42 protein-coding genes and 1 tRNA gene (1 of these 43 running past the window's edge) are annotated in these 57,671 nt (G+C 68.3%); 24 read left to right on the forward strand and 19 right to left on the reverse strand.

Annotation, left to right across the window (positions count from 1 at the left end):
* Nucleotides 1-6: 6 nt before the first annotated feature.
* Genes bcsA through LK533_RS08840 form a run of 4 tightly spaced genes read left to right on the forward strand, consistent with a single transcriptional unit; the run spans nt 7 to nt 9,275 of the window.
* Nucleotides 7-4,353 carry a UDP-forming cellulose synthase catalytic subunit gene (bcsA, locus tag LK533_RS08825; protein WP_229362420.1) on the forward strand — a complete coding sequence of 1,449 codons (4,347 nt, stop codon included), beginning with the start codon at nt 7-9 and terminating at the stop codon, nt 4,351-4,353.
* A complete protein-coding gene (locus LK533_RS08830) occupies nt 4,353-7,763 on the forward strand; it encodes a cellulose biosynthesis protein BcsC (RefSeq protein WP_229362421.1) in 3,411 nt (1,136 codons plus the stop codon). Before bcsA ends, LK533_RS08830 begins: the two co-directional genes overlap by 1 nt.
* Nucleotides 7,760-8,224 carry a cellulose biosynthesis protein BcsD gene (bcsD, locus tag LK533_RS08835; RefSeq protein WP_229362422.1) on the forward strand — a complete coding sequence of 155 codons (465 nt, stop codon included), beginning with the start codon at nt 7,760-7,762 and terminating at the stop codon, nt 8,222-8,224. Before LK533_RS08830 ends, bcsD begins: the two co-directional genes overlap by 4 nt.
* On the forward strand, nt 8,214-9,275 hold the full coding sequence (locus tag LK533_RS08840) for a glycosyl hydrolase family 8 (protein ID WP_229362423.1): 1,062 nt from the start codon (nt 8,214-8,216) through the stop codon (nt 9,273-9,275). Before bcsD ends, LK533_RS08840 begins: the two co-directional genes overlap by 11 nt.
* Before the next feature lie 135 nt (nt 9,276-9,410).
* Here the strand turns inward: LK533_RS08840 and LK533_RS08845 are convergent, their stop codons facing one another.
* Nucleotides 9,411-11,810 (reverse strand): GH92 family glycosyl hydrolase, encoded by a 2,400-nt coding sequence (locus LK533_RS08845; protein WP_229362424.1) that lies wholly within the window; start codon nt 11,808-11,810, stop codon nt 9,411-9,413.
* A 198-nt stretch (nt 11,811-12,008) separates the two neighbouring features.
* Between LK533_RS08845 and LK533_RS08850 the strand changes: the two genes are divergently transcribed.
* The 9 genes from LK533_RS08850 (at nt 12,009) to LK533_RS08890 (ending at nt 21,645) form a co-directional block, all read left to right on the forward strand.
* Nucleotides 12,009-13,349, forward strand: a complete 1,341-nt coding sequence (locus LK533_RS08850; RefSeq protein WP_229362425.1) for a dicarboxylate/amino acid:cation symporter — start codon at nt 12,009-12,011, stop codon at nt 13,347-13,349.
* A 132-nt stretch (nt 13,350-13,481) separates the two neighbouring features.
* Entirely contained in the window at nt 13,482-14,162 is a 681-nt protein-coding gene (locus tag LK533_RS08855) for an RBBP9/YdeN family alpha/beta hydrolase (protein WP_229362426.1), read from the forward strand.
* A gap of 75 nt (nt 14,163-14,237) precedes the next feature.
* Complete coding sequence (locus tag LK533_RS08860) at nt 14,238-14,825, forward strand: alpha/beta hydrolase (protein ID WP_229362427.1); 588 nt, start codon at nt 14,238-14,240, stop codon at nt 14,823-14,825.
* Between the two features lie 99 nt (nt 14,826-14,924).
* Entirely contained in the window at nt 14,925-15,572 is a 648-nt protein-coding gene (gene paoA, locus LK533_RS08865) for an aldehyde dehydrogenase iron-sulfur subunit PaoA (RefSeq protein ID WP_229362428.1), read from the forward strand.
* A complete protein-coding gene (locus LK533_RS08870; RefSeq protein ID WP_229362429.1) occupies nt 15,569-16,519 on the forward strand; it encodes an FAD binding domain-containing protein in 951 nt (316 codons plus the stop codon). Before paoA ends, LK533_RS08870 begins: the two co-directional genes overlap by 4 nt.
* Before the next feature lie 5 nt (nt 16,520-16,524).
* Complete coding sequence (paoC, locus tag LK533_RS08875; protein WP_229362431.1) at nt 16,525-18,735, forward strand: aldehyde oxidoreductase molybdenum-binding subunit PaoC; 2,211 nt, start codon at nt 16,525-16,527, stop codon at nt 18,733-18,735.
* 76 nt (nt 18,736-18,811) lie between these two features.
* Nucleotides 18,812-20,578, forward strand: coding sequence for an adenylyl cyclase (locus tag LK533_RS08880; protein ID WP_229362432.1), 1,767 nt, complete (start codon nt 18,812-18,814; stop codon nt 20,576-20,578).
* On the forward strand, nt 20,575-21,396 hold the full coding sequence (locus LK533_RS08885) for a glycoside hydrolase family 16 protein (protein WP_229362433.1): 822 nt from the start codon (nt 20,575-20,577) through the stop codon (nt 21,394-21,396). Before LK533_RS08880 ends, LK533_RS08885 begins: the two co-directional genes overlap by 4 nt.
* A 48-nt stretch (nt 21,397-21,444) precedes the next feature.
* Nucleotides 21,445-21,645, forward strand: a complete 201-nt coding sequence (locus LK533_RS08890) for a hypothetical protein (protein WP_229362434.1) — start codon at nt 21,445-21,447, stop codon at nt 21,643-21,645.
* A gap of 18 nt (nt 21,646-21,663) precedes the next feature.
* Here the strand turns inward: LK533_RS08890 and LK533_RS08895 are convergent, their stop codons facing one another.
* Entirely contained in the window at nt 21,664-23,619 is a 1,956-nt protein-coding gene (locus LK533_RS08895; protein WP_229362435.1) for a beta-L-arabinofuranosidase domain-containing protein, read from the reverse strand.
* Nucleotides 23,620-23,801: 182 nt separating this feature from the next.
* Here LK533_RS08895 and smpB point away from each other — a divergent pair, with 182 nt between their 5' ends.
* The 6 genes from smpB (at nt 23,802) to recA (ending at nt 31,145) form a co-directional block, all read left to right on the forward strand.
* Complete coding sequence (gene smpB, locus LK533_RS08900; RefSeq protein ID WP_229362436.1) at nt 23,802-24,284, forward strand: SsrA-binding protein SmpB; 483 nt, start codon at nt 23,802-23,804, stop codon at nt 24,282-24,284.
* A gap of 56 nt (nt 24,285-24,340) precedes the next feature.
* Entirely contained in the window at nt 24,341-24,871 is a 531-nt protein-coding gene (locus LK533_RS08905) for a DUF2062 domain-containing protein (protein WP_229362489.1), read from the forward strand.
* Nucleotides 24,872-24,927: 56 nt separating this feature from the next.
* Entirely contained in the window at nt 24,928-27,000 is a 2,073-nt protein-coding gene (locus LK533_RS08910; protein WP_229362437.1) for a M13 family metallopeptidase, read from the forward strand.
* Nucleotides 27,001-27,094: 94 nt separating this feature from the next.
* Nucleotides 27,095-29,488: a response regulator gene (locus tag LK533_RS08915; protein ID WP_229362490.1), complete on the forward strand. Its 2,394-nt coding sequence runs from the start codon at nt 27,095-27,097 to the stop codon at nt 29,486-29,488.
* 40 nt (nt 29,489-29,528) lie between these two features.
* Complete coding sequence (locus tag LK533_RS08920; protein ID WP_229362438.1) at nt 29,529-29,882, forward strand: response regulator; 354 nt, start codon at nt 29,529-29,531, stop codon at nt 29,880-29,882.
* A 168-nt stretch (nt 29,883-30,050) separates the two neighbouring features.
* Complete coding sequence (gene recA, locus LK533_RS08925) at nt 30,051-31,145, forward strand: recombinase RecA (protein ID WP_324255274.1); 1,095 nt, start codon at nt 30,051-30,053, stop codon at nt 31,143-31,145.
* Nucleotides 31,146-31,664: 519 nt separating this feature from the next.
* Here the strand turns inward: recA and LK533_RS08930 are convergent.
* From LK533_RS08930 to LK533_RS08975, 10 genes are all read right to left on the reverse strand, one after another.
* Nucleotides 31,665-33,638, reverse strand: coding sequence for a M1 family metallopeptidase (locus LK533_RS08930; protein WP_229362439.1), 1,974 nt, complete (start codon nt 33,636-33,638; stop codon nt 31,665-31,667).
* Between the two features lie 89 nt (nt 33,639-33,727).
* Nucleotides 33,728-34,675, reverse strand: a complete 948-nt coding sequence (locus LK533_RS08935) for a family 43 glycosylhydrolase (RefSeq protein WP_229362440.1) — start codon at nt 34,673-34,675, stop codon at nt 33,728-33,730.
* Between the two features lie 69 nt (nt 34,676-34,744).
* Nucleotides 34,745-35,785 (reverse strand): glycosyltransferase family 4 protein, encoded by a 1,041-nt coding sequence (locus LK533_RS08940; RefSeq protein WP_229362441.1) that lies wholly within the window; start codon nt 35,783-35,785, stop codon nt 34,745-34,747.
* Nucleotides 35,782-36,642, reverse strand: a complete 861-nt coding sequence (locus tag LK533_RS08945; RefSeq protein WP_229362442.1) for a UDP-2,3-diacylglucosamine diphosphatase — start codon at nt 36,640-36,642, stop codon at nt 35,782-35,784. Before LK533_RS08945 ends, LK533_RS08940 begins: the two co-directional genes overlap by 4 nt.
* A gap of 145 nt (nt 36,643-36,787) precedes the next feature.
* Nucleotides 36,788-37,075: a DUF3325 domain-containing protein gene (locus LK533_RS08950; RefSeq protein WP_229362443.1), complete on the reverse strand. Its 288-nt coding sequence runs from the start codon at nt 37,073-37,075 to the stop codon at nt 36,788-36,790.
* Nucleotides 37,072-38,640, reverse strand: coding sequence for a PepSY-associated TM helix domain-containing protein (locus LK533_RS08955; protein WP_229362444.1), 1,569 nt, complete (start codon nt 38,638-38,640; stop codon nt 37,072-37,074). The genes LK533_RS08950 and LK533_RS08955 overlap by 4 nt, the downstream gene beginning before the upstream one ends.
* A 20-nt stretch (nt 38,641-38,660) precedes the next feature.
* Nucleotides 38,661-39,077 (reverse strand): hypothetical protein, encoded by a 417-nt coding sequence (locus LK533_RS08960; protein WP_229362445.1) that lies wholly within the window; start codon nt 39,075-39,077, stop codon nt 38,661-38,663.
* An 80-nt stretch (nt 39,078-39,157) separates the two neighbouring features.
* Nucleotides 39,158-40,501 (reverse strand): PepSY-associated TM helix domain-containing protein, encoded by a 1,344-nt coding sequence (locus LK533_RS08965; RefSeq protein WP_229362446.1) that lies wholly within the window; start codon nt 40,499-40,501, stop codon nt 39,158-39,160.
* A gap of 11 nt (nt 40,502-40,512) precedes the next feature.
* Nucleotides 40,513-42,570, reverse strand: coding sequence for a TonB-dependent receptor (locus LK533_RS08970; RefSeq protein WP_229362447.1), 2,058 nt, complete (start codon nt 42,568-42,570; stop codon nt 40,513-40,515).
* A gap of 54 nt (nt 42,571-42,624) precedes the next feature.
* Entirely contained in the window at nt 42,625-43,068 is a 444-nt protein-coding gene (locus tag LK533_RS08975) for a DUF2946 family protein (protein WP_229362448.1), read from the reverse strand.
* A 203-nt stretch (nt 43,069-43,271) separates the two neighbouring features.
* Between LK533_RS08975 and LK533_RS08980 the strand changes: the two genes are divergently transcribed.
* Nucleotides 43,272-44,327 carry a PLP-dependent cysteine synthase family protein gene (locus LK533_RS08980; protein ID WP_229362449.1) on the forward strand — a complete coding sequence of 352 codons (1,056 nt, stop codon included), beginning with the start codon at nt 43,272-43,274 and terminating at the stop codon, nt 44,325-44,327.
* 266 nt (nt 44,328-44,593) lie between these two features.
* Here the strand turns inward: LK533_RS08980 and LK533_RS08985 are convergent, their stop codons facing one another.
* The 3 genes from LK533_RS08985 to LK533_RS08995 all read right to left on the reverse strand — a co-directional run bounded on the left by LK533_RS08985 (nt 44,594) and on the right by LK533_RS08995 (nt 49,165).
* On the reverse strand, nt 44,594-47,059 hold the full coding sequence (locus LK533_RS08985; RefSeq protein WP_229362450.1) for a glycoside hydrolase family 3 protein: 2,466 nt from the start codon (nt 47,057-47,059) through the stop codon (nt 44,594-44,596).
* Nucleotides 47,060-47,185: 126 nt separating this feature from the next.
* A complete protein-coding gene (locus LK533_RS08990; RefSeq protein ID WP_229362451.1) occupies nt 47,186-47,971 on the reverse strand; it encodes an SDR family NAD(P)-dependent oxidoreductase in 786 nt (261 codons plus the stop codon).
* A gap of 42 nt (nt 47,972-48,013) precedes the next feature.
* Nucleotides 48,014-49,165, reverse strand: a complete 1,152-nt coding sequence (locus tag LK533_RS08995) for a fumarylacetoacetate hydrolase family protein (RefSeq protein WP_229362452.1) — start codon at nt 49,163-49,165, stop codon at nt 48,014-48,016.
* A 129-nt stretch (nt 49,166-49,294) separates the two neighbouring features.
* On the opposite strand from LK533_RS08995, the gene LK533_RS09000 reads away from it, so the two are divergent.
* Nucleotides 49,295-50,872 (forward strand): carboxylesterase/lipase family protein, encoded by a 1,578-nt coding sequence (locus LK533_RS09000; protein WP_229362453.1) that lies wholly within the window; start codon nt 49,295-49,297, stop codon nt 50,870-50,872.
* Here LK533_RS09000 and LK533_RS09005 read toward each other — a convergent pair.
* Nucleotides 50,864-51,748, reverse strand: coding sequence for a diacylglycerol/lipid kinase family protein (locus LK533_RS09005; RefSeq protein ID WP_229362454.1), 885 nt, complete (start codon nt 51,746-51,748; stop codon nt 50,864-50,866). The two genes, LK533_RS09000 and LK533_RS09005, sit on opposite strands and share 9 nt — an antisense overlap.
* 92 nt (nt 51,749-51,840) lie before the next feature.
* Between LK533_RS09005 and hemB the strand changes: the two genes are divergently transcribed.
* Both hemB and LK533_RS09015 read left to right on the forward strand, forming a co-directional pair.
* Nucleotides 51,841-52,833 (forward strand): porphobilinogen synthase, encoded by a 993-nt coding sequence (hemB, locus tag LK533_RS09010; protein ID WP_229362455.1) that lies wholly within the window; start codon nt 51,841-51,843, stop codon nt 52,831-52,833.
* 66 nt (nt 52,834-52,899) lie between these two features.
* A complete protein-coding gene (locus LK533_RS09015) occupies nt 52,900-55,131 on the forward strand; it encodes a spermidine synthase (protein ID WP_229362456.1) in 2,232 nt (743 codons plus the stop codon).
* A gap of 6 nt (nt 55,132-55,137) precedes the next feature.
* On the opposite strand, the gene LK533_RS09020 is transcribed toward LK533_RS09015, so the two are convergent.
* A complete protein-coding gene (locus tag LK533_RS09020; protein ID WP_229362457.1) occupies nt 55,138-55,629 on the reverse strand; it encodes a hypothetical protein in 492 nt (163 codons plus the stop codon).
* Between the two features lie 83 nt (nt 55,630-55,712).
* On the opposite strand from LK533_RS09020, the gene LK533_RS09025 reads away from it, so the two are divergent.
* Nucleotides 55,713-55,789 (forward strand) — tRNA-Arg (locus LK533_RS09025).
* A 58-nt stretch (nt 55,790-55,847) separates the two neighbouring features.
* Here the strand turns inward: LK533_RS09025 and LK533_RS09030 are convergent.
* Together LK533_RS09030 and LK533_RS09035 are read right to left on the reverse strand one after the other, a co-directional pair.
* Nucleotides 55,848-57,083: an NAD(P)/FAD-dependent oxidoreductase gene (locus LK533_RS09030; RefSeq protein WP_229362458.1), complete on the reverse strand. Its 1,236-nt coding sequence runs from the start codon at nt 57,081-57,083 to the stop codon at nt 55,848-55,850.
* An 81-nt stretch (nt 57,084-57,164) separates the two neighbouring features.
* Nucleotides 57,165-57,671, reverse strand: the 3' portion of a protein-coding gene (locus tag LK533_RS09035) for an ROK family protein (protein WP_229362459.1). Its footprint extends 396 nt past the window's final position; only the last 507 of its 903 coding nucleotides appear in the window; the start codon falls outside the window, past its right edge; its stop codon occupies nt 57,165-57,167.

The raw sequence follows: 57,671 nt of genomic DNA on the forward strand, positions 1-57,671 counted from the left end.
GCGATGATGTCCGAGCCCGCGTCGCGGTTTTCGCGCGTGGCGCGCGTGCTGATTGCCGTGCCGGCATTGCTGGCGGTGATCGGCGTCCTGCTGATTCCGCTCGACTTCCGCACGCAGTGGATCTTTGCGGGCACGACCATCATCGGGGCGTTGCTGATCGGCCGCAACAAGTCGCGCCGCGGCACGCTTGCCATCGCCGTCCTCTCGCTGCTGATGTCGACCCGCTACATGATCTGGCGGACCACGACGACGCTCGAATTCGGCTCGGTGTACGAGATGGCGCTCGGCCTCGGCCTGTATCTGGCGGAGGTCTATGCCTGGGTGATCCTGGTGCTGGGCTTCCTTCAGACCAGCTGGCCGCTCGACCGTCCGGTGATCGAGATCGAGGGCGAGCCGGACAGCTGGCCGATGGTCGACCTCTACATCCCGACCTATAATGAAAGCCTCGAGATCGTCCGCAACACCGCCTATGCGGCGATGGACATGGACTATCCACGCGACCGGTTCCGGGTGTTCATCCTGGACGATGGTCGCAGGCCCGAGTTTCGCGCCATGGCGCGCCAGGTAGGCTGCGGATACCTGACCCGCACGGACAATCTGCACGCCAAGGCCGGCAACATGAACGCCGCGCTGCGCAAGACCGATGGCGAGCTGATCGCGATCTTTGACTGTGACCACGTGCCCACCCGCGCTTTCCTGCAGCTCACCGTCGGGTGGTTCCAGAAGGACGCGAAGCTCGCGCTGCTGCAGACGCCGCACCATTTCTATTCCCCCGATCCGGTGCAGCGCAACCTCGCCGGCGCCGCCGACATGCCGGGGGAGGGCGACCTCTTCTACGGCGCGGTGCAGCGCGGCAACGACCTGTGGAACGCGACCTTCTTCTGCGGCTCGTGCGCGATCATCCGCCGCGAGGCCTTGATGCAGACCAATGGTTTCGCCGGTGAGACGGTGACCGAGGACGCGCACACCGCCCTCAAGCTGCAGCGCATGGGCTGGAACACCGCCTATATCGGCGCGCGGCTGTCCGCGGGCCTCGCGACCGAGCGGCTGGTGCTGCACATCGGGCAGCGCATCCGCTGGGCGCGCGGCATGACCCAGATCATGCGCATCGACAATCCGCTGTTCGGGCCTGGCCTGAAGTGGCAGCAGCGGCTTTGCTACATCAACGCGATGCTGCACTTCCAGTTTCCGCTACCGCGCATCGTGTTCCTGACCTCGCCGCTCGCCTATCTGATCGCGGGCGCGAACATCATCCACGCCTCGGCCGGGCTGATCTTCGCTTATGCGGCGCCGCACCTGTTCCTGGCCATGCAGTCGAGCGAACGCATCCAGGGCGGCGAGCGCCGTCCGTTCTGGGGCGAGATCTATGAGACGCTGCTGGCGTTCCACCTGGTCAAGCCGACCGTCTACACGCTGTTCCGCCCGCACGAGGGCAAGTTCAACGTGACCGACAAGGGCAGCTTGCTCGACCGTACCTATTTCGATCTGGCGACGGTCAAGCCGCACCTGATCACGATCGGCCTGCTGCTGTTCGGCATCGCGTTCGGCTTCGTCCGCCACTTCATTCCCGGCGAATTCCATGTGCAGATGGACACGCTGCTGCTGAACACCGCCTGGGCGCTGTTCAGTGTCGTGATCCTGCTGGCAGCGGTGTCCGTCGCGCGCGAACGGCGGCAGACGCGAACGCATATCCGGCTTCCGGTGAAGCTGCCGGTCACGGTGTATCTGGACGATGGCTATGTGCTCGATGGCACGACCAACGACGTGTCGCTGGGGGGACTGTCGCTGAGCCTTCCGGAGGGCGTGTCGCTGGCGGGGCGCACGGTCACCGACGTGGCACTGCCGATGGGAGACGACATGCTGACGTTGCCGGTGGAAACGATGCGTACACGGGGGTCTGATGCCTTTCTCCGCTTTCCTGAACTGCCGCCCGATCGTATCCGCCTGCTGGTGCGCGCGGTGATGGGGCGCGCCGATGCGTGGCAGCCATCGGGTCCGCACCCGACGATTTCCGGCTTCCGTTCGCTCGCGCACATCACTGCGATTGACCTGGGAACGCTGCGCAACATCTTCCGCCGCGAGCCAAAGGTGAAGGCCGGAGAGGCCGCGCCGCTCAAGGCTGCTGCCGCGATCGCGCTTGCGCTTCTGGGCGCGGGCATGTTCACGCCTGATGTCGCCCGCGCGCAGGTGGCGCCCGAGACGGTCGAGCCTGCTGTCGCGCCCGCCGCTAACGGATCCACCCGCCAGGTGCGCCTGACGCTGCGCGATCTTCAGCAGCGCCAGCCGATCCGGCTTGGCAGCACCCATGGCGAGATTGGTATCCCGTTCGGCGTGCGCTCGGACGCGGTCGTGACCGCAGCGACGATGACGCTGACCTTCGCCTATTCGCCCGCGCTGCTCGGCGACCTCAGCCAGATGGTCGTGCTGGTGAATGGCGAAACCGTACGCACCATCCCGCTGGTGCGGGAGACCGCGGGCGGGACGCAGGTGACCTTTGCGGTCGACCCTGCGCTGTTCCTGCCTGGCGACAATCGCCTGAACCTGCGCTTCCTGGGCCATTATGCCCGGGACTGCGAGGATCCGTTCCACAGCTCTTTGTGGGCGAACATCAGCAACACGCGCACCTATCTGGACCTGAGCGTGCAGCCGCTGCCGCTCGACCCCAATCTGTCGCGCTGGCCGGCGCCGTTCGTCGACCGTGCCGATCCGCGCGCGCTGAACCTGCCGTTCGTGTTCCTGAGCACGCCGACCGCCGGCGAGCTGGAGGCGGCCTCCACGCTGGCTTCCTGGTTCGGCAGCCTGGCGAGCTATCGCGGCTTCTCCTTCCAGCCCCGCTACAACCAGCTGCCGCGCGGCAATGCCGTGCTGTTCCTGACCAACAACCGCCGGATGGGCGACTTCGGCGGCAACATCCAGGGGCCCTCCGCGTCGGTGGTGCGCAACCCTGCCGATCCGTCGGGCACGCTGCTGCTGGTCATGGGCCGCGACGACCGCGAGCTGAAGCAGGCTGCGGCGGCCCTGGCGCTCAGCCGCGGCCTGGTGGGTGGGGCGAACGCCTCCTTCGCCGGCGTCCGCATCCCGTCCATGCCGCGCTACAGTGCGCCGCGCTGGCTGCGGACCGACCGCCCGGTGAAGCTGGGCGAGTTCACCCAGGCCTATGCGCTCCAGGGGCAGGGGCTTCCCCCGGGGCCGCTCACCACGTCGTTCCGCGTTGCGCCGGACCTGTTCTTCTGGCCGCGCCAGGGGGGCGACCTGCGCCTGCACTATCGTTACCCGGGCGCGCCCTGGCTGGATCGTGCCGCCTCGCGGCTCGATGTCTCGATCAACAACCAGTATCTGGGTACCCAGGCGCTGCGCGGCTCTCCGTGGTGGCGGCGACTGATCGGGGACGAAGCGGCAGAGTCCTATACCTCGACCGCCGATATCGTGCTGCCGGACTATAACCTGTTTGGGCAGAACCAGCTGATCCTCGACTACAACCTGATCGTTGCCGACAAGAAGCGGTGCGAGGGGACGCTGCCGGACAATGTGCGGGTCAGCATCCTGCCGGACAGCACGATCGACCTCGGCCACGCCTATCATGCGATCCGCATGCCGGACCTCGCGACCTTTGCCGGTGCGGGCTATCCCTTCACCATCCGCCCGGACCTTGGTGAGACGGTGGTGATGGTCGGCCCCAACCCGGCACCGGCAACGGTTGAGGCGTTGCTCGCGGTCATGGGCCGTCTGGGTGACTCGACCGGAGCCGCCGCCACGCAGGTGACGGTGCTCACCGGGGGTACGTCCGATCGTGCGACCGGCAAGAACATCCTGATGGTCGGGGACCTGAGCCTCGCCAGCGGCTCGCTGTTTGCGGACGCGCCGGTGCGATACGAGAACGGCCGGCTGCAGGTGCACAAGCGCGGGCCGATCATGCAGGCGATCCAGCTGGTGTCGCCCGACGATCGCGATCCCGAGGAGCAGGTAGACGAGGCGCTCTACAGCACGGACAACTTCACCGGCATCGTGAGCTTCCAGTCGCCCTATGACGACGATCGCACGGTGGTGGCCCTGCTCGCCAACGATCCCGTCAACCTGCCCCAGATGGTGGCGGGCCTTGCGGACGTGAAGATCAACGCAGCGGTGCAGGGCGACGTGTCGATCTTCACGGGCGACGGCATGAGCAGCTTTGCCGTCGGCGGCCGCTACTGGGTGGGCTCGCTGCCGATCTGGATGAAGGCGGCCTACTGGTTCAGCCAGCGGCCGTGGCTGCTGGCACTTGCGGGTATCCTGACGGCGATCCTGCTGTCCTGGCCGGCCTATTTCTTGCTCAAGCGACAGGAGCGCAAGCGGCTCCAGGCGGTGGAAAAGTGATGCGATCGCGGGTTTTGCACGGTCTTCTGGCGGGTGCCGTCCTTGTGTCGGTGGCGCCGGTCGAGGCGTGGGCGCAGACCAATGCCGTGCCCGCGCTGCTGCGCCAGGCGAAATATTGGGAGGGCCGCGGTCGCCGCGACCTCGCGGTCCAGGCCTATCGCCGCGTGCTGGCGATCGACCCGAGCAATGCCACGGCAAGGCGCGGTGTGGCCGGGCCGGCGGCGACGCCTGCGCCCGCTCCAGCCAAGCCGGCGCCACAGCCCAAGCCGCAAGCCGCACCGCGCCCGGCCGCAAGGCCCGCGGCAGCGCCTACCCCGACGCCAGCACCTGCACGGGCCGCGCCGCGCCGCGCGACCCCTGCACCGTCACGCGATCCCGGCGGCGATGCGCGCGCCGCGGGCTTCACCGCCCTGGACAACGGCGATCTGGAACGCGCCGAGACGCTGTTCCGCAGCGCGCTGAGGCGGTCGAACAACGACGCCGATGCGTTGGGCGGCCTCGGCCTCGTCGAACTGCGCCGCGAACGCTTTGCGGAAGCACGCGACCTGTTGCAGCGCGCCTCGCGCGGCGGCCGGGCGAGCCGTTGGGCCGAGGCGCTCCAGTCGGCCAGCTTCTTTGCCGACTTGCGCACCGCCCAGGCAGATTTCGATGCCGGCCGCGTCGCAGAAGCCCAGGCAACCGCCGAGCGCCTGTCGCGCAGCGGTGCGCCATCGGCGCAGACGGCAACCGAACTGCTCGCGCGCATCTATCAGCAGCAGGGCCGATATGCGGACGCGGCCAATCTCTACACCCAGGCTGCCCGCGCGAGCGGTGGCGCCGAGGTGGGCACCCTGCGCGTGAGCGCGATCCGCGCCCAGGCACAGGCAGAGGTCGCCGCCGGCCGTGCGGGCCAGGCGCAGCAGCTGTACGACCGCGCGATTTCGCTGGACCCCAACGACCCGTGGCTGCGCTACGACTATGCGCGGTTCCTGCGCGATCAGCGCCGGCCGATGGACGCCACCACCGTGATCGGTCCGCTGGCACAGTCGGCCGCGCCGGAGTCGCTCTATGCGGCGGCGCTCTTCGCGCAGCAGTCCGGCCAGCTGGGTGCGGCCGAGACGCTGATGGCGCGCGTGCCCGAAGGCTCGCGCACCGAAGAGATGAACGGCTTCATGCTCGGCCTGCGCGCAGAGGCGGCGGTGACTCGCGCCCGCGCACTGGGGGCGCAGGGGCAGCAACAGGCGGCGCTTCAGTCGCTGCGCCAGATCGCCGACACCCCGGGATTGCCGGCGGCGCAAACCGGGACGATCGCAACGGCGCTGTTGGAGCTGGGCGACACGCAAGGCGCCTCCATGCTCGCGCAGCGTGCCGCCGCGATGCCGATTGCGACGGCCGAGGCCTATGATCCGATCGTTCGCGTGCTGGCCGCGACCGGGCAGGACATGGCGGCCGAAGAGGCGATCTCCCGCGCGACCCAGCTGGCCGGCGGTACGGCACAGGGCATGCAGACCGTCGCGACGCTTCGATCGGCAATGGCAGTGGCGCGTGCGGACCGACTGCGACTTGCCGGACAATATGCGCCTGCGTTCGATGTCCTGCAGCAGGCCTGGGCCGCGACGCCCGGCGACGCCGACGTGCTCGCCTCGCTTGGCCGGCTCTACCAGACCGGGGGCCTCAACGCGCAGGCCGCGCAAACCTATCGCATGATCCTGGCCAAGGACCCGAACAACCGGGACGCGCTGATCGGCTTTGCCGAGACTGCGTCCTCGGCCGGCGAGCATGGCGCCGCGCGCGAGGCTGCGCGCCAGGCGATCCGGGTCGCACCCAGCGACTATCGCAGCTATCTGGCCGCCGCGCGGATCGAGCAGGCCCGCGGCGACGACGGCGCCGCACGCAAATACCTGAGCCAGGCCCGCAGCCTCTATGTCGGGCAGGCGGGCGCAGGTGGCGGCAACCCGTTCGGCGGCAATCCCTTCGCGCAGATGGCGCAGCCGGCCGTGGCCGCGAACCCGTTCGCGCCGGTCACCTCGGGCAGCAACCCCTTCGCCTTCGGCAGCGGCAACGCCGGAGCGCAGACCGCGTCGGTGAGCCCGACGGGATTCGCTCCGGTAGGTATCCCGACCGGATCGCCCCTTACGCCGTCCCCTCGAGCCGATGGCTATGCCGCACCCTATCCGGTCGGGGGGGCTGCTGCCTCCCCGCAGAACTGGATGCCGGGCACTCCTGGCGCGCCTGGGCCTGCACCGCAGATGGTCGCGCAGGCCGGCGATCCGGTCCTGCAGGGCATCGAGGCCGACATGCGTCGACTTGCCGCCAGCAGCGCGCCGCGGGCCGACATCACCACCGGCTATCGCGATCGTTCGGGCGAGACGGGCCTGAGCACGCTCAAGGAACTGAGCGGCACGGCCAAGATCTCCACCGGCATGGCCGGCGGGCGCGTCGGCGTTCAAGCGCAGGCGGTGGTGCTCGACTCCGGCCGACCGACCGGCTCGGGCCTCGCCCGCTTCGGCCGCAACGGCACAGCGGAGGCGCAGGCCATCGTGGCGCAGCAGCCGTCGACCCTCACCCAGGCAGCGACGCAGCACGACGCGGGCGTCGCGATCGCCGCCACCTATGAAGGCGATCTGGTTCAGGCGGACTTCGGCACGACGCCCTTGGGCTTTGCCAAGCGGAATGCGGCCGGCGGCATCGCGGTCACGCCGCGCTTTTCACCGGAAGCAAGCGCGCGCATCTTTGGCGAACGCCGACCGGTGACGGACAGTGTCCTGTCCTATGCCGGAACCATCGACCCGGTAACGGGGCAGTTCTGGGGCGCAGTGATGCGGAGCGGCGGCGGCGCCTCGCTCTCCTGGGATCGCGACGGCACCGGCGGCTACATCGACGGCGCCTGGCACCATTATGATGGCGTGGGCGTCCGCGACAACAGCTCTGTCCAGTTCAACGCGGGCGGCTACACGCGTGCCTATCGCGATTCGCGGTCGACCCTGACGCTTGGCATCAACGCCAATTATCAGACCTACGGCAACAACCAGAACTACTTCACCTATGGTCACGGCGGCTATTTCAGCCCGCAGAGCTTCTTCAGCGTGAGCTTCCCGGTGCGGTTCGCCATGAACACCGACCGGTTCGAGGTCGCGGCGAACGTGGCCCCGGGCTATCAAAGCTACGAACAGGATGAGGCGTTGCTGTATCCGACGGATCCTGCAGCGCAGACGGCGCTTGATGCGCTCAAGGCGCAGAACAGCGATGTGCGTGCCCGCTACGACAGCCTTAGCGAGACCGGGTTCGGCCTCGCAGCGGGGGCTTCGCTCTACTACGGGCTGGCCGGCAGCACCCGCGTGGGTGGTGACATTAATGTTAACACTTTTGGCCAATATAACGACGTCCGTACCTCTGTGGGTATCAAGCAGACGTTGGGAGGCGAGAAGTGAGCAAGCCGATGCTGGTGCCGTGGCGGCTCGACGTACCCGAGTCCGAGCTGCAGCCGCCGGTCATGCTCGCCTGCCACATGGTGGACGAGGCGTGGGAGATGGCTGGGCCGGAGCAGGCACAGGCTTTCTTTCGCGCAATCGGTAACCGCATCGCGCGCGCCTATCCCCTGGGAGAGCTGCGTTCCAACGACGAGATCTTCGCGGCGATGAACGCCTTTTGGGCGGAAAGCGGTTGGGGGCGCGCAGTGCTGCGTTTCACCGAGGACGGCCTGCGGATCGTCCACGCCGCGTTGCCGTTGACGCCGCCCGAGGTGGAGCGCGGCCGGTGGCGTGACACGGTTGTGGCGGTGGTCGCAGGCATCTACGACTATTGGCTCGGCCAGCTGGGCGGCAGCGATGCGATCAAGACGCGGGTTGTGGCCACGAGTGAACGGAGCGTGGAATTCGTCTATGGGGCTTGATCGAAGGGCGTTGCTGCTGGGCGTCGCCGGCAGCTTCGTCGCTGCATGTTCGGGCCGCGCGGCCGATAACGGCCATGACACGGCGGGCAATAGCACAACATCCCGCAGAACGCCCAAGGTGACGGGCGGCAATCCCGCGGTGATCCCGGGCGTCTGGACCAGCTTCAAGGGCAGCTTTGTTCAGCCGGACGGCCGCGTGGTCGACACTGGCAACAACGGCATCAGCCATACCGAAGGGCAGGGCTATGGCCTGATCCTGGCCGCGACCGCGGGCGACCGCGATGCGTTCGACCGAATCCTCGCCTGGACCGAAAAGACACTCGCGCGCAGCAACGATCCGTTGTTCTCCTGGCGCTACGATCCGAACGCGGCGCAGCCCGTCGCCGACCCCAACAACGCCACCGACGGCGACATGCTGATCGCCTGGGGGCTGATGCTCGGCGCCGATCGCTGGCACGAGCGCTTCTTCTCCGAGCGCGCGGCCGCGATCCGCAATGCGCTGCATGACACCATGCTGAGGCAGGTCGGCGGCGACCTGTTCCTCCTGCCCGGCGGCACTGGCTTTGAGCAGCAGGGGCGGCTGACGCTGAACCCGTCCTATTATGTGTGGCCCGCTCTGGAGCGCTTCCGCGCCGCGGACGGCGACAAGCAGTGGGGCGCAATGATCCAGGGCGGCGATGCGCTGCTGGCGCGTGCGCGCTTCGGCCAGCACCAGCTTCCCACGGACTGGGTTGACGTGGCAGCCGATGGCAGCATGACGCCCGCCGCCGGACGCGATCCGCGGTTCGGCTTCGATGCCGTCCGCGTGCCGCTGTACCTCGCCATGGCGGGGCGGGGCGGCAAGGCGGACGCGATCGCGCGCTTCTGGCGCAGCTATGGTGCGGGGCCGATCCCGGCGTGGATCGACGTGCGCACCGGCCAGACCGCACCCTATGCGCTGTCGAGCGGTGCCATGGTCGGCGTGCGCCGCCTGCTTGGCCAGCCGTTGCCGGCGCCTACGGCGCAGGCGGATTATTACGCCACCGTGCTGCAGGGGCTCGCTTACCTGTAAGCGGGGCTGACGGCCCAGCCCCTCGTTTACCTCGAGCAGCCGTCGAGCTTGTCGAGAGGCGGTCGCGGCTCTCTCGACACGGGCTCTCGACAAGCTCGATCCCTGCTCAAGACAAACGGGGTGGCAGGGTTTGTTTCAGCGCTTTGGTCCGAACGAGGGCGGCACGCTGCGCGTCGCCCAGCTGCGGTTGGGTTCCGTGGCCAGCGTGAACTCCAGCGACCCGCCCTTCGCCACGAAGTCCGCCGGCAGCCAGCTGCGGTCGCTCGCCTGGCCGTTTACGCGGAGCGCCTGGACATAGGGCGCATTCGCCGCAGCACCTTGCCCGCGGATCGTGATGCGGGTGCCGTCCGGCCGCTCCACCACTGCCTGCGGGAACAAGGGGCTGCCGAGCACCAGCTCCGCCCGGCCGGGGTAGACCGGATAGAGCCCCAGCGCCGACCACACATACCAGGACGACATCTGACCCAGGTCGTCGTTGCCGGAGATCCCCCCGGGCTTGTTGGTCCAGATCTGGCGCATGGCGGCGCGAACGGTCGCCTGGGTCTTCCACGGCTGGCCTACGAAATTGTAGAGCCACGGCGCGGCGATCGAGGGTTCATTGTCGAGCTCGGCATGAAGCGGTCCCGACTTGGTCACCGCCCAGCTGCCGTCCGGCTTCTGGAAGAAGGCGTCGAGCCGCCGTGCCGCCGTCGCGCGTCCGCCCAGCGCCTGGATCAGCCCGGCAGGGTCGAAGGGCACCATCCACAAATATTGCGCGCCGCTGCCTTCCACGAACTCGTCGAACGAGGCGGGGTCGAACTTGGGCCAGCTGCCGTCTGCGTTGCGCGGCTGGATATAGCCGCCTTCGGCCGTCGCATTGGGATTGAACAGGTTGCGCCACCAGCCTGAACGCCTGCGGAACTGAGCCGCACCGGCGCGGTCGCCGGCGGCCTGCGCCAGTTCGGACAGGCCGAAGTCGGCGGCCACCATCTCCAACGTGTCGGACGCCATGCCCCATCCGGGCGCGCCGACCGGCATGTAGTGATGCTTCATCCAGGCAGCGAGGCCCGGGCGCTGGCCGACGCACAGCACCGGGCAGCCGGTGCGGCTGAGGTCCCTGGTCGTGGGCACGGTCGCCGCCTTCTTGAGCGAGGCATAGGCGCCCTGCAGGTCGAACGCCCGCCCGCCGAACGCATGGATGGCGGCAAGCGAGGGCGGCGAGGGATCGCCGTTCATCACGCCGGTCGCTCCCGTCAGGTGCGTCCAGCGGTCCCATACGCCGCCATTCTGGTTTGCCTGGTTGAGCAGAGACTGGGCGATATCGGATCCGCGCTGCGGGTCGAGCAGCGTCACCAGCTGAAGCTGCGAGCGGTAGACGTCCCAGCCGGAATAGTTGGCATATTGCGCCTGCTGACCCTGTGCCAGCTGGTGCACCGCACCATCGAAGCCGCGGTAGCGACCGTCTGCGTCGCTATAGAGGTTGGGCTCCATCAGCGAATGGTAGAGCGCGGTATAGAAGACGGTGCGATCGTCCGCCGCACCGCCCGTGATCCGAACCTGCCCCAGCGCCCGGTTCCACGCCGCGCTAGTCGCGGCTTGGGTGGTCTCCAGCGTGGCGGTCGCCGGGCTCTCGCGCTCCAGATTCGCACGGGCACCGGCGTCATCGACATAGGAGATGCCGATGCGGACGTTGACGACGGGCGTGCGCTTTGCATCGAAGTGGATCCAGCCACCGGCACCCTTGCCGGCCTCCGGGTGGCCGCGGGTGCCATAGCCGGTACCACCGGAGCCGCTGGTGGCGCCGGCCTGCACCATGTCGTCGCGCCAAGTGCCGCCCGTTTCGAACGGCTGGTCGAACACCGCCACGAAGTGCAGCGTGTAATAGCTCTCCCGCCGATCCTCGGCGAGGTAGCCGCAGAAGTTGCCGCTGGTCACCGATCCGCTGACGGTGCGGGTCGTGGGGTCGATGCGGATGGTCGACGCGGTGCTGCCGACCTCGCTGTCGGAGGTGCGGAACAGCAGGTTGGCGTCCTTGTCCGCCGGAAAGGTGAAGCGGCCAGCCGCCGTCCGGTCCGTCGCGCCCAGGTCGACGGCAACCCCGTTGTCGAGCGTCACGGAATAGGCGCCAGGGCTCGCGCGCTCCCGATCGTGGGTGAGGATGCTCGAATAGAGCATGCCCGCGGCGACGGAGGACGGGGAAGTCTCGACCGGCACGGTGACCGGCATGATCGGAATGTCGCCGCTCGCTCCGGTGCAGCCGGTGCCGGAGATATGCGTCAGGCTGAACCCGCGCACACCGTTGGAGCGCCATTCGTAGCCGCCAGGTGCCGAGATCGCGAAGCGCTTGCCCGGAAGCGCGGTCTGCTCCGGGCTGAAGGCCACCATTCCGAACGGCATCGTCGCGCCGGGATACACGTTGCCGCCGTTGGTGGTGCCGATGAACGGGTTCACTTCAGCCGCGGGATCTGCCGGTGCGGGCGCCTCCGGTGCCGGAGCAGGCGAGGTCTGGCCCATGAGCATCAGGGCGGAGGCGGCAAGAAGCAGGGACCGACGCACAATCGTCTCCAGTAGCCAAGGGTCCGGCCGCAACGGCCGCGCTGAAGTTAGGCGCATTGGAACGGCTGCGAAAGCAATTGTCACGAAGAAAGCGTCCCCCAGGCAGGACCGCAAATCCGGCCTAGTCCTGCCGCGAGCTTTTACGGGGCAGAGAAAAGCTATGTTGGGTGGCATGGGGGCGACGCCCAGATTGAGGGCATGACCCAAACATCGACAGGCGGCACGACCCGCCGCTGGCCTTCTTTCGGCGTCCAGGTGCTGGTCGGCATGCTTGCGGGTGTGCTGCTGGGCCTTGTTGCGCGATCGCTGCCGGGTGGCGAGGCGAACTGGCTTACGCAGATGCTTCACACTATCGGCCAGAGCTTCGTGCAGCTGCTGAAGGCGCTGGTGCCCCCGTTGGTGTTCACCGCCATCGTCGGGTCGATCGCGGCGCTGCGGGAACTGCGCAACGCCGCCCGACTGGTGGCGCAGACGCTGCTGTGGTTCGCGATCACCGCGGGGATCGCCGTCACGATCGGGATCGTGCTCGGCCTGGTGATCCAGCCGGGCCTGCATGCCGGCATCGACCAGACGACTGCGGCGCTCCCGGCGACCACCGGCAGCTGGGTCGATTTCCTGAAAGGGCTGATCCCGGCCAACTTCCTCGGCATCACCGCAAGCACCACTCAGGCGGATGCGCAGTTGTCGACGACCCTGTCGTTCAACGTGCTGCAGATCATCGTCGCCGCCATCGCGATCGGTGCGGCCGCGGTGCGGATCGGCGAGGCGGGCGCGCCGTTCCTGGCGTTCAACGCCTCGGCGCTTCAGATCTTCCGCCGCCTGCTGCGCTGGGTGATCGCGCTGACGCCGATCGGCACCGCCGCGCTCATCGGCGACGCCGCCGTCCGCTATGGCTGGAGCACGCTGTCGAGCCTTGGCGCCTTTGCAGGCGCGATCTACCTGGGCCTCGCGCTGGTGCTGTTCGTCGTCTACCCGCTGCTGCTGGCGGCGCATGGCCTGAGCCCCTTGCGCTTCTTCGCCTTGGCATGGCCCGCGATCCAGCTCGGTTTCGTGTCGCGCTCCTCGGTCGGGACGCTGCCCCTGACTGAAGAGGTGACCGAGCGCGCGCTGGGCGTGCCGCGTGCCTATACCTCCTTCGCCGTGCCGCTCGCTGCTACGACCAAGATGGACGGCTGCGCCGCCATCTACCCGGCGATCTCGGCCATCTTCGTGGCCCAGTTCTTCGGCGTGCCGCTGCACTTTGGCGACTATCTGCTGATCGTGTTCGTCTCCGTACTGGGGTCGGCGGCGACTGCCGGCATGACGGGGGCAACGGTGATGCTGACGCTGACCCTGTCCACTCTGGGGCTGCCGCTCGACGGCGTGGGCTTGCTGCTGGCGATCGATCCGATTCTGGACATGGGCCGCACCGCGGTGAATGTCGCGGGCCAGGCGCTGGTGCCCACGATCGTCGCCAAGCGGGCCGGTATCCTCGACCTCGCCCGGTTCCGCGCCGGCGGCGCGGAGGCGGTGGCAAACGGCGTTGCGCTTCCCGCGTGACGGCAGAGGGACCGGCCGCATTCCAGCCTCGACCGGGCGCAGCTTAATTGCACAGCAGGATAGTAGGATTATCTTCGAAGCCGCTGGGAGGCGTGGTAGTCAGGGGTTCTTCTCGGGAGCAGGAGAAGCGATATGGCAAGTTCCTCTTCGAACGATGCGCGGTATCCGACGATCTTGACGGTTCCGGGCCTGAATGGGTCGGGTCCTTCGCACTGGCAGACGCTGTGGGAGCAGGGCCGGCCCGATACCGTCCGGGTAGACCTGGGCATGTGGCACACCCCCCACCGCAATAGCTGGGTGACCAAGCTCGACCAGGCGATTCGCCAGGCGGACGGGCCGGTCGTGCTGGCGGCTCACAGCCTGGGGTGCATCGCGGTAGCCTGGTGGGTGGCGCTGTCGCCGCAGCTGTCGGACGGCCCCGTGGTGGGTGCGCTGCTGGTGGCGCCTGCGGATGTCGACGACCCGGACGCACCCGCCGAGGTGAAGGGGTTTGCACATATCCCGCGGCTGCGGCTGCCGTTTCCTTCGATCGTCGTCGCGTCGCAGGATGATCCCTGGGTTTCGCTGGAGCGCGCGCGTGGCTTTGCGGCGGATTGGGGCAGCGAGTTCATCGATGCGGGTGCGCGCGGGCACCTCAACGCCGACAGCGGCCTGGGCGCATGGTCGCACGGGCAGGAGCTGCTCGACGAGGTGCTGCTCGAGAGCTTCGAAGCTGGCGGGCACGGCGCGGCACCGTTGGAGGCCTGCAACCTGGTGACACGCGAGGTTCGCCGGCGCGCCGACGATGGGCGCCTGGAAGGGCATGTTTCGTGATTCACGCATGAACCGGCGGGCGGCGTGCGCGTGGGGACGCGCCGACGTCTGCCAAACCGAACGGGAGGAGAGGCGATGACCAGCCTGGCATCATGGCGCGAAGATCTGTCCGTCATCACACTGTCGGATCCGCAGGACAACCGCGCGGCCTGGCGCACGCTCGGCTGGCCGGCCGAGGGCAGCCGGCATCTGACCGGCGCCTTTACGACGCGTTCCGACCGGGCGCGCTGGGCCGCAAAGCTCGACCGGGCGGTGACCGACTCCGATCGTTCCGTGCTGCTGATCGCGAGCGGCCTCAGCTGCTTTGCGGTCGGCTGGTGGGCCAAGCTGTCGCCCGCCAACTATGCCGCACGCGTTGCCGGCGCACTGCTCTTCGCGCCGGGCGACGCGCGGGAGGATCTGCGCGCCCGCTTTGCCGCGCCGCGGATCGCCATGCCCTTTTCGTCGCTGGTGATCGATCAGGCGCTGACCGAGAAGGATGCCGAGCTTCAGCGGATCGCTGCCGACTGGGGCAGCGGTCTTGTCCGCACGCGCGAGCGTCCGGAGCAGGAAGGTGGATCCTGGCAGCAGGCGCAGCGGCTGTTCCGGCGCTTCACCAACGCGGTGGTCGAGAACGACGTCCGGCGGGTAAGCGCATTGCAGGGGCTTCGATCAACGGGCTGACGGTTCGCGCATTGTAAAGAAAGGGGCTGAACCTTCGGGACGCTCTCGCGTAGAAGGGGGCGAACGCGCGACCTGCGCGCAAAAAGGGTTCCCCCCAAGATGCAGAAATCATCCGCTTTCCAGCTTTCGCGTCGTGGCGTGCTGGCCGGCAGCGCGGCGACCGTTGCCGCCGCCAGCGTCACGCCAGAGGCGGGCGCCCAGCCGCTGCCCGCGGCTGCTCCGCCACCCCGAGCCAATGTCTCGCTGAAGGTGAACGGCCGCACCGCCAGGCTGCAGCTCGACACCCGTACGACGCTGCTCGATGCGCTGCGCGACCATCTGAAGCTCACCGGCACCAAGAAGGGCTGCGACCACGGCCAGTGCGGCGCCTGCACGGTGCTGGTGAACGGCACCCGCATCAACAGCTGCCTGAGCCTGGCGGTGATGCATGACGGCGACGCCGTCACCACCATCGAGGGGCTCGGCACGCCTGACGACCTGCACCCGATGCAGGCGGCGTTCGTCAAGCACGACGGCTATCAGTGCGGCTATTGCACGCCGGGCCAGATCTGCTCGGCAGTGGCGGTGCTGGACGAGATCAAGGCGGGCATCCCCAGCCATGTGACAGACGACTTGACGGCTGCGCCCGCCGCCTCCAACATGGAGCTGCGCGAGCGGATGAGCGGCAACATCTGCCGCTGTGGCGCCTATTCCAACATTGCCGAGGCGATGGCAGAAGTTGCCGGCGGCAAGGGGGCACGCGCATGAAGCCCTTCACCTATGAGCGGGCGACTTCGCCCGCAGCCGCCGCGGCGGCCGTCGCGCAGAAGCCCGGCGCCAAGTTCATCGCGGGCGGCACCAATCTGCTCGACCTGATGAAGCTGGAGATCGAGGCGCCCAGCCATCTGGTCGACGTGCAGGACCTGAAGCTCGACCGCATCGAGGAAACCGGGGACGGCGGTCTGCGCATCGGCGCGCTGGTCAGCAATACGACGCTGTCGGCGCACCCGCGCGTGCGGCGCGACTATGCCGTGCTCAGCCGTGCCATCGCGGCAGGTGCCTCGGGCCAGTTGCGCAACAAGGCGACCACCGCCGGCAACCTGCTTCAGCGGACGCGCTGCCCGTATTTCTACGACCCCAACCAACCGTGCAACAAGCGCAAGCCCGGGTCGGGTTGTGCCGCGATCGGTGGCTATTCGCGCCAGCTGGGGGTGATCGGCACGTCGAACGCCTGCATCGCCACCCATCCCGGCGACATGGCGGTCGCGATGCGCGTGCTCGATGCGCAGGTCGAGACGGTAAATGCCACCGGCGCCACGCGCAGCATCCCCATCGCCGACTTCCACCGGCTGTGGGGCGACACGCCGCATATCGAGACCAACCTTGCCAAGGGCGAGCTCATCACCGGCGTGACGCTGCCGGCGCCGGTCGGCGGGCAGCATTTCTACCACAAGGTGCGGGACCGGGCGTCCTACGCCTTTGCGCTGGTCTCCGTCGCGGCGGTGATCCAGCCAGACGGCACCGGCCGCGTGGCACTGGGCGGCGTTGCCCCCAAGCCGTGGCGCCTCGAAGCGGCCGAGGCGGCAATGCCGCAGGGGGCAAAGGCGGTGACCGCCCGGCTGCTTGCCGGCGCCCGCCCGACCCAGGACAATGCGTTCAAGATCCCCCTTGCCGAGCGGACCCTCGCTTCGGTGATGGCGCAAGCGAAGGCCTGATTGCGATGAAGTTCGAAACCCCTGCGGGCACGAACCCGATCGACCAGCTGAAGGTGGTCGGGCGCCCCACGCCGCGCATCGACGGTCCACGCAAGACCACCGGCACCGCGCCCTATGCCTATGAGCGCCATGATGTCGCGCCGAACCAGGCCTATGGCTTCATCCTGGGCTCCGCCATTGCCAAAGGCCGCATCAACCGCATCGACACGCGTGAGGCAGAGGCCGCGCCGGGCGTGCTCGCCATCGTCAGTCATGAGAATGCGGGCAAGCTCGAGAAGGGCAGCAAGAACACCGCCAAGCTGCTCGCCGGACCGACGGTGGACCATTATCACCAGGCAGTGGCGATCGTCGTCGCCGAAACGTTCGAGCAGGCGCGCGCCGCCGCCGGGCTGATCCGCATCGACTATACCCGTAGCACCGGCCGCTTCGACCTCGCCAAGGAGGCCGAGAATGCGCCGCTCTACGGCGGCAACAGCGGCGAAGGCTCGGGCGCCCCGCCGATCGAGCGCGTCGGCACGTTCGAGGCGGCGTTCGACAAGGCGCCGGTCAAGCTCGACGCCTTCTACACCACGCCCGACGAAACCCATGCGATGATGGAGCCGCACGCCAGTATCGCGGCGTGGAACGGCGACAAGCTGACGGTCTGGACCTCCAACCAGATGATCGCCTGGGGCAAGGAGGATCTGGCCAAGACGCTGGGCATCCCGGCCGAGAACGTCCGGATGGACTCGCCCTTTGTCGGCGGTGGCTTTGGCGGCAAGCTGTTCCTGCGCGCCGACGCGGTGATGGCGGCACTGGGCGCGCGCGCCGCCGGCCGCCCGGTCAAGGTCGCGCTCACCCGGCCGATGAGCATCAACAACACCACGCACCGTCCCGCGACCATCCAGCGCGTGCGGCTGGGTGCGACGCGCGACGGCAAGCTGACCGCGATCGCGCACGAAAGCACCTCGGGCGATCTGCCCGAGGGTGGGCCGGAGACGGCCGTGTCGCAGACCAAGCTCCTCTACGCCGCGCCGAACCGGATGACGGCGATGCGGCTGGCGGTGCTCGACCTGCCGGAGGGCAATGCCATGCGCGCGCCGGGCGAGGCGCCCGGCATGATGGCGCTGGAAGTGGCGATGGACGAGATGGCGGAAAAGCTGGGCATGGACCCGGTCGCCTTCCGCATCGCCAATGACACGATGGTCGATCCGGAAGACCCGAAGCGGCAGTTCTCGCAGCGTCATCTGGTCGAATGCCTGCGCACCGGCGCCGATCGGTTCGGCTGGTCGCGCCGCAACCCCAAGCCCGCACAGGTTCGGGACGGCCGCTGGCTCGTGGGGATGGGCATGGCGGTGGGCTTTCGCAACAACATCAACCAGAAGTCGGCGGCCCGCGTCGGCATCGACGCCAAGGGCATGGTCACGGTCGCGACCGACATGACCGACATCGGAACGGGCAGCTACACGATCATCGCCCAGACTGCGGCCGAGACGATGGGCGTGCCGCTCGACAAGGTCATCGTGCTGCTGGGCGACTCCGACTTCCCGGTCTCGGCCGGCTCGGGCGGGCAGTGGGGCGGCAACAGCTCCACCGCCGGCGTGTACGCCGCCTGCATGAAGCTGCGCGAGACCGTGGCGGCAAAGCTTGGCTTCAACTCGGCCGATGCCGTGTTCGAGGACAGCGAGGTTCGCTCCGGCAACCGGACCGCATCGCTCAAGGAGGCGGCCGGCCTCTCCGCCGAAGCGGGGATCGAGTTCGGCGACCTCGGCAAACAATATCAGCAGTCCACCTTTGCCGGCCATTTCGTCGAGGCGGCGGTGGAGGCCTATACCGGCGAGATCCGCATCCGCCGGATGCTGGCGGTGTGTGACGCCGGGCGCATCCTCAATCCGATCGCGGCGCGCAGCCAGGTGATCGGGGCGATGACGATGGGGGCGGGCGCGGCGCTGATGGAGGAACTCGCGGTCGACAAGCGGCTGGGCTTCTTCGTCAACCACGACCTTGCCGGCTATGAGGTGCCCGTGCACGCGGACATCCCGCATCAGGAAGTGGTCTTCCTGGATTATCCGGACGACAAGACCTCGCCGATGAAGGCCAAGGGCGTGGGCGAGCTCGGCTTGTGCGGCGTGGGCGCGGCCATCGCCAACGCGATCTACAATGCGACGGGCGTGCGGGTACGCGACTATCCGATCACGCTGGAGAAGCATCTGGAGCGGCTGCCGGCCATCGCCTGATCTCCCGCAGGGGCTGGTGCAGCGGCGCCGGCCCCTGTAGCCCAGTCTCCACGAACTTGGCCGAAGAGCGAGGCGGATGGAGAGACTGGGGACAAGCCGGCGCGGTGCGCTGGCGGGGATGGCGGCGACCGGGCTGATGCCGGCGATCGCGCGCGCGGCGCCGCGCGGTGAGCCCGATTTCGGGCCGAACGTGGTGGTGATGGACCCCGCGATGCCTGCGCAGGCAGTGCAGGCGCGGCTCGACGCTATTTTTCGCGAGCAGGAACGCAGCCACTTCACCGATCGCCGCTACGCAATCCTGTTCAAGCCCGGCCGTCACTCGGTCGATGTCAATGTCGGCTTCTTCACCCAGGTGGCGGGGCTCGGTCGATTGCCCGGCGAGGTGACGATCGACGGCCATGTCCATGCCGAGGCGGACTGGTTGGGCGGCATGGCGCTGGTCAACTTCTGGCGCGGCGTCGAGAACCTCGCCGTCCGTCCGCCGGACGGCAAGGATCGCTGGGCGGTGTCGCAGGCGGCCCCGTATCGCCGCATTCACCTGACGGGCGACCTCGCGCTCGACGATGGCGGCTGGTCGAGCGGCGGCTTCATGGCGGATTGCCGGATCGACGGCACCATCCGCTCGGGCTCTCAGCAGCAATGGTTCACCCGCGGCAGCCGGATCGGGGCGTGGGAGGGCTCCAACTGGAACATGGTGTTCGCCGGGGTGGAGGGCGCCCCGGCGACGAGCTTCCCCGAGCCTCCCTATACCGCCGTCCCGACGGTACCGCTGGTGCGGGAGAAGCCGTTCCTGACCGTCTCCGCGGCGGGCGAGTGGGAGGTGTTCGTCCCCGCGCTGCGCCGCGAGGTGCGCGGCACCAGCTGGGGCTCGGGAGCACCCGCCGGCAAGGCGATCTTGCTCGACCACTTCTTCATCGCCAGGCCCGGCGACACGCCCGCCCGGATCAACGCGGCGCTCGCCAGCGGCAAGCACCTGCTGCTCACTCCCGGCATCTATCCGGTCGCCGAGCCGCTGCGCATCGTCCGTGCAGGCACGGTCGTGCTGGGGCTGGGGCTCGCCACGCTGCTGGCGCAAGGCGGCAGCAAGGCGCTGGTGGTCGACGACGTGCCGGGCGTCAGCATCGCCGGCATCCTGGTCGATGCCGGGCCGCAACGCTCGCCGGTGCTGGTCGAGGTGGGGCCGCGTGGCGCCTCGCGCGATCACGCCGCTGATCCGACGCTGCTCGCCGACTTGTTCTTCCGCGTCGGCGGCGCCGCGGTCGGCAATGCCGAGACCTGCCTGGAGATCAACAGCCATCATGTAATCGGCGACCATCTATGGATCTGGCGTGCGGACCACGGCGACCGCGAGGGCGGCCGCGTCCATGTCGGCTGGGACGAGAGCGCGGGCGAGCAGGGGCTGGTGGTGAACGGCGACGACGGCACCATCTACGGCCTCTTCGTCGAGCACTTCCGCAAGTACCAGACGCTGTGGAATGGCGAGCGCGGCCGCACCTTCTTCTACCAGTGCGAGATCCCCTACGACCCGCCGAGCCAGGCAGCCTATATGGCTGACGCGACGCGGGGATGGGCGGCGTACAAGGTCGCCGATCATGTCCGGCAGCATCAGGCAGTGGGCATGGGCGTCTATGCCAACTTCACCGCCGATCCGTCGATCGTGCTCGAAAGTGCGATCGAGGCGCCGCGCGTGCCCGGCGTCCGCTTCGACAGCGTGACGACGATCTCGCTGGGCGGCGGTAAGGGCACGATCGCGCATCTGGTGAACGATACCGGCGCGGCGGCTCGGCCCGGCGCCATCCGCCAGACCCTGCGCCACTATCCGATTGAGGGAGGAACACGATGAGCTGGATGTTGCTGGCGTTGCAGACCGCCACGCTGGGCGCCACCAACTATGGCGCCGATGCGCCGATGGTGGCTCCCTCGTCACCGGCGACCCTTGCGGATGAGTTCGACGGCAAGCGGGTGGACCAGAAAATCTGGCGGTTCGACACGTCGCGCAACGCGCAGGGCTGGTTCAACAACGAGAAGCAGTATTACGCGGCCGATCGCCGGGAGAACACGCGCATCGAGGACGGGGTGCTGGTGATCGAGGCGCGGCGGGAAACGCTCCCCAAGGCCGGGTTCCCCGATTGGGGAGGCCAAGCATACACCTCCGCCAAGCTGGTGACCCGCGAGCAGCTCGGCTACGGCTTCTACGAGGTGCGCGCCAAGCTGCCGTGCGGGCGCGGTGCCTGGCCTGCGATCTGGATGGTGGGTGAGGACGCGCCATGGCCGGGTGTGGGCGAGATCGACATCATGGAGATGGTCGGCTGGGATCCGAACGTGATCCACGCCACACTTCACAGCGGCGCCTTCAACCATCGCCTGGGGACGCAGCGCGGGGCGCAGAAGACGGTGGCGACTGCCTGCACCGCCTTCCACAGCTACCAGCTCGACTGGAAGCCGGACTCGATCACCATCGGCATCGACGGCCGGGCGTACATGCGCGTCGCAAACGACCAGCCGGGGGGCAAGGCGGCATGGCCCTTCACGCGGCCCTATCCGCTGATCCTGAACCTGGCGGTGGGCGGGGACTGGGGTGGTGCCAAGGGCGTGGACGACAAGGTGTTTCCGCAGCGCCTGTCGGTCGATTACGTACGCTACTGGAAGCACGACGGCTGATCGCATCGCGGCTGGACAGCGTCGCGCCGCCGCCGCTATCCGCCCGCGATGGCAATCATCGCAACGATCATGAACACCGCCACCGGTCAGCCCATCCAGCGTATGACCTTTGGCCGCATGCCCAAGCCCTGGGCGTCCTTCACCCTGGAGACCGGCGAACTCGTCACCGCCGACCGCGTCGAGGTAGGCAAGCCCGCGCCCGGCAAAGTCGTGGTGCCGGTGTCCGTATGGGTGACGCCCAAGAAATAGCCGTCGCGCCGGCGTAACTCAGCTCTCCCCAACGCCCGGGAAGGCGGCGACCCGCAGCTTGGGCGCGCCATAGGGGATCAGCACCAGCCGCTCGGCCGTCCCCTTTGCGATCGCAACCTCAGGCGGCGGTGCGGCCGAGCCATCGACCTCCGGCCAGTTCGAGACAGAACGGCCTTCAGTGACAAGCGCCACCGGCGGATCGCGGCGGGAAAAGGGGACGGGTCCGACCGATCGCTCGATGCGGTGGAAGCGCGCATCCGGCGCCAGGCCGTACGCCCAGGACCCTGCCGGATGCACCTCCCAATCGGCGGTCAGCCCACGCGGCCGCCACTTCTCCCAGCGTTCGGCAACCGGCAGGGCGAACACCAGCGGTCCCTGCTCGACCGTCCGCGCGCCGTGGAACCCTGCTACCGTTCGCACGCTGCTGGTCAGCGCGATGTCGATGCGGTCCCCGGCTTTCCAATCACGCTCGATCCGGGCGAAGCTCCCGGGCTTCGCCTCCGGCGCTGCGGCCCCGTTTACGCGGACCGCCACGGTTTGGGCCCAGACTGGAATCCGCAGGTGGATCGGGAACCGCGCCGGCCGTGCCGGGTCGACATGGATCGCAATGGTTTCTCGGAACGGATAGTCGGTTTCCTCGCGGATGCGGACCGGCACATCGGCAACGGTGGTCGTCACCTCGCACGGGGCGTGGATCGCGGCGACCAGGCCGCCGTCTTCGGACGCCATCCACAGGCTGGCGGTGAGGCGCGGCCAGCCCTGGTGGAAGTTAGCCGTACAGCAGCCGAAATGCGGCTCCAGTCCGAACAGATTCGCCTCGCGACCATTGGTGGTCCACGGCCCCTTGGCACGGCTGCAACGGATCTGGTTCGGCTGTTGGTCGTACTGATGCGCCCACATGTCGTCGGTGAAGGTCGCCGGCAGCGCGTTGTAGGCGATGCGCTCGATCCGGTCTCCGATCGCGGGATCGCCCGTGATCGCCAGCGCATGCTCGAGCGAATAGAGTGCCTCGACGATCGCGCAGAGTTCCAGCCCCTGGCTCGGGCTGCGGCCCGCAAGATGCTCGTCCGCGGAATAGAGGCCGATCGGCAAGCCATGGTAGCGATCGAGCGCGTCGATCTGGCGGTGAAAGGCCGCGCGATCCTTCGCGGACCCGGAAATCAGGGACCAGATCGGCGACACCTTGAGCGCCTGCGCGTTGTTGACGCCGTGCACCGACAGAGCCGGGTCGCGCAGACCCTGTGGCGGCTCGCCCGGCACGTCGGGGCGGTCCATGCCGATGGCTGCCAGCGTCGTCTTGGTGCGGTAGGGATAGTCGGCAAACAGCCCCTGCCAGTCATAGCCCTGCCGCTGCAGCAGCCGGGCAAGCTCCAGCAGCTTGGCGTCACCGGTGCGGTTGTAGAGCCAGACGATGGAGGCGACCTCATCCTGCCAGCGGAACTTCCCCCAGTCGCGCAAGGGCCGGCCGGGCAGCGCCTCCAGCTGATGATGGAAGTAGCGCGTCATCACCGGGATCACGCGGGCATCGCCGGTAAGCTCGTGATATTGGGTGAGCACCTTCAGCATCACCATGCGCGGCCACCAGTCGTCATTGCTGCGGGGCCCGATCATCCCGTTCGGCCACGGATGATCCAGCGTCCAGTCGAGGAAGCGCTGCGCCTTGGCCTTCAGCGGCGCCGAATCCAGCTGCCAGGCGAGCGGCAGCAGCCCGTCCAGGAAATAGGGGCCCCGCTCCCAGGACTCTCCCGTGCCGCCCAGCCAGCCGCTGTTCGGACCGACATCGGGCCAGGTCTCGTCGAGGTGCCCGCCCATGCCATCGGCCTGGATCTGAAGCTGGCGGCGGAGCCATCCGACCGGCTTGATCGCGCCGGTCGGCAGCAGGCGATAGGGCTGGGGTGCCAGCGGCGCGCGGTTCTTCGGAGGAGCCGAGCTTGCGCCCGACCGAACGGCGCCCTGCGTCGGACGAATGGCCATGATCGAGGCTCCAATCGCAGTGGAGGCGCGCAAAAAGGCACGGCGGGTAGGACGTGGTCCGGGCATCGTCTCTCTCCAACTCGCGCTTTTTGCGCAAGCTTATGGAAGACGCGCGGGCTTCGCCATCCTCTTGTGCAACCCACCTTTCCTCAGGCCATGCGAGCGCCTATGTCCGGCGTCCCATGGCCCGACCCCGTCCAGCTACCTTCGACAAGCGCAAGATCGTCGCCGAGAACCGGCGCGCCCGCTTCGACTATTTCATCGAGACCACCTATGAGGCTGGGATCGCGCTTACCGGTACGGAGGTGAAGTCGCTGCGCTTCGGCGAAGGCTCGATCGCCGAAAGCTATGCCGAGGTGAAGGATGAGGAGGTGTGGCTCGTCAACTCGAACATTCCCGAGTTCAGCCACGGCAACCGCTTCAACCATGAGCCCAAGCGCCCGCGCAAGCTGCTGCTGAACTTCCGCGAGATCAACAAGATGCACGGCGCGGTGGCGCGCGAGGGCATGACGCTCGTGCCGCTCAGCGTCTATTTCAACGGGCAGGGGCGTGCGAAGGTTGAGCTGGCGCTGGCCAAGGGCAAAAAGGCCCATGACAAGCGCGACACGATCAAGGAGCGCGATTGGAAGCGTGAGCAGCAGCGCCTGCTGCGCGATCGCGGCTGACGCAGTTGGGGGACAAGCAGCTCGGCGCGCGCATCCTCCGCTGGGCGGCGGCAAACATGCCGACGCGCGAGGGAATGGGCGAAAATCGCTGGCTTCGGCCGGTGGCGCACCGCGTGCTCGCGCCGGAGCTGTGGCGCTTCACCCGCCGTTCGGTGCCCCGCGGCGTGGCGCTGGGGATGGTCACCGGTATCCTGATCCCGATGGGGCAGATCCCGGCCTCTGCCGTGCTCGCGCTGCCGCTGCGCGCCAATATCCCGGCGGCAGCGCTCACGACCTTCTTCACCAATCCGCTTACCACGCCGCCGCTGTGGGTCGCTGCTTATTGGGTAGGCGCAAAGCTCCTGCGCTTCGATGCGCAGGTGCCGGGTCACCCGCTGGCGACCCATGCCCAGGTCGATGTCGGCTGGCTCGACTGGCTGCTGGTCGACGCCGGTCCGGCGACGCTGGTGGGACTGTTGTTCTTCTCACTGGTCGGGGCACTGCTCGGCTATTTCGGCAGCGCGTTCGGCTGGCGGCTATGGATCGGCCGCAAGTGGCGCCGCCGCCATCGCCGCCACGCACGCGTCGACGGTACGTCTTTGAATTGACGGGGGTTCGCCGCGCACTAAGACAGCCGCAATCGACTTTGTCTGAAGGACTCACCATGCGGCGTTCGCTTCTGTTATCCTCCCTGCTCGCCGGCTCCGCGCTGCTCGGCGCGTGCGCCACTACCGGTGCCGAGCAGACGCAGACTGCACGCGAGGCTGCAACCAGCCCCGTCCAGGCCGCCAGCACCGCCAAGCCGCAGATCGGCAGCTTCGGCTTTGACGAAGCCGGCATGGACCGCGCGATCGCACCGGGCGACGACTTCTACGGCTTTGCCAACGGCACCTGGGTGAAGACGACGCAGATCCCGGCCGACAAGTCCAACTATGGCATGTTCACCGTGCTGGAGGACCTGTCGCGTACTCGCACGCGGGAGATCCTGGACGGGGTGCGCAGCGACGCGAACTCCAAGATCGGCGTCGCTTATGCCACGTACCTCGACCAGGCCGGGATCGATGCCAAGGGACTGGCGCCCATCCAGCCGTGGCTCGGCACGATCAAGGCGCTCGGGAACAAGAGCGGCTATGCGGCGCTGGCGGGCCAGGCTTCGGTCAACGGCGTCGACGGTCCCTTCGGCGGCTATGTCGGTCCCGACGACAAGAACCCGGAAGTCTATGCGCTGAACCTCAGCCAGTCCGGCCTGGGGCTGCCCGACCGCGACTATTATCTCTCGACCGACGCCAAGATGGTCGAGACGCGCAACGCTTATGTCGCGCACCTCGCCAAGATGCTGACGCTGGCAGGCGAGCCGAACGCGCAGGCACGCGCGGCTGCGATCCTCGCCTATGAGACGAGCGTCGCCAAGGCACACTGGACTCGCGTCGAGAGCCGCAATGCGGACAAGACCTACAACAAGATGACGCTGGCCCAGCTGCAGAAGCAGGCGCCGGGCTTTGACTTCCCGACCTATTTCAAGACCATGGGCGCCACTGTTGACACGGTGATCGTCGCGCAGCCGAGCGCGGTTGCAGGCATCGCCAAGGCGATTACGGCAGCCCCGCTGGCAGTGCTCAAGGATCAGCTGCTGGTCCGCTCGCTCGATCAATATGCCGGCGTGCTGCCGGCTGCGTTCGACCAGGAGAATTTCGCGTTCTACGGCACGACCCTGTCGGGCACGCCGGAGCAGCAGCAGCGCTGGGAGCGCGCGGTCGACTTCACCAGCGATGCGCTCGCCGACGAGGTCAGCAAGGTCTATGTCGCCAAATATTTCCCGCCGGAGACCAAGGCCGCAGCGGACGAGCTCGTCCGCAATGTGACCGAGGCAATGGGCCGCCGGCTCGACCAGCTCGAGTGGATGGCGCCCGAGACCAAGGCAAAGGCACGCGCCAAGCTCGCCGCCTTTACGCCCAAGATCGGCTATCCGGATCGCTGGAAGGATTATTCCAACCTGGAGATCCGCGGCGGTGACGCACTCGGCAACGCCGTTCGCGCCGCCAATTGGGCGCACGCCGACAACTTCTCCAAGCTGGGTCGTCCGATCCAGAAGTGGGAGTGGTTCATGACCCCGATGACGGTGAACGCCTATGCGAACCCCGTCATGAACGAGATCGTGTTCCCGGCCGCAATCCTGCAGCCGCCGTTCTTCGACCCGAACGCCGATCCGGCGGTGAACTATGGCGGCATCGGCGCCGTCATCGGCCACGAGATCAGCCACCACTTCGACGACCAGGGCCGCAAGTACGATGCCAAGGGCAGCCTGACCGACTGGTGGACGCCCGAGGACGTCAAGCGCTTCGACGAGCGCACCAATGCGCTGGTGCGCCAGTATGACGCTTATGAGCCGCTGCCCGGCCTGCACGTGAAGGGTGCGCTGACGCTGGGCGAGAACATCGCCGATCTCGCCGGCCTGACCGCCGCGTGGGACGCCTACCAGCACTCGCTGGGCGGCAAGCCTGCCGGCGAGGTGGGCGGCTATACGCCGGAGCAGCGCTTCTACCTCGGCTGGGCGCAGGTGTGGCGGCGCAGCTATCGCGAGGCGAACCTGCGCCAGCGCCTGCTCACCGATCCGCACTCGCCGTCCGAGCAGCGCGCCTGGGTCGTGCGCAACCTCGACCCCTGGTACACGGCCTTCAAGCCGGGCGCAGACAGCAAGCTCTATCTTGCACCCGACGCGCGCGTCCGCATCTGGTGATCCGACCCCGCCGCGCGCCACATGACCCGTGGTGCGCGGCGGCCTGCGGGTACGCCGCTTGACGGTGACCGGCGGCGCGCCCAACAACGCGGCGATGGCCCGCGTTCCCACTGCCACAGACGGTTCGGCCACGGTCGATCGTCTTCCGTTCCTTGTCGCGTTCGGCATCGGCCTCGCCGCGGCCCTCCTGGTCCTCAACATGGTCGGGGAGCCCGTCGTCGCGGCTGGCTTCCTGGCGGCTGCGCTGCTGATTCCGGCCGCGGTGTTCGCCTGGTCGCGTGTCCGTGCCGTACCGCGGGCGGAGGCCCCGCCCGTTGACTGGGCGCTTGCCCATGCGCTTGCCGAGGCGAGCGAGGAGGCGCTGGCGGTGACCGATCGCGCGGGCCAGCTGGTCTGCGCCAACGGCCGCTTCGCCGAGCGGTTCGGCGGCTATCCCACCCCGCCCGGACTGCCGCTTGAGGATGAGGGCGCCGCGCAGCTGGCGGCGGCTGGTCGCGCCGCCTGGCGGGACGGGCGTGCCGCCGTCTGGATACGGGCCGACGGAACGGCATTGGAAGCCGCGATCGAGCGGGTCGGCGACGGGTGTCTGGTGTGGCGCTTCTTTGGCAGCGGTCGCGCAACCGCGTCGATCGAGGCCGAGCAATGGCTTGCCGGGCCGCAGGGCGACCGTCTGGGCGGTGTCGGTATCATGGCCGCGCTGCTGGGTGCCGATGGACGCATCCGCGCTGCCAATCGCGTGCTGCGAAGCCGCGCCATGGGGCATGAGGAAGGCTCGATCGTCGGGCGGGACTTCGCCCGCTTCCTGACCACCGATGGCGACGGCCGCATCCGCTTCGAACGCGAGGGCGCTGCCGGCAATCCGCTTCGCCTGCTGCAGGTGCCTTTCCTTCCCGACGAAGCGACCGCCATGCTGGTCATGCTGCTCGACGAGGAGGCGAACGAGGCGGCGCTGCCGATCGCGGGTGGGACGGCGGGGCACGTCCGTGCGCTCGTGTCGCTGCTGCCAGTGGGCATGGCCCTGGTCGATCGCGATGGCCGCTTCCTGCACATGAACCACGCGTTCGCGCGTGCGACCGGGGTCAACACCGACGCACCGCCGCTCTATCCGGGCGATCTGGTGGTGCGCGAGGACAAGGGCGCGCTTGCCGCCGCGATCCGCCGGTTCGCGAGCGGCGCCCAGCATGCCTCCGACATGGCGGTGCGGCTGCTCCACCATCCCGACGAGCCGATCGCGCTCACCATCGGCGGCGGGCGCGGTCTTGGCGATGCTGCGGTGCTGCTGACGCTGAAGGACACCGGCGAGGAGTCACGCCTGAAGCGCCAGGTGGCGCAGGCGACCAAGATGCAGGCGGTCGGCCAGCTCGCTGGCGGCGTCGCCCATGATTTCAACAACATATTGACCGCTATTATCGGTCATTGTGATCTGATGCTGATGCGCCACACGCCCGGTGATAGCGATTATGACGACATCCAGCAGATCCGCGCCAACTCCAATCGCGCAGCCAGCCTGACCCGCCAGCTTCTCGCCTTTTCGCGCCAGCAGACGCTGCGTCCGCAGGTGTTGCAGCTGCCCGACGTCATCTCCGAAGTGTCCAACCTGCTGAAGCGGCTGTTGGGCGAGGCGGTGGAACTGGTCGTTCGCCACGGGCGCAACCTGGGTCCCGTGCGCGCGGATCCGGGGCAGCTCGAGCAGGTCGTCGTCAATCTGGCGGTCAATGCCCGCGACGCCATGGTCGCCAAGAACCCGAACGGCCGCGGCCGCCTGGTGATCGAGACGCTCGCGATCGGCGCTGCCGAAGTGCGCGCCATGGATAATGAGGTGCTGCCCGTCGGCGACTATACCGCGGTCCGCATCACCGACACCGGCACCGGCATCCCGCCCGAGATCCTGCCCAAGATCTTCGAGCCGTTCTTCACCACCAAGGAAGTGGGCAAGGGCACCGGCCTGGGCCTGTCGACGGTGTACGGCATCATCAAGCAGTCGGGCGGCTATATTTTTGCAGACTCGGTGGTTGGGCAGGGGACCTCCTTTACCCTTTATCTGCCGGTCCATGCCGCCTCTGCAGCCGCCCCGGCGGCACTGGCGCCGCCGCCGCGCCGCGAGCGGCCGAGCGACATCTGGGGCACCGGCACGATCCTGCTCGTGGAGGACGAGGACATGGTCCGCTCGGTCGCCGAACGCGCGCTCGCGCGGCAGGGGTACAAGGTGCTGACGGCCGAGAATGGCGAGGTGGCGCTCGACCTCCTGGCAGACCGGCCGCAGATCGACCTGCTCGTCTCCGACGTGGTGATGCCGGTGATGGACGGTCCCACCATGGCCCGCCAGGTCCGGCGCCTGTATCCCGACCTCCCGATCCTGTTCATGTCGGGCTATGCGGAGGAGCAGCTGCGCCGTTCCATCGACCTTGGCAATGTCGCGTTTTTGCCCAAGCCGTTCTCGGTTCAACAGCTAGGCGAAGCTGCACGCGACGTTCTGGCAACGAAATGAGACTTGGCGGAAGCCTCGGCATCTGCTTAGACGCGCGCACATGACTGCTCCCCAGCGTATCCTCATCGTGGAGGACGAGCCCCTGATCGCGATGATGCTCGAGGATTTCCTCGACATCCTCGGCAAGAGCGTAGCCGGCACTGCCGACTGCGTTGCCGACGCGTTGCCGCAGATCGCGGAGGGCGGCATCGACGCCGCAATCCTCGACGTGAACCTGCGTGCGGGCGAGAAGAGCTGGCCGATCGCGGACGCGCTTGCCAATGCGGGTATACCGTTCGTGCTGGCGACCGGCGGGTCGGGCGATGCCGTCGAGCCGCAGCACCGCGACCGGCCGGTGCTGTCCAAGCCGTTCACCATGGACGGCGTGGAAAAGGCGCTCGCGCAGCTCGCCTGAGCGCCCCGCGCTCTCCTGAGATCCTGAGAGCCCGCCTGCTGTTCGCAGGTGTGGAGCCGTGCGCGGTTTTTCCTTTAGTTCGCCTCTTGTTCTTGCGGAACAAAGCGAATACATGGTGAGGAACGCGTTGAACGGCTCGCGCGGTTGCTCTAGCGATGGAGGCCACGAATGGCGGCAAACCTCAAGGTGATCGACAGCAAGATGGCAGCGACCAACGACAAGGCTGCGGGCGAGCGGCAGAAGGCGCTCGACGCAGCGCTGGCGCAGATCGATCGCGCATTCGGCAAGGGTTCGGCGATGAAGCTGGGCCAGAAGGAAGCGATGCAGGTCGAGGCGATCTCGACCGGGTCGCTGGGTCTCGACATCGCGCTTGGCGTCGGCGGCCTGCCGCGCGGCCGTGTGATCGAGGTGTACGGCCCGGAAAGCTCGGGCAAGACGACGCTTGCGCTCCACGTCATTGCCGAGGCGCAGAAGAACGGCGGCACCGCTGCCTTTGTCGACGCCGAGCATGCGCTCGATCCCGTCTATGCCAAGAAGCTGGGCGTCAACATCGACGAACTGATCGTCTCGCAGCCGGACACCGGCGAGCAGGCGCTCGAGATCACCGACACGCTGGTGCGGTCGAACGCAATCGACGTGCTGGTGGTGGACTCGGTGGCGGCACTGGTGCCGCGCGCGGAGATCGAGGGCGAGATGGGCGACAGCCACGTCGGCCTTCAGGCACGCCTGATGTCGCAGAGCTTGCGCAAGCTCACCGGCTCGATCAGCCGCTCGCGCTGCATGGTGATCTTCATCAACCAGCTGCGCATGAAGATCGGCGTGATGTACGGCAATCCGGAGACGACGACGGGCGGTAACGCGCTCAAGTTCTACGCCTCGGTCCGCCTCGACATCCGCCGCACCGGCCAGATCAAGGATCGCGACGACATCATCGGCAACGCAACCCGCGTGAAGGTGGTGAAGAACAAGGTCGCACCGCCGTTCAAGCAGGTCGAGTTCGACATCATGTACGGCGAGGGCATCTCCAAGATCGGCGAGATCCTCGACCTGGGCGTGAAGGCCGGGCTGGTGGAAAAGGCCGGCGCCTGGTTCAGCTACGACTCGGTTCGCATCGGCCAGGGGCGTGAGAACGCCAAGACCTTCCTCAAGGAGAATGACGAACTCCGCGAACGCCTGGAGCGCGCCATCCGCGCGCGCACCGAGAAGGTCGCCGAGGAAATGATGACCGGTCCCGATGCCGACGACGGCGACGACGATCTCTGATCGGCGTGTGAGGGAATGACAAAGGCCCGCCGGCAATGCGCCGGCGGGCCTTTTTGGTATGGCCGAGTGCCTGTCTTCGTGGAGGCGATAGGAAAGCATGGCAGCGGACGCATGCTGCAGCCTACCGCTGCTGCTGGCCGCCACGGTACAGTCCGCTGCCGGTTTCAGGATGAGCGCCAGCGTAAGCGTTTACGTTCCGCTGCACCGCTCGCGCTCAACGCTGCCCCGCATAGCCCGTACTCGGGCGCAGGCGAGATCTCTGCGAAACTACCCTTTTCGTGCTCCCGCGTAGGCGGGAGCCCAGGGCGCCACACCCCGCAAATGGTTGTTCTGCTTGGCCCTGGATCCCTGCCTCCGCAGGGACCCGGTAGGCTCTGGGGTGGCTGTTGCGCCTTTGGCTAGGCCTCGCCTGCACCCGGGTACGAGCGTGTGGCGCAGTCCGCTTTCCGCACAGGCTGCAACCTGACGGTAGCTGCGAGTTTGGCTAGGCCGCTGCCGTCGCCACATCGACAACCCGGGTCACCGCGCGCCCACCGCATTGTTGCTCCGGTCCTTGTCCGGCAGCTTGTGGTCGGGATCGAGCTCCGCTGCCACCACTTGCGATGCGCCCGCGACAGGTACTTCGGTGCTTGCCTGCCGGATCCAGGTCTCCGCCGGCAGCCGGATGTCGCGTCGGCTGCCGTCGGCGAAGCGGACGCGCAGCGTCGTCGGCATCACGAGCTTGTCGCGCGCTTCCACCGTCACCACCGAGCCTGTGCCCTGACCGGCGGGGAACGGCGCGATCCCGGTCACCGCCAGGTCCATCTGCCAGTTGTTCGCGTACCAGCCGTTCCACCACCAGGACAGGTCCTCGCCGGCGTCGCTCTCCATCGCACGGAAGAAGTCGGCGGGCTTGGGGTGCTTGAACGCCCAGGCGGCGGTGAAGCGGCGAAAGGCCGGATCGAAGCGTTCCGGCCCGAGGATCTGCTCGCGCAGCAAAACCAGCCCGAGCGCCGACTTGAAGTAGGTCACCGGGTGGCGCCACTTCTCGATCACCGTGTCCGAGCGCGACAGGATCGGCGGCGCGTCGGGATCGGCGAGCACCGGCAGGATCTCGTCGACCGGATTGCCGCCGCCCGGTGCATATTCGCCGTCGCGCTTGGGCGCATATTCGCCGCGGTTGAACGCGTCCGACTGATAGACGTCGATGAAGGTGTTGAAGCCCTCGTCCATCCACGCGTCGCGCCGCTCGTCGAAGCCGACGATCATCGGGAACCAGCTGTGGCCGATCTCGTGCGCGGTGATCCAGAACAGCGTCTTGCCGGCATCCTCGATACCGTCAAACACGATGCCCGGATATTCCATGCCGGCGGCCGGCCCGGCGACGTTGACCGCCGCCGGCCAGGGGTAGGGGAACCACTTGGCCGAAAAGCGCTCGACCGAGTCCTTCAGATACTCGGTCGATCGGCCCCAGCGATCGCGTCCCTGGCTCTCGGGCGGGTAGAATGACATGGCGAGCGCGCTTTTGCCGCCCGGCAGGTTCATGCGCGCCGCATCCCAGGCGAACGCGGTGGAGGCGCTGAACGCCACGTCGCGCGTATTCTCCATCCGATAATGCCAGGTGAGCGTGCCGCTCCGCTTGGGCCGGCTCGCGGGATCGCGCACCTCGTCGGGGCTGCGGATCATCACCGTCGTATCGCTCGCCTGTGCCTTGGCAAGGCGGCTTACCTGGGTGGGCGTCAGCACTTCCTGCGGGTTCTGCAACGCGCCCGACCCCGCGACCAGCATGTCGGCCGGGACCGTCAGCCAATAGTCGAAGTCCCCATACTCCAGGTAGAACTCCTGCGCGAGATAGGGCAGCGTGTCCCAGCCGCGCAGGTCATCGTACACCGCCATGCGCGGATACCATTGCGCGACCGAGAAGATGTCGCCGCCGTTCTTCGACGTCAGCCAGCCCGTTCGCCCACCATAGGCTTCGGCCGGGACGACATAGCGATAGCGGATCTGGATCACCGCCTTGCCGCCGGCCGCGAGCGGCTGCGCGAGGCGAAGCTGCGCGCGCGTATCCGACACGAGCGGCCGGATCGCGGTCGTGCGGCCATCGACCGTGACGGAGACCGCCTCCAGCGTAATGCCCTCGCTGTTCCCCGCCGGGACCCCGCCGTGCGAGAGCCCGCCGCGCGATCCGACCGTGTACAGATTTTGGTCGAGCTGCAGCCACAGCACGTCCAGCGCATCGGGGCTGTTGTTGCTATAGTCGATCTCGACGCTGCCGGTGATCGTCTTGGCCTTGGCATCCAGCGTCGCGCGGATGCGGTAGTCGGCGCGGTTCTGCCAATAATCGGGCCCGGGCAGACCGTTCGCCGATCGCACTCGTCCTGCCGGCTGCCCCATGTCGAAGGGCGCAAAACTCTCGCGCGGCTGATAGCTGGGTGCAGCGGTCTGCGCAGCCGCGGTGGTGGACAGAAGTGCGAGCGCCAGGGCAGCGATCGAACGGGGGATTGCGCGGGACAAGGGCTTCTCCGGGCGTAAGGGAGGACGGGCCCGCATCGCCGGATCGGGCGCTTCCTGCAAGACGCCCGGGCAGAAATCGTGGCCGGCGATCAATCGGTCATCCGGATGGGCGCGATCCGGCCAGCTGCGTCATAGCGGATGCGCTGGATGGCGACCCGGCGCTCGCCGTCATAGGGCCCGTCGCCCTTCTGCCCTTCCCAGCGGTGGTAGACGATCAGCCAGTGCCCGGTCTTTGGATCGCGCACGAAGCTGTGGTGCCCCGGCCCCTTGTACTTGGCATCCGCCGCCAGGATAGCACCCTGATACTTCCAGGGTCCAGTCGGCGAAGAGGCAATGGCGTAGTGGACCGAATAGTCGGAGCGGTTCCAGCGTCCGTGGCTGTATGAGAGATAATAGGTGCCGTTGCGCTCGTGCATGAACGCGCCCTCGGTGAAGTTGGGCGGCTGCGCCACGGCAATTTCCCGATCAATCGTCACCATGTCGGGCTTCAGTTCGAACACGCGCAACTTCGCTCCCGCACTGCCGCCTGCGTAGAGCAGTCGCCGGCCCGATCTGGGATCGACGAACACGGTGGGATCGATCGCTTCAAAGCCATTGCCGCCGGTCAGAAGCGGCTTGCCGCTGTCGGTGCAGGGACCAGCGGGTCCGGCGCAGACGGCGACGCCCAGACGGCTGGGCGTCGGGTTCTGCGGCCCGATCGAATAGTAGAAATAATAGCGCCCGCGGTCGACGACCATGTCCGGCGCCCACAGGAAATGCACCGGAGCGTCATCGGCCTTTGCCCAGCGGATGTCCTTGAGGCGCAGGAGCGGGTGCTTTCGCCAGTGTCGGCGGTCGGCCGAGGACCAGGCCTGCAGCCCGTCGCCGCCGGTCGGGTAGATCCACAGCTTGCCGCCGGACACCATGGCGGAAGGGTCGGCGCCGGCAAAGACCGAACGGACCTCTTGCGCGCTCCCGCTTGCCGCGGTGGTGAGAAGCAGCGCAAACGCCGCGCCGAACAGCGCCGGCCTGCGGCGATGCTGTTGATCCTGAGCCATGCCGCTCTTGTGCCCAAGCAGGCGGCCGCCGCCAAGCGCTTTGGTCAGCGGTGTCGCGGCTCCGACCGGTCAGCCGGCCATCGCATCCGGATCGGCAGCCAGGTGCGCCACGAACTGGTCGGTGCAGCGCTCCCAGCCATACGCCGCGCCCTCTGCCGCACAATCCGCCGGGCGGGCGGTAAGGGCAGTGCCGATCGCGACGGCAAGGTCGGTATGGAGCGCGCCGATCCGCCGGTCGCCCTTGCCCGTGCCGTTCGGCCCGATGATGTCGACCGGGCCCTCCACCGGATAGCCGGCGACCGGCGTCCCGCAGGCAAGCGCCTCGATCATCACCAGGCCGAAGGTGTCGGTGCGGCTGGGGAACGCCAGCACGTCGGCGGTGCGATAGGCGGCGGCGAGTTCCTGCCCGTGCAGCGTGCCCAGGAAGCGCGCTTGCGGGTAGCGGGCCTGCAGCATGGCACGTGCGGGGCCGTCTCCGACCACCAGCTTGGTGCCCGGCACGTCCAGCGCCAGGAACGCCTCCAGGTTCTTCTCCACCGCGACGCGCCCGACGTGCAGCATCACCGGTCCGGCCCCCGCGTCGATCGCCAGGCGCGGGCCGTCCGGCCGGAACACCGCCCGGTCCACCCCGCGCGACCACGGCCGGGTGTGCGAGATGCCATGGCTTGCGAGCTTGGCAGCGACGGTTGGGGTTGCCGCCAGCACACCGCGGGACGGCCGATGGAATCGGCGGATCGCCGGCCAGAAGCAGCGTGCGGGCAGGTGCGTGCGCAGCGCCAGATAATCGGGAAAGTTGGTATGGAAGGAGGTGGTAAAGCGCTGCCCGCGATCCAGGCACCAGCGCCGTGCTGCCCAGCCGAGCGGCCCCTCGGTGGCGATATGCACCGCCTGCGGGCGAAATCGCTCGAGCCGGTGCGCAACCGCCCAGGACTGGCCGAACGCCAGGCGGATCTCGCTATAGCCGGGACAGGCCCAGGTGACGAACCCCTCCGGCGTCACCAACTCCACCTCGTGACCCCGCCCGGTCAGCTCGGCGACGGTTGCCGCCAGCGTGCGCACCACGCCGTTCACCTGCGGCGCACCCGCGTCGGAAATGATCGCGATCCTCATGCCAGGACCCGCACGCGCGCCGCCTCGGCGGCAGCGGCTACTTCGGCATGCCAGTGCAGCAACTCCATGCGGCCGTCGGCATGCTCCACCAGCGCGGTGCAACTCTCCACCCAATCGCCGTCGTTGTAGTAGGTGATGTCGCCGATCTGGCGGATCTCTGCGGTGTGGATGTGGCCGCACACCACGCCGTCGACCCCGCGCTCCGCGGCGGCGTGGGCGACCGCCTCTTCGAAGCGGGAGATGAAGCTCACCGCGTTCTTGACCCGGTGCTTGGCATAGGCGGAGAGCGACCAATAGGGCAGGCCCATCCGCCGCCGAACCGCGTTCCAGACCGTGTTCGCCTTCAGCAGCAGCGTATAGGCATGGTCCCCCAGAAAGGCGAGCCAGCGGGCATAGAGCACCACGCCGTCGAACTTGTCGCCGTGCAGCACCAGCAGCCTGCGCCCGTCGGCGGTGACGTGCACCTCCTCGTCCAGCAGCTCGACGCCGCCGAACTCCAGCCCGACATAGTCGCGGAACGCCTCGTCATGATTGCCGGGCAGGTACACCACGCGCGTGCCACGGCGCGCGAGCTTCAGGATGGTGCGCACCACGTCATTGTGGCTTGCCGGCCAGTACCAACCCTTGCGGATCTGCCAGCCGTCGACGATGTCGCCCACCAGGTACAGCGTTTCGCACTCGACACCGCGCAGGAACTCGACCAACGCCCGCGCGCTGCTGCCCGAGGTGCCGAGGTGCACGTCGGAGACGAACACCGTGCGGAATGCCCGGCGGGGCACTTCGGGCGTGTAGGATTCCGGTTCGGAGATCCAGTCGGGAAGGGACTTGAGGGCAGGGGCGAGTGCGGTGCGCGGCATGTTGCGAACTCCCATCGTCGGGCCGCAGCAACGCCTAGCCGCACAAGGCTACAACGCCTTTGCAGAAGGATGACGACGGGAGTCTTGGAACCGACGCGCCTGCGTCATCTCAGCGTCATCGGCGTGTCATTTCGCCGCCCCCGGCTCAGCGCGGATGGCGTCGAGCCTGGGTGCGAAACGCAAGAAGCAGGATGACGGCGAGCAGCCCGAGGGTGCAGGCACCCAGCCATACCAGCGTCCCATATCCCCCGCCGAACGCCAGCATCGCCAGCCCATAGCCAAGCGCCAGGCCGATCCACCCGACGACGCGCAGCCGCTTGCTTGGCTGGATTGGCAGCATCCGGTGGAGCAGCGGACCCTGATGGCGGGGCAGGCCGGCCATCAGCGCGCCGAAGCTCAGCAGCGCGACGAGGAAAAGCAGGAGGTGGATCATGCCAGCGCGAGCTCCTTGGCGCGCGGGGCGCGCTGCTGCGGCGGCTTGGTGGCGTGGCGATGGACCTTGCGTGCGCTCCAGCCCAGCGTCGCCGCCGTCGCAAGCATCACCAGGTCAAAGGTCGGAAACAGCCAGTCGCCGGCCGCCAGGCTCGCGATCGGGTTGCGCGGCGTCGTGATCGCGTTCACCATCGGAATGGCCGCGTAGAGCACCGCGCCGGCCCCCAGTACCTCGATCCAGGCCCGCCGCGCCGGTCGCGCAAGCGCCCAGACGAGCGACGCGCCCCAGACGATGAACATCGAGTGGATCTCCCACTCCGCCCGCTCCGACATCTGCAACGGCAGCAGCCGGTTGGCGAGGAAATAGGTCGCGATCCCGGCCATCAGTCCGCCGATGGTGGCGATGTTGAGCCGCTCGACCAGGCGAAAGCCGAAGTGGGGGCGGGACGGGTCGGGCAGCTTTGCCCGGCGCTTGACGGTCCACAGCACCAGGCCGCTCGCGACCATGATCGTGCCGCCCACGCCCGACAGGAAGTAGAACCAGCGCAGCCCCAGGTCTGCATAGCGTCCGGCATGCAGGCCGACCATCACGCTTTCGGTAAGGGCCGCACCAGCACGCTCCGGGCTGGCGGAGAGCAGCTTTCCGCTCGCGCCCGAAAAGACGATGTTGGGGCCGCGGGTGGCGATCGCGCCGCCCATAGCGCGCAGCAGCGTCACGGTCGCGGTGCTGTCGCCCGGATTGGCGACGGTGATCACGCCCACGTCCGCGCCGTTCCAGCGCCGGCGCGCCTCGGCCACCATCGGCGCGACTGGCGCCATCGGGGCGGCGATTCCCGACGGCTCCGGCGGCTGCTGGTCGCCCCACAACTGCTGGTAGTAGCTGGTCGGCTGGGCATAGTTCGCGGCAACCCCCCAGGGCATGTACAGCACGGCGAGCGTCACCAGCCCGGTGTAGGTGATCATCAGGTGGAACGGCAGCGCCGTCACCGCGGTCACGTTATGCGCGTCGAGCCAGCTGCGCTGCCCCTTGCCGAAGCGGAGCAGGAAGAAGTCGGCAAAGATCTTCTTGTGGGTGATGATGCCGGACAGGATCCCAACGAGCATGAACATCGCCGCGAGGCCGACCAGATAGCGTGCCCAGATCACGGGCATGTAGTGCAGGTCGAAGTGGAAGCGGTACAGGAACGTGCCGCCGCGCGTGTCGCGAGCCGCGACCTTGTTGCCGTCGCCGTCCAGCACCGCCTGGGTGTCGCGCCGGCCGTGGCCGCCGCGGCGACCGCTGCGCTTGCCGGGACCCGATTCCTTCTCAGCGGGGACCCAGAAGACGGTCGTTTCGGCGCCGCGCGCGCTGGGAAGGGTGATGTACCAGCTGCGCGCATTTGGCGCCTGCTCGCCGAGCCAGCGCATCGCGCCTTCGGCGGATCGGACGATCGAGGGCTGGCCTGCGACTTCCGGCCGCATCCAGCGCGTGATCTCGTCCTGGAAATAGGCGGTGGTGCCGGTCGCAAACACCGCAAACAACAACCATCCCAGCAACAGGCCCGTCCAGGTATGGAGCCAGGCCATGCACTGGCGAAAGCCTTCCTTCACAGGCGACCGCCGGACGCAAGCGACAGCCACACGCCGCCGCCGAGCACGAAGCTGGTGGCCAGCATCCAGGCCCAAAGGCGCCACGGCGAGCGCACCGCAAAACTCGTCAGCACAAGCGTGGGAAAGATCGCCAGCGAGAGCAGGGTTGCCGTCATGCTTCCCTCAGCCGCGGTCGTCGGGAGGATGCGCGCCAGCAACGCGGTGAGAAGCGTCGTGACGGCATAGTTGCCGACGGTAGCCGCAAGCACCCGGGCAGTAAGCGCGACCCATGCGAGTCGTGCCGGGCTCGCCTGCTTGGCCGTCGCGCGCCGGATCGGTGTGGGTCGCGTCTGGCGTCCTGCCGGCATCGTGACGCCAGCCGGCACGAACAAGGAGGAGAGCGCCGCCGAACGGCTGTCCAAGGACACAGACATGATAGTTCCCCACTCCGCTATTGCGTGTGGTTCTCAATAATCATCCTGCAGCTGCTGTAAACCCGTAGTGCGAGCGATTCTCAAAAAACTGGTCGCGCCGCCAACTCCCGCCCGACCCTGCGACTGAGGACCCACTCGCATGCGAGCGCCACCAACATGGTGATGCCCGTAAGCGGGAAGACGATGCCGGCGACCAGCATCATGCCAAGCACGGCGCGCGCCCGCCGCGGGTCCGGGTCCCGCTGGGGCGCACCCAGGGTTCCAGGCGCCCGGCGTTTCCACCACATCATCGCCGCCGTAATCGACAACAGCACCACGGCGATGCAGCCGAACAGCATCAGCAACCGGTTGAGCTCGCCATATTGCTCGCCCTTGTGGGTCGCGATGCCCCATTCCACCAGCTGCGCACCCGCTCCGAAGGTCGGGAAGCGCGCGTCCTGCAGTACTCGCCCGGTCCCGGCATCGAGATAGAGCGCGCGTCCGTCCTCCGCCCGGCGGATCGCCTTGGAGAAGAGATAGGGTTCGCCCGGCGCGCTTGGGAGGCTCAGGACCCAGGGCACGGCCATGCCGTCGGCCGCCGCCAGCGTGACCGCGCGATCGATGCCGATGTCGCCGTGGCTGCCGTGCGGCATCCGCGCCTCCTGGAGGGACCAGGGCAAGGTCCCGGCGACGTCGTGGCCGCTGTGCCCCGCATGACCGGGCATCGCGCTCGCCGCTACCTGCGGAGGTTCAGGCCGCCCCACACCGTTGCTCGCGATCGCGCCGCGCAGGGCATCGCCCCACACGCCAGTCCACGGCATACCCGTTGCGGCCAGGAACAGCACCACCGCGCCGGCGACGATACCGACCGAGGCGTGGAGGTCCCGCCAGAACAGCCGCCGCCGGGGCGAGCCACGGACGCGCAGCGCCGGGCTGCCTCCGCGTGGCCACCACAGGTAAATGCCGGTCACCACCAGCAGGATCGCCCAGCCGCCCACCGCCTCGATCAGCGCATTTCCGATCGGCCCGGTGAGGATCAGGCTGTGGAGGTCGCGAACGGTCTGCAGCACGCCGCCCTTGCGTGTCAGTCCCAGCACCGTGCCTTTGTAGGGGTCGACCCAGGCGGTTTTTGCTCCACCTTCGGCCGTGGTGACCAGCAGCCGCCAGCTCTGGTCCGGACGGGCAGGGCGATCGACCTCCGCGACGGTGCCGCCGGTTTCGCGCCGCACCTGTTCCAGGATCGTGGACAGGGGAAGCGGCGCGCCCGCCGGCTCCACCGCCACGAGCCTGGGGTAGATCAGCCGTTCCAGCTCAGGCTTGTACAGATAGAGCCCGCCGGTGATCGCCAGCCAGCTGAGGAAAGGCAGCACCAGGAGCCCGGCATAGAAGTGCCACCGCCACATCGCGCGGTAGAGCCCGCCGCTGGCTGGTGCCGATGTTGCCACCTGCGCGTCCATCACAACCGCACCCGCACGGCGCCATAGACCGCGCGCGGATCGGCCGGGGCGTGGAGCAGCTCCGTGCCGTCCCACCAGACATACTCATAACGTTCGTTGCCGAGGTTCTTCACCTGCGCGGAGAGCTCCACCCGCGGCGTCAACTCGAACGCGACTTCTCCAGTAACGACGACATAGTCGCCGAAGCGGCCGCGATCGTTGGCAGGGGTGAGTTCGTAAGACGACTGGCCATTGCCCCACAGCGATACCCGCCAGCGCGCCGCCGGCACCAAGTCCAGTCCGCCCGAGAACAGATTTTGCGGGACATGGTCGATCCAGTTCCCGGCCTGCGACGGCGTGGCGGGGTCGGGCGTGCGGATGCGCGCATGCTGATAGGAATAGGCGCCCCACAGGCTCACCCCGGGCACCGGGGTGAGGTTCAGCTGCACATCGATGCCCTGTCGCCGAGTCTCGCCCAGATTGTCGAAGTCGCCGTTGGGGTCGTTCAACCGACGCTTGATCTCGCCGGTCGCGGTCTGGCGCCACAGCGCGACGCGCCCTTCCAGCCAGCTGCCGCGGACATATTTCACGCCCGCCTCCCAACCGGTGTTGATCGACGGAGCCAGGTCGCTGGTGCGCGGCGGCACCTTGTAGGCGCCCGATCCGGCGCCGATCTGGAATGTGCGGCCATAGTTCGCATAGGCCGTCAGCCCGTCGATCGGGGTCACCGCGACGCTGAGCTTGGGCTGGCTGATCGTGCCATAGTCGTTGATCGCGTAACGCGCGTCGGCCAGACGATCGTCGAGGCTGCCCGACACCCGGTCGAACCGCCACGCCGGAGTGATCTTCAGCCATGCGGTCGGCTCGATCACCGCCTGCACATAACCGCCATAGACGGTGAGGTCGAAATCCTGGTCGCGGGTCTGCCGCGTCAGCACCCGCCGATCGGTGAGCCAGCGGCGGCTCTGGTTGTCCTGCACCTGCACGTCGCCGCCCGCTTCGATCTGGAGGTCGTGAAGGAAGGCGACCTCGGGCCGGTACCGCAGCGTCAGCAGGCCGCCAACTTGCGTCTCTTCCGTCAGCCGCCGCTGCTGCGCGACATTGGCAGAGAAGCGGACATAGCGATCGTCGAACTGGGTGGTGACATAGCCCTTGGCGCTGAGGCTCAGGTCGGACGCGACATCGGCATCCAGGTGGAGGCTGTACTGGCCGAGCCGGCGCTTGCCGCCGTCGGTTTCGGACACGGAATAGGAGGTGGAGCGATCGTCCGCATTGTCGGCGGCGGTCAGGTAGCCGGGCTCCTCGGCCTTTGCGGTCGAATAGCGGGCGATCGCACCGATGCGGGCGCTGCCGAAGTCGTAGAACCATTTGCCGGCCACGTTCGCCCGGCGCAGGTCGGCGTGGTCGCGAAAGCCGTCGGTGTCGCGATAGCCGACGAAATAGTTCTGGCTGAACCCGCCGCGCTCCACGCCGGCGGAAACCTGTCCCTCATAGGTTCCGAACGCGCCTGCCAGTGCCTTGGCATCCAGGTAGCTGCCGCCGATACGAGTGAGGATGTTGGCGTTGCCCGCGATGTTGTGCAGCCCATAGCGCGGGTCCGCGGTTCCGCGCACCAGCTCCACCGCGGCGATGTCCAGCGGCATGACCGAGTCGATGAACACCATGCCGCCATCGTTGGCGTTGCTGGGGATGCCGTCGATCAGCAGCTTGACGGCGTTGATCTCCCCCTCGCCGTTGAACCCGCGGATCGAGAACCGGCCCGAGGTATTGCCCTGGTTGAAGTCGGTGAGGGTGACGCCGGGCAGCCGCGCGAACAGCTCCCATGTGTTGTCGACGCTCTGCCGCTGGGCGAGGTCGCCGCCCAGCACATCCACCGAGGTGAGCACCGCGTCGCTCGAGCGGGGCAGGCGCGTGCCGGTGACGACCACCGACCCGACGGTGAAGCTGGTGTCGGTAGCGGGTGCGTTTACCCGCGCCGGCGTCACCAACGGATCGGCAGACGGAGCGACTGACTGCGCTGCTGCCGGACAGGCCGCAGCAGCGAACGCCGCACAGGCGGCAGTTCGGAATAGATGCATGAAGAACTTCCTGATCCGGCGCACCGCAGGCGCGCCCAAGTGAGTGAGGATGGATCAGGCGGTGGCGGGCGGCCCCCTCAGCGGCGGGCGCAGGAATGGGCTGGCGGCGACGGGCAGTCGCACCGGCAGCCGGAACGCGGCCGCCAGGATGAAGAACAGCGCGATCGCCAGCAGCAGCGGGTCGGTCGCGGCGAGCGAGGCGGCGGCGATGCCTGCAAAGGCGCAGGGCAGTTCCTTTGCCGCATCATGCTGCTGGTCAGGCTTGTCGCCATGCCCCTGCATGGCGGCATGGTCGCCCGCTTCGCCATGGCCCATGCCGTGCATCGGCGTCGGCAGCAGCGGACCATAGCCCGAGCACATCACGAAGGTCGGGGTTCCGGCGGGCGAGACCGCGAGCATATAGCCGGTCGGGATCAGGATGCGCATCAGCAGCGCCACCGCGAGCAGCCACGCGGCCGAACGGCGATGAGCCAGAAGGATGCAGCGGACCGCGTTCACGCGGACGGTGTATCGGGGCGGAGCTGGCAAGTCACCCGCCGGCGATGGCACGCGCGGGCCGGGCTCGGCATTGACCTGCCCCAAGGGTTGCGCGACGAGCGCGCACGTCTTCGTGCCACCAGAAGGATCCTCCCGTGCTGCGTAACGATCGAGAGCCCGCCGGGGTCCATCCGGCCGCATCTGGCGCAGGAAACCGGGCGTGGGTGGCAGACGCGATCGCCAGGCTGACGGCGGAGCAGCGCCGCTCGGCCGACACCCACCTGATCGAGGTGCCGCTGTCGGCGGCTGCGGGCGGCGTGCGCCTGTACCTGAAGGACGAGTCGAGCCACCCGACCGGCAGCCTCAAGCACCGGCTCGCCCGCTCGCTGTTCCTGCATGCGCTGTGCAACGGCTGGATCGATGCCGGTACCACGGTCGTGGAAGCGTCGTCCGGATCGACCGCGGTGTCGGAGGCCTATTTCGCCCGGCTGCTCGGGCTGCCGTTCGTGGCGGTGCTGCCGCAGTCGACCTCACCCGAAAAGATCGCGGCGATCGAGCATCTCGGCGGCCGCTGCCACAAGGTCGCCGACCCGCGCACCGTCTATGCAGAAGCCGAGCGGATCGCGGCCGAGACCGGCGGCCATTATCTCGACCAGTTCACCTATGCCGAGCGGGCGACCGACTGGCGCGGCAACAACAACATCGCCGAGTCGATCTTTGCGCAAATGGCACTGGAGGCGCATCCGATCCCGACCTGGATCGTGTGCGGTGCCGGCACGGGCGGCACCTCCGCCACCATCGGCCGCTATCTGCGATATCGCGGCCATGCGACCCGGCTGTGCGTCGCCGATCCGGAGGGATCGGTGTTCCACCGCTATTTTGCCGATCGCAGCGTTACCGCCTGGGAAGGGCCGATGACGCTGGTCGAGGGGATCGGCCGCCCTCGCGTCGAGCCGTCGTTCGTGCTGAACGTCATCGACCGGATGATCGCCGTGCCCGATGCGGCAAGCTTCGGCGCCGCCCGCCAGCTCTCGGCCGTGCTGGGCCGTCGCTGCGGTCCATCCACCGGCACCAACCTTTTTGCCTGCCTCACCCTGATCGAGGAGATGGCGGCACGCGGCGAGCAGGGCTCGATCGTTTCCCTGTTGTGCGATCCCGGCGAGCGGTACGCGTCCACCTGCTTCTCAGACGCCTGGATGGAGAGCCGCGGCCTCGTCTGCCCGGACCAGGCCGCGCGGATCGAACGGGTCGTGGGGACGGGGGCTCCAAACGTCGGCTAGAGCCGGGTTCGTTGAAGTAGAACCGTTCGTGCTGAGTAGGGGCTGAGCGAAGTCGAGGTCGCGGGCGACCCAACCCTTCTTGAAGAAGTCGAGGTCGCCCTGGATCCAGCGGTCCGTGATGCTGTCGCCCATGAACATGACGCACGGCTGCGCCCGTCGCGCGTCACCTTCTGCCGCCTGCCCAGCTCACGACCGGCACCGTCCGTAGGTCCGGGGTGAACAGGGCAGGAGCAGGGCGGCGTAGCCTGACGCAGGTCTCCGACAGGTCAGTTCGGGCAGGTGGCACCCGCCGGGTCGGTCACCAGCCGCAAGTCGGCGACCGCAAAGCGCAGCGGCGCGCTGCTGGTGACGGAGAAGACCTCGCGCACCTTGGCAACATCCGCCCCCTTGTCGCGGAAGCATTTGAGCGGCACCCGCACCGTCCGCCACTCCGACCCGGCCGGGGTGAAGATGGCGCGAGCGTCAACTTTCCCGCCGCCAAAGCCCAGCGTCACTGGACCGGTGGGTGCGGCGCCGACGCGATAGGTCACCTGCAGCAGCAGGTCGGCGTTGGCTTCCCGCGTCAGGTCAATCTCCGGCCCGGTGATCCGCACTGCGCCCTGGCCGCCCCAGCTGAACTGGCGCGCGCCCTCCTGGGTCTGCGGACCATCGACCGCTGCGACCGTCACGCCTGCGTCGGCTGCGAGCTTGAACGGGGCGGGCACCTGGCCGCGTGCGAAATAAAGGCTGGTGTTGCCCAGGCTCGCATCGACGCCGGCGACTTCCGCCAGCTGCGGCACGGACCCGCCGCGGGCATAGGAGAGGCCATAGTCGAACGGAAACAGCGGGTCGTAGCCGGGGGTGCCCTTGTTCAGCGTGAACTGCCCCGCAGTCTTGGGCCAGCTGAAGGCCAGCTTGCCCGCAAAGTCGCGCCGTGCCTTGCCGCTGCGGTCACCCACCAGCACGTCGGCCACGCCGGCACCTTCGGAGCCCGGGAACCAGGCGGCGACGAACGCATCCGACTGGTTGATCTCCGGGTTCACCCACATCGGCCGGCCCGACAGGAACACCGAAACCGTCGGCACGCCTGCTGCCTTCAGCTTCTTGAGCAGGTCGAGCGCCTGCTTGTCGCCCGGCTGGAACTCCAGCGTGCGTACGTCGCCGCGCATTTCGGCATAGGGCATTTCGCCGAACACCACGATCGCGACGTCCGGCTTGGTGGTGAAGCTGCCGTCCGCGCTCAGCGTTGCAGTGCCGCCGCCCGCCTTCATTGCCTCCGCGATGCCGGCATAGATCGACTGGCCGTTCGGGAAGTCGGCATTGGTGTTGCCGTCGCCCTGCCAGCTGAGCGTCCAGCCACCGGACTGACGGCCGATGTCGTTGGCGGCGTCGCCCGCAACCAGGATGTTGGCGCTCGCCTTGATCGGCAGCACGCCGCTGTTCTTCAGCAGCACCAGGCTCTTGGCGACAGCTTCGCGGGCGACGGCGCGGTGCTCGGCCGATCCGATCGCTTGCGGGCGCGTCTCATAGGGGCGGGCGGCGTCGAACAGCCCCAGCTTCGCCTTGACGCGCAGGATGCGGCGCACGGCGTCATCGATGCGCGCCATCGGGATACGGCCGTCCTTTGCCGCCGCGACGGTGGTCTCGAACAATCCCTTCCAGCTGTCCGGCGCCATCGCCATGTCGAGCCCCGCGTTGAAGGTCGCCGGGCAGTCGGCATTGGTGCAGCCCGGGATCTGCCCATGGCCGTTCCAGTCCCCCACGACAAAGCCGTTGAAGCCCATCCGCCCTTTCAGCACGTCGGTCAGCAGCGAGCGGTTGCCGTGCATCTTGGCGCCGTTCCAGCTGCTGAACGACGCCATCACCGTCATCGTGCCGGCATTCACCGCCGCGGGATAGCCGGCGTCGTGGATGCGGATCAGCGTATCCTCGTCGACTTGCGTGTCGCCCTGGTCGATGCCGTTGGCGGTGCCGCCGTCGCCGAGGAAGTGCTTCACGCTTGCCGAGACATGGCCCTGCTGGATCGGACCCTTGCCGCCGCCGCTCGCCTTGGTGCGGCCCTGCAGGCCCTCGACCATTGCACCGGCATAGGAGCGGACCACCGCGGGATCCTCTGAATAGCCCTCAAACGCGCGGCCCCAGCGATCGTCCTGCGGTACTGCCAGCGTCGGCCCGAAGGCCCAGTCGAAGCCGGCGGCCGCCGTCTCCGCAGCCGTCGCCGCGCCGATCCGCCGGATCAGATCGGGATCGCGCATTGCGCCCAGCGCACTGTTGTGCGGGAAGATCGTCGCGCCGACGACATTGTTGTTGCCGTGCACGGCGTCGATGCCAAACATCAGGGGGATGGGCACGTGGCCCGGCCGCTGCTCCATCGCGACCTTCCCAAACGCCTGACTCGTCGCCACCCACGGAGCGGCCGGCGACCGGTCCGGCGCGCCCAGCGGCGGGGAGCTGCCGCCGGCCAGGATGCTGCCCAGCGGATAGCGGCGCAGGTCTTCAGGCGTGATCGCGCTGGTGTCGGCCTGGATCATCTGGCCGACCTTTTCCTCCAGCGACATCCTGGCCATCAGCTTCGTGACAAAGGCTTCGGTCGCGGGATCGATCAGGTCCGGGCTCTTGGCGGCGGGCCAACGGTCAGGATGCGCGGTGCTCGCCCCGGGCGCGGCGGGGGCGCCCGCCTGCTGCGCCGCAAGCGGTGCGGTAAAAAGCGTGGCGCTGGCCAGCAGTGCGCCCAAGGTCGATCGTCCGTTCATTCATCCCTCCCATGCGCGCCCCGCTCTTGCGGCGGTCAACGCGGTGTCGCGGCGCAACGTCGCCGATTGTGGCGTCGTCTGCAAAGAGATTCCGCGATGGAAACCCCGTCCTTCAGGCTGTGCGCGTCAGCGCCAGCCCGCGTCGATCCAGTAATCGTGCGCCGTGCACATCCGTGCGTCGTCCGACGACAGGAACAGCACCAGCGCCGCCACGTCGGACGGCTGGATGCGGCCGTCCAAGCATTGCGCGGCGACGATCTCCGCCTCGCCCTCGGGCGTGTACCAGCGCTCCTGCCGCGGCGTCTGGACGTTGCCGGGCACGATCGTGTTCACGCGGATGTTGGCGCGGCCCAGATCGCGGGCGAGGCTGCGCGTCAGCCCCTCGATCGCCGCCTTGCTGGTCTGGTAGAGCACCAGTTCGGGTAGCCCCAGGTGCCAGCTGATCGAACCAAAGTTCAGGATCACGCCGCCGCCGTTCGCCTTCATGATTGGCGCCACGGCCTGGGCCGCAAAGAACTGGTGGCGCAGGTTCACCGCGAGCCGCTGGTCCCAATATTCCGGCGTCACCTGCTCGATCGTGTGGCGATCGTCATTGCCGGCATTGTTGATCAGGATGTCGACGCCGCCGAGCTCGGCCACGATCTCGGTGAAGCGGGCGCGCAGTGCCTCGATGTCGGTGAGGTCGCAGGCAAAGAAGCGCGGCGCGTGGTCGGCACCCGGCGAAAGCCGCGCGACCAGATCCCGGCTCGCGTCTTCGGCGATGTCGACAAAGGCCACGCGCGCACCCTGTGCGACGAACGCTTCGGTCAGGCCCTCGCCGATCCCCGAGCCGCCCCCGGTGACGATCACCCGCTTGTTCTTTAGGCTGGGATAGATCGCCGCCGATCCTTCCGCCTTTGTCTGCTGCAACACGTAATTCCCCTTGTCTGATTTCTTCGGGCGGCGCGGACGCGCTCAGCCGGCCAGAAGGCCGCGCTTCGCCAGGTTCTGCATCAGGGCGCCGATGCCCTCGCTCCACGGCGCTGCCGCCTTGGAGGTTGTCACGGTGTTGACCAGCGTACCGAGCTTGGCGCTCGCAATGGTCACCGTGTCGCCGACCTTGTGGGTGAAGCCGCGGCCAGGCGCGTCGCGATCCTGGGTCGGCGCAAACAGCGTGCCCAGGAACAGCACGAACCCGTCGGGGTACTGATGCTCGCTCATCGCCTGGGCGAGCAGCGTTTCGGGATCGCGGCTGATCTCTCGCATCGTGCTGTAGCCGTCGAGCGCATAGCCGTCGGTCCCTTCGATCCGCAGCGTCACTTCGGCCGCACGCACGTCGTCGATGCCGAACCCGTCGTCGAACAGCCGGATGAACGGACCGATGGAGCAGGATGCGTTGTTGTCCTTGGCCTTGCCGAGCAGCAATGCCGAGCGCCCTTCGAAGTCGCGCAGGTTGACGTCGTTGCCCAGCGTCGCACCCACCGCACGGCCGTTCGCATCGGCGAGCAGCACGACTTCCGGCTCCGGGTTGTTCCAGGTGGAGTCGGATCGGACGCCCACTTCGGCGCCCCAGCCTACGGTGGCGAGCACCGGCGCCTTGGTGAAGATCTCCGCATCCGGGCCGATCGCGACCTCCAGATATTGCGACCACAAGCCATCGGCGATCAGCGCGTCCTTGAGCGCGGCGGCCTCGGGGGAGCCCGGCACCACCGATCGGATGCTGCCGCCAAGGGCGCTTTCCAGACGGGTGCGGACTTCGGCGGCGCGTTCATGGTCGCCGCGCGCCCCTTCCTCGATAACGCGCTCCAATGCCGACACCGCGAAGGTGACGCCGGCGGCCTTCACGCATTGCAGGTCGATCGGGCTCAGCAAGCGGATCGCAGACCCGGCGTTGGGCGACAGGTCGAGCGTCTCGAGGTCGCCCAGCGCTTCGCCTCCGCTGGGTTCGGCCATGCCCTGCGCGACCAGGGCCGAAACCGTGGGCGCCACGCGCGCCATGTCGTGAACGATGCCGTGCCGGATCAGCACGGGGGAGGGACCGCCACCGCGGTCGATGCGGCCCAGCAGGGTCGCACTACGCCAGTCGTCCGGCAACGCGCTCACGATTGGAGCCGCGGGTTTCGTCATGATCCTCTCCCTAGTTGGTAGCGGTATCGGACACCGCATCGCTTGTCGTCAACCCGTTGCCTGAGGCTTGTCCGTCTGGTCGCCCTGCAAAGCTTGCGGCAGGTCGCGGGACCCGCCACTCTGTGGTGGATGAGGATCCGTAATCTGCTGTCGCTGCTCGTGGGAGAGTTGGTCTACCCCGGGCGGGTGTCGCATCTGGTCGACGCACCCGACGCGGTGCGGCAAACGGTGGCCGTTCAGGGCGGGCTGCTTGCCGGTGTCCAGACGTCGGGCGGCGCGGCGTTCCTCGGTATCCCCTATGCCGCACCCCCGATCGGTCTGTTGCGCTGGCGAGCGCCCGAGCCGCCGCCTGCATGGGAGGGTGAACGCGACGCCACCCGCACCGGTTCGCCGGCCATGCAGACGATCGGCCACGGCCGGTTCGTGCCCGTGACGGGAAGCGAAGACTGCCTCTACCTCAACGTCTATGCGCCGCCAGGTCGGCCAGAGGGGCCGGACGAGGGCTGGCCCGTGATGGTCTTCCTGCACGGCGGCGCGTTCGCGGTCGGCGCGTCCGACAACTATGATCCCAGCCTGCTTGCGACCGAGCAGCGCGTGGTTGTGGTCGCCCCCAATTACCGCATGGGCGCGTTGGGCTTCCTCGCCCATCCGGCGCTCGCCCAGGAGCAGCCGCACGGAGGCTCCGGCAATTTCGGTCTCCTCGACCAGCAGGCTGCGTTGCGGTGGGTGCGCGACAATATCGCCGCGTTCGGCGGGGATCCTGCGCAGGTCACGCTGTTCGGCGAGTCCGCTGGCGCCTGGAGCACGTCCTACCAGCTGCTCTCGCCGGGCGCGCAGGGCCTGTTCCACCGCGCGATCCTGCAGAGCGGTGCTGCCGTCGACCCGCTCTCGACCGTGTCTGCGGCAGAGGCCGAGGCGGACGGCCTCGTCTTCGCCGAACGGCTCGACGCTGCCGGGGCTGGCGCGTTCGATCGCCTGCGTGCCTTGTCAGCGGGAGAGATTGTGCGCGCATCCGCGATCCGACGCGGCATCCTGGGGCCGGGCAGCTGGGGACCGGTCTGGGGCGACGCCGTGATCCCGCACGAGCCTGGCCGCGCCTTTGCCGAGGGTGGATACCAGGCGATGCCCGTGATCGTCGGCACCAACTCGCATGAGGGCCGCCTGTTCGGCCTCGGCATCCGTAGCCAGGCGGATGCCGAGGCGCGCATCCGCGCCGATTGGGGCCGCGATGGCGAGGCGGTGCTCGCCCGCTATCCGGCCCGATCCCGGATCGAAGCGCAGCAAGCCTTCGCCGACGTGGTCACCGAGTCGCGCTTCGCGCATCCGGCCGATCGTCTGCGACGACTGCTGGCAGCAAGGACGCCGGTCTATGGCTATCGGTTCGACGATCCGGCAGCGCCGTTCTCCATCCCGCATCCCTGGGCCCCCACGCCGCTCGGCGCCTATCACGCCGCCGAACTCACCTATGTGTTCGGCACGCGCTGGGCCCTTGCCAATCCGGCGCGCTTCACGTCCGCGCAAGCCGCCCTTGCCCGGCGGATGCGGGACAGCTGGGGGGCGTTCGCGCGCGGCGAGGCGCTGCGGGACTGGCCGGCGTTCAGCAGGGACGCCCCTGCGGTGCGGGTATTTGCGCCGGGCGGTGACACCGTCGAGACCGACTTTGCCGAGCGCTACGGCTGCGACTTCTGGGACAGGCTCTCAGGTTGAGGCAGGGGCGATCACCCGGATCACGCCGGCCGCGATCCTCGCGGTGACGGGCGTCTTTGCCAGCACTTCGCCATCGATCGAGATCGGCAGCGGGGGGTTGGTGGCGATGCGAAGCTCGCGGGCATGGAAGGTGACGGTGTCGGCACGCCGCGAATCGAGGCCGAACACGGCGCCGCTCCAGTTGCGGACCAGCCCGCGCCGGCCGTTGCGCGCGACCGCCTGGACGATGATCTCCCCACTGTCGAGCCGCGCTTCCTCGATCAGTTCGACACCGCCGTGGAAGCGTCCGTTGGAGATGCGAACCTCGGTCGCGGTCAGCCGCTTGGCGTCCGCTCCCTCGCCGACGATCAGCTCGAACGGGCGAAAGCGTACGAACTGCAGCGTCGCCCAGGCGAGATAGCCCGCCCGGCCGAACCAGCGCTTCAACTTGTGCGGGATGGTGGTGGCAATCTGCGGCGAGATGCCGATCGCCGCGCAGTTGGCGAAATAGTCGCCGTCGATCATGCCCAGGTCGATCCGCCGAGGAGTTCCGGTGCGCAGCACCTCGACCGCGCCCTCGATCTCCAGCGGGATGCCGAGCGTGCGTGCGAAGCTGTTGGCGGTGCCAAGCGGCAGCACGCCCAGGATGGTGTCGCTGCCCACCAGATGATCGACCAGGCTGCTGATCGTGCCATCGCCGCCGCCCAGGATCAGCAGGTCAGGCTTTCCCGCCATCACCTGCCGTACCGTGTCCTGCAGCTTGCTGGGGTCCTCAACCGGATGCGGCGCTACGTCGAAGGGGAGGCCGGACAGCGCGGCACAAGCCTGTTCGAACTGATCTTGCCCGGTGCGGGACTGCGTGTTGACGACCAGCGCGGCCGAGCGGATCTTGTCCATGCACCCTCAACGCGCAGAAGCATGCCCGGATGCACGCGTGGTTGCGTGCCCTGCGCTTGCGCACGCTCGGTGCTTGGCCCACACAGCGGCCCATGTCTATCGCCGCGTATCCCGCCCTTCGCCTTCGTCGTACCCGCGCTGCCGACTGGAGCCGCCGGCTACATGCCGAAACCGTGCTGACGCCTGCCGACCTGATCTGGCCGCTGTTCATCACCGAGGGGGAGGGCGAGGAGCCGGTTGCCGCGCTGCCGGGCGTCTCGCGCTGGTCGATGGCGGGGCTGGTGGCGCGCGCGCGCGAGGCGCGTGACCTGGGCATTCCCTGCCTGGCATTGTTCCCGAATACGCCGTCGCATCTTCGCAGCGAACTGGGCGAGGAGTCGTACAACCCGAACAACCTGATGTGCCGCGCGATCGCGACCATCAAGGATGCAGTGCCGGAAGTCGGCCTGCTCACCGATGTCGCGCTCGATCCCTATACGACCCACGGCCACGACGGGCTGGTCGACGACCGCGGTTATGTGATGAACGATGCCACCGCCGACCAGCTGGTGCGCCAGGCGCTGGCGCAGGCACGCGCCGGTGCCGACATCATCGCCCCGTCCGACATGATGGACGGCCGCATCGGCCTGATCCGCGAGGCGCTGGAAGCGGACGGTCACCACAATGTCCAGATCATGGCCTATGCCGCCAAATATGCGAGCGGCTTCTACGGGCCCTTCCGCGACGCGGTCGGCTCGCGCGGGCTGCTGAAGGGCGACAAGAAGACCTACCAGATGGACCCGGCGAATGCCGAGGAAGCGCTGCGGGAGGTGTCGCTCGACCTTTCGGAAGGCGCCGACAGCGTAATGGTGAAGCCGGGCTTGCCGTATCTCGACATCATCCTTCGGGTGAAGAACGCCTTTGAAGTGCCTGTATTTGCGTACCAAGTCTCCGGCGAATACGCGATGCTCGAGGCAGCGGTCGCGGCCGGTGCGGCGGATCGCGACGCGGTCGTGCTGGAGACGCTGATGGCGTTCAAGCGGGCCGGCTGCACTGGCGTGCTGACCTATCATGCAGCGCATGCCGCGCGGCTGCTGGGCGCGTGATCTGACAAGCGTGCCGCGACCGGCCCAGCAGTTGGACCCGCACCTGGAACGGCCGAGCATCCGGTGATGACCGAGCCTGCTCCTGCGCTCCCGCGGCCGGGACCGGCGCGCGCGCTGTTCGCGTTGACGATCCTAACCGGATCCTTCCTGCTGTTCCTGATCCAGCCGATGGTCGCGCGCATGGCGCTGCCCCGGCTGGGCGGCGCGCCTGCCGTCTGGAACTCGGCGATGCTGGTCTATCAGGCGCTGCTGCTCGGCGGCTACGCCTATGCGCACTGGCTGGCCCACCGCCGCCCGCGGACCCAGGCGCTGACCCATCTGGCGGTGTTGGCACTGGCGGCCCTGTGGCTGCCGATCGGCCTGTCGGCCATGCGCCTGCCGGCCGGGGCCGAGCCGGCGCTGTGGGTGCCCTGGCTGCTCGGTGCTTCGATCGGGCCGCTGTTCTTTGCCGTGTCGGCGCAGGCGCCGCTGATGCAGCGCTGGTTCTCGGCGGCAACTGGCGGGCGCGATCCCTATGCGCTCTACGCCGCTTCCAACGTGGGCAGCTTTGCCGGGCTGCTCGCCTATCCGCTGCTGGTGGAGCCAAGGCTCGCGCTGACGGGTCAGAGCTGGCTGTGGACGGGTGGCTATCTGTTCCTCGTCCTGCTGGTGCTCGGCTGCGCGCTGCTGCTGCCGCGCAGCGGCCCGGCCGCGCATCGGCCTGCGCTCACCAGCGCGCCGCCGACCCGCCGCCGGGTCCTGTGGTGGATCGCGCTCGCCTTTGTGCCCTCGGGCTTGATGATCCAGACTTCGAGCTTCCTGACCACCGACATCGTTGCGGTACCGCTGCTGTGGGTGCTGCCGCTGGGGCTCTATCTGCTGAGCTTCACCGTCGCCTTCGCCGCTCGCCGTGGGCTGGCCACCTTTCTCACCCGCTACGCGCCGATCGCGATCCTGATCTTCGGCAGCATGGTGATCGCCGGGCACCAGAACTACCCGGTGCTGAATGCGGCAATGGCGCTGCTGCTGCTCTTCGTCATCTCCGTCGCGCTGCACAGCTGCATGTACGAGCACCGCCCGGCGCCCGAGCGGCTGACCGGCTTCTACCTTGCCATGTCGGTGGGGGGTGCGCTGGGCGGCGTCTTCGCAGGGCTGGTCGCACCCGTGGTGTTCGACTGGACCTATGAGTTTCCGCTGCTGATCCTGGCGGCGGGCGTGCTTGCACCGCAACGGTTCCTGCTGCCCAGCATCGCCCGGCTCTGGGCAGGAGGGCGGCGCCGGAGCATGACTGCCGCGACCCTTGGCGCCACCGCGCTGGCAGTCTGGCTGGGGCTGGACGACCAGTCGGCGCTCGCCGGCGGCACCCGTGCCGGCATCGTGTTCGTGAGCCTGGCCCTGCTTGGGCTGCTCGCGATCGGCAGGCGGCCGGTGTTTGCCGGCGTGGTCGCCGGTGCCCTGTTCCTGTTCGGCGGCTATGACGCGCTTCGCCTCTCAGCCCAGCCTGGCGCCCGCACCCGCAGCTATTTCGGCGTCTACACGATCACCGACCGACCGGGTGCGCGCGACCTGGCACACGGCACCACGCTTCACGGCGTGCAGCTTCTCGGCAGCGAGGCACGTCTGCGCCAGCCGACGACTTATTATGTCCCGGCCTCCGGAGTGGGGCAGGCGATGCGCGCCTTGCCGGCTCTCTACGGCGATGCCGCGCGGGTGGGGGTGGTCGGCCTCGGCACCGGCACGCTCGCCTGCTATGCGCACCCGGGCCAGCACTGGCGTTTCTACGAGATCGACCCGGCGGTGGCCCGCATCGCACGCGATCCCGACCGCTTCAGCTTTCTGTCGCGGTGCCTGCCCGACGCCGACGTCCGGCTCGGCGACGCGCGCCTGTCGCTCGGCGACGAACAGGCCGCCAGCCTCGACCTGCTGGTGCTCGACGCATTCACCTCGGATGCCGTCCCGCTACACCTGATGACGCGCGAGGCGTTCCAGACCTACGCGCGCGTGCTCGCCCGCGACGGGCTGCTGCTGCTCCACACGTCCAACCGCTATCTGGCGATGGAGCAGGTTGTTGCGGCAACCATTGAGGGCACCGGCTGGCACGCTGCGGCCTTCAACTACGAGCCGACTTCGGCGGAGGCGGCACAGGAAGCGACCGCGTCCGAATGGATCCTGCTCGGGCGCGGGCCCGCCTTCCGGCGGCTAGTCGCGAGCGACGCTGGCTGGCGGGCACTCCGCCGCGATGGAAGCCTGGCGCCCTGGACCGACGATTATGCGTCGATCGTCCCGGTGCTGCGCGGGATCACCATCGACGCCAACTGACGCGGATCAGGCGAGCATCGCCTCGATCGCGCGAACCCGGGCCACCTGTGCTGCGGCGCGGGTTCGTGCCGTCTCCAATGCAGCATCCAGGGCCGGGTAGGCGGGCTGACCCGCAGCGGCGCGATCGATCGCCGTCTGTTCAAGGTCGGCGATCGGCTGCTGGATCGCACTGCGGGCGACATCGACCTCCGCCAGCGCCGTCTGCGCGTCGAGCCAGGGCTCGCTGCCCTGCGCGGCGCCCTTTGCAGCCCGTGCGCGCTGCTCCGCGCGATCGGCGACCTTGCCGAACGCTGCGTCCGCCGCATCGATCGCGGCCGTGAGCCGGGTGATCTGCGCGTCGAGCGCCGGATCGGGCGTTGCGACTGGCACCGGCCGTACCGGCTCGGCGTCGCTGCGCTGCTCGATGGCCCGCGGCAGAAGCGACGGAAACTCGCCACGCTCTTGCGCACAACCAGCGGCGAGAAGGAGGACGGGGAGGGGAAGGATCGGGCTGCGCATGGGGTGGGTCTAGGGTGCGCAGAAAATTGACGCAACGGGCTTGCGTCCCCGAAAAGCCGCGCCTATTAGGCCCCCTCCACCGGGCGCCCGTAGCTCAGCTGGATAGAGCATCAGACTACGAATCTGAGGGTCGGACGTTCGAATCGTTCCGGGCGCACCATCGAAAGCCCTGCCAGGCACTCGCCCGGCAGGGCTTTTGTGCATCTGGAGCCTAGTCGTCAGCCGGCGGGAACGAGCGCCTTCAGCGGTGTGGCTGTGTCGGCAAGCGCCGCCGGATCGACAACCGCTGCCGCCAGCACCAGCCCGCGCCCCTGCACATAGTCGCGGGTTGCGTTCACGCAGTCGAGCGCCACCACGCGGCCTTCGCGCAAGTAGATCAACGAGAAGCTGCGCGTGCCCGGGTCTCCTCGAAGAACTGTCTCGTCGTGACCTGCCGAGAGGCCAATCGTCTGCAGCTTGAGGTCGTACTGGTTCGACCAGAACCACGGCACTGCACGGTAAGGCGCGGCATCGTCGAGGACTGCGCGGACGGCAGTCGCGGCCATGTCGTGGGCGTTCTGGACGGATTCGAGCCGGATCGGCAGCCCGTCCGCGAACGGATTGGCGTGCAGCGCGCAGTCGCCAATCGCATAGACGTGCGGCAGCGTCGTTCGGCAGTGCGCGTCCACAGCTACGCCATTGTCGCCGCGGGCCCCGGCCGCGAGCAGCGGCTCGACGGCTGGCACGATGCCGATGCCGACAATCACCATCTGCGCCGGCAGCACTTCGCCGGTTGCAAGGCGGACGCCGGTCGCACGCCCGTCGGCTTCCTCGATGCAGGTGACGCTGGCGCCCAGCCGCACATCGACGCCGTGCGCACGATGTTCCGCCTCGTAGAAGCGCGACAGCGGCTCGCCGGCCACGCGTGCGAGGACCCGATCCTGCGCCTCCAAGACGGTGACCTGCTTGCCCAGCTTCGACAGCACCGCCGCAGCCTCAAGCCCGACATAGCCACCCCCGATCACGACGATCCGGTCGGTCTGCGGCAGCTCGCGTGCGAGCTGGTCGACATCGGCGCGGCTGCGCACCGCGTGCACGCCGGCAAGATCATGGCCGGTGCAGCTCAGCCGCCGCGCATGGCCGCCTGCCGCCCAGATCAGCGTACCGTAGCCGACCTCTGCGCCGTCTTCGCAGGTGACGGTGCGTGCAGCCGCGTCCACCGCCACGACGCGCCGGCCGGGCAGCATGGTCACCGCGCGCTCGTTCCAGAAGGCAGCGGGGCGGATCAGCAGCCGCTCGAACGGCTTGTCGCCGGCCAGATATTCCTTCGAGAGCGGCGGCCGCTCATAAGGCAGCTCCGGCTCCTCGCCCACGACCGCGATGCTGCCTTCGAACTTGCGCTGGCGAAGCGCAATGGCCGCCTGCGCGCCTCCGTGCCCGGCCCCCACGATCACGATGTCGAAGCGGTCGGTCACGAGCAATTCTCCGGCTTGGTGCGAGGAAGCGCTATAGCGCTCCCGTCGCACAAGGGGAGGGGCAGCAGGTGCCGCAGGCGATCAGCGTGCGGTGGTCGCCACCGCAATTGCACCCAGCGGGCCGGCAAGCGCCCCGAGTGCAGGCGCCACGACATAGGGGCCGTCGGCAGGCAGCGGCATATAGCCGTCCAGGCTTTGCAGGAGCGCCGCCTCGATGCGCGCCAGGAGGTGCGGCTGGCCGGAGACCACGCCCCCGCCGATCGCGATGCGCATGGGACCCGTGGTGCACACCAGGTCGTGGCACATCAGGGCAAGCGCATGGACGATCGGCTCCCACACGGGATCGTCCTCGGCAACCTCTGCCACCGATCGGCCGCCCAGCCGCGCCACCAGCGCAGTGCCGGACGCCAGACCCTCGATGCAGTCGGGGTGATAGCGGCAGACGCTCGGCACAGTGTCGGAAGGGAGCCGCGGCACGCGCAGGTGGCCGATCTCGCTATGGCTGATGCCGCGGGTGGGGCGGCCGTGCACGACCAGGCCGACGCCGACACCGGTGCCCACCGTCACATAGGCGAAATCCTCCAGCCC

Origin of the sequence: Sphingomonas sp. PL-96 (assembly GCF_020707215.1) — a bacterium.
In the GTDB taxonomy this organism is placed as follows: domain Bacteria; phylum Pseudomonadota; class Alphaproteobacteria; order Sphingomonadales; family Sphingomonadaceae; genus Sphingomonas.

Excerpts from the sequence above, each read along its gene's own strand:
- LK533_RS08895 (WP_229362435.1), bottom strand. The coding sequence starts at position 23,619 with ATGGCCATTCGTCCGACGCAGGGCGCCGTTCGGTCGGGCGCAAGCTCG.
- recA (WP_324255274.1), top strand. The coding sequence starts at position 30,051 with ATGGCGGCAAACCTCAAGGTGATCGACAGCAAGATGGCAGCGACCAAC.
- LK533_RS08870 (WP_229362429.1), top strand. The coding sequence starts at position 15,569 with ATGAAGCCCTTCACCTATGAGCGGGCGACTTCGCCCGCAGCCGCCGCG.
- LK533_RS08910 (WP_229362437.1), top strand. The coding sequence starts at position 24,928 with ATGCGGCGTTCGCTTCTGTTATCCTCCCTGCTCGCCGGCTCCGCGCTG.
- LK533_RS08950 (WP_229362443.1), bottom strand. The coding sequence starts at position 37,075 with ATGATCCACCTCCTGCTTTTCCTCGTCGCGCTGCTGAGCTTCGGCGCG.
- LK533_RS09020 (WP_229362457.1), bottom strand. The coding sequence starts at position 55,629 with ATGCGCAGCCCGATCCTTCCCCTCCCCGTCCTCCTTCTCGCCGCTGGT.
- LK533_RS08880 (WP_229362432.1), top strand. The coding sequence starts at position 18,812 with ATGGAGAGACTGGGGACAAGCCGGCGCGGTGCGCTGGCGGGGATGGCG.
- LK533_RS08840 (WP_229362423.1), top strand. The coding sequence starts at position 8,214 with ATGGGGCTTGATCGAAGGGCGTTGCTGCTGGGCGTCGCCGGCAGCTTC.
- LK533_RS08885 (WP_229362433.1), top strand. The coding sequence starts at position 20,575 with ATGAGCTGGATGTTGCTGGCGTTGCAGACCGCCACGCTGGGCGCCACC.
- LK533_RS08955 (WP_229362444.1), bottom strand. The coding sequence starts at position 38,640 with ATGGCCTGGCTCCATACCTGGACGGGCCTGTTGCTGGGATGGTTGTTG.
- LK533_RS09005 (WP_229362454.1), bottom strand. The coding sequence starts at position 51,748 with ATGGACAAGATCCGCTCGGCCGCGCTGGTCGTCAACACGCAGTCCCGC.
- paoC (WP_229362431.1), top strand. The coding sequence starts at position 16,525 with ATGAAGTTCGAAACCCCTGCGGGCACGAACCCGATCGACCAGCTGAAG.
- LK533_RS08920 (WP_229362438.1), top strand. The coding sequence starts at position 29,529 with ATGACTGCTCCCCAGCGTATCCTCATCGTGGAGGACGAGCCCCTGATC.
- LK533_RS08915 (WP_229362490.1), top strand. The coding sequence starts at position 27,095 with ATGGCCCGCGTTCCCACTGCCACAGACGGTTCGGCCACGGTCGATCGT.
- smpB (WP_229362436.1), top strand. The coding sequence starts at position 23,802 with ATGGCCCGACCCCGTCCAGCTACCTTCGACAAGCGCAAGATCGTCGCC.
- LK533_RS08940 (WP_229362441.1), bottom strand. The coding sequence starts at position 35,785 with ATGAGGATCGCGATCATTTCCGACGCGGGTGCGCCGCAGGTGAACGGC.
- LK533_RS08830 (WP_229362421.1), top strand. The coding sequence starts at position 4,353 with ATGCGATCGCGGGTTTTGCACGGTCTTCTGGCGGGTGCCGTCCTTGTG.
- LK533_RS08860 (WP_229362427.1), top strand. The coding sequence starts at position 14,238 with ATGACCAGCCTGGCATCATGGCGCGAAGATCTGTCCGTCATCACACTG.
- hemB (WP_229362455.1), top strand. The coding sequence starts at position 51,841 with ATGTCTATCGCCGCGTATCCCGCCCTTCGCCTTCGTCGTACCCGCGCT.
- bcsA (WP_229362420.1), top strand. The coding sequence starts at position 7 with ATGTCCGAGCCCGCGTCGCGGTTTTCGCGCGTGGCGCGCGTGCTGATT.
- LK533_RS08935 (WP_229362440.1), bottom strand. The coding sequence starts at position 34,675 with ATGGCTCAGGATCAACAGCATCGCCGCAGGCCGGCGCTGTTCGGCGCG.
- LK533_RS08850 (WP_229362425.1), top strand. The coding sequence starts at position 12,009 with ATGACCCAAACATCGACAGGCGGCACGACCCGCCGCTGGCCTTCTTTC.
- paoA (WP_229362428.1), top strand. The coding sequence starts at position 14,925 with ATGCAGAAATCATCCGCTTTCCAGCTTTCGCGTCGTGGCGTGCTGGCC.
- LK533_RS08985 (WP_229362450.1), bottom strand. The coding sequence starts at position 47,059 with ATGAACGGACGATCGACCTTGGGCGCACTGCTGGCCAGCGCCACGCTT.
- LK533_RS09000 (WP_229362453.1), top strand. The coding sequence starts at position 49,295 with ATGAGGATCCGTAATCTGCTGTCGCTGCTCGTGGGAGAGTTGGTCTAC.
- LK533_RS08905 (WP_229362489.1), top strand. The coding sequence starts at position 24,341 with ATGCCGACGCGCGAGGGAATGGGCGAAAATCGCTGGCTTCGGCCGGTG.
- LK533_RS08995 (WP_229362452.1), bottom strand. The coding sequence starts at position 49,165 with ATGACGAAACCCGCGGCTCCAATCGTGAGCGCGTTGCCGGACGACTGG.
- LK533_RS08960 (WP_229362445.1), bottom strand. The coding sequence starts at position 39,077 with ATGTCTGTGTCCTTGGACAGCCGTTCGGCGGCGCTCTCCTCCTTGTTC.
- LK533_RS08945 (WP_229362442.1), bottom strand. The coding sequence starts at position 36,642 with ATGCCGCGCACCGCACTCGCCCCTGCCCTCAAGTCCCTTCCCGACTGG.
- LK533_RS09015 (WP_229362456.1), top strand. The coding sequence starts at position 52,900 with ATGACCGAGCCTGCTCCTGCGCTCCCGCGGCCGGGACCGGCGCGCGCG.
- LK533_RS08890 (WP_229362434.1), top strand. The coding sequence starts at position 21,445 with ATGGCAATCATCGCAACGATCATGAACACCGCCACCGGTCAGCCCATC.
- LK533_RS08970 (WP_229362447.1), bottom strand. The coding sequence starts at position 42,570 with ATGCATCTATTCCGAACTGCCGCCTGTGCGGCGTTCGCTGCTGCGGCC.
- LK533_RS08855 (WP_229362426.1), top strand. The coding sequence starts at position 13,482 with ATGGCAAGTTCCTCTTCGAACGATGCGCGGTATCCGACGATCTTGACG.